This window comes from Streptomyces sp. NPDC018610 (assembly GCF_044391765.1).
Taxonomy (GTDB): domain Bacteria; phylum Actinomycetota; class Actinomycetes; order Streptomycetales; family Streptomycetaceae; genus Streptomyces.
Genome location: NZ_JBISAL010000006.1, coordinates 280,355 through 337,496 on the forward strand (window position 1 = coordinate 280,355; position 57,142 = coordinate 337,496).

50 protein-coding genes and 1 tRNA gene (2 of these 51 cut by a window edge) are annotated in these 57,142 nt (G+C 73.0%); 31 read left to right on the plus strand and 20 right to left on the minus strand.

Going from position 1 to position 57,142, the window contains the following annotated elements; translation table 11 throughout:
- The 3 genes from ACH5A8_RS17725 to ACH5A8_RS17735 all read right to left on the minus strand — a co-directional run.
- Positions 1–460, minus strand: the 5' portion of a protein-coding gene (locus ACH5A8_RS17725) for a DUF6227 family protein (RefSeq protein ID WP_399002885.1). 287 nt of this gene lie to the left of the window's left edge; 460 of the gene's 747 nt are visible here — the first part of the coding sequence; its start codon is at positions 458–460; the stop codon falls past the left edge of the window.
- A gap of 195 nt (positions 461–655) precedes the next feature.
- Entirely contained in the window at positions 656–1,876 is a 1,221-nt protein-coding gene (locus tag ACH5A8_RS17730; protein ID WP_399002887.1) for an Ig-like domain-containing protein, read from the minus strand.
- 220 nt (positions 1,877–2,096) lie between these two features.
- Complete coding sequence (locus ACH5A8_RS17735) at positions 2,097–3,125, minus strand: P1 family peptidase (protein WP_399002889.1); 1,029 nt, start codon at positions 3,123–3,125, stop codon at positions 2,097–2,099.
- A gap of 197 nt (positions 3,126–3,322) precedes the next feature.
- Here ACH5A8_RS17735 and ACH5A8_RS17740 point away from each other — a divergent pair, with 197 nt between their 5' ends.
- Entirely contained in the window at positions 3,323–3,493 is a 171-nt protein-coding gene (locus ACH5A8_RS17740; protein WP_399002891.1) for a hypothetical protein, read from the plus strand.
- Between the two features lie 64 nt (positions 3,494–3,557).
- On the opposite strand, the gene mscL is transcribed toward ACH5A8_RS17740, so the two are convergent.
- From mscL to ACH5A8_RS17770, 6 genes are all read right to left on the minus strand, one after another.
- A complete protein-coding gene (gene mscL / locus ACH5A8_RS17745) occupies positions 3,558–4,016 on the minus strand; it encodes a large conductance mechanosensitive channel protein MscL (protein ID WP_399002893.1) in 459 nt (152 codons plus the stop codon).
- Positions 4,017–4,073: 57 nt separating this feature from the next.
- Positions 4,074–4,709, minus strand: coding sequence for a hypothetical protein (locus ACH5A8_RS17750; protein WP_399002895.1), 636 nt, complete (start codon positions 4,707–4,709; stop codon positions 4,074–4,076).
- Positions 4,710–4,985: 276 nt separating this feature from the next.
- Positions 4,986–5,819 (minus strand): S-methyl-5'-thioadenosine phosphorylase, encoded by an 834-nt coding sequence (locus ACH5A8_RS17755; protein WP_399002897.1) that lies wholly within the window; start codon positions 5,817–5,819, stop codon positions 4,986–4,988.
- 110 nt (positions 5,820–5,929) lie between these two features.
- Positions 5,930–6,250 carry an FmdB family zinc ribbon protein gene (locus tag ACH5A8_RS17760; RefSeq protein WP_399002899.1) on the minus strand — a complete coding sequence of 107 codons (321 nt, stop codon included), beginning with the start codon at positions 6,248–6,250 and terminating at the stop codon, positions 5,930–5,932.
- Positions 6,251–6,317: 67 nt separating this feature from the next.
- Positions 6,318–7,616 carry an MFS transporter gene (locus ACH5A8_RS17765; RefSeq protein WP_399002901.1) on the minus strand — a complete coding sequence of 433 codons (1,299 nt, stop codon included), beginning with the start codon at positions 7,614–7,616 and terminating at the stop codon, positions 6,318–6,320.
- A 368-nt stretch (positions 7,617–7,984) separates the two neighbouring features.
- The gene (locus ACH5A8_RS17770; RefSeq protein ID WP_399003195.1) at positions 7,985–9,496 is read right to left on the minus strand and encodes a potassium/proton antiporter; all 1,512 of its coding nucleotides are present in this window, start codon (positions 9,494–9,496) and stop codon (positions 7,985–7,987) included.
- 272 nt (positions 9,497–9,768) lie between these two features.
- On the opposite strand from ACH5A8_RS17770, the gene ACH5A8_RS17775 reads away from it, so the two are divergent.
- Entirely contained in the window at positions 9,769–12,636 is a 2,868-nt protein-coding gene (locus ACH5A8_RS17775; protein WP_399002903.1) for a penicillin acylase family protein, read from the plus strand.
- A gap of 107 nt (positions 12,637–12,743) precedes the next feature.
- Here the strand turns inward: ACH5A8_RS17775 and ACH5A8_RS17780 are convergent, their stop codons facing one another.
- Positions 12,744–13,358: a 5-formyltetrahydrofolate cyclo-ligase gene (locus ACH5A8_RS17780; RefSeq protein ID WP_399002905.1), complete on the minus strand. Its 615-nt coding sequence runs from the start codon at positions 13,356–13,358 to the stop codon at positions 12,744–12,746.
- Positions 13,359–13,460: 102 nt separating this feature from the next.
- Here ACH5A8_RS17780 and galU point away from each other — a divergent pair, with 102 nt between their 5' ends.
- From galU to ACH5A8_RS17820, 8 genes are all read left to right on the plus strand, one after another.
- Positions 13,461–14,378, plus strand: coding sequence for a UTP--glucose-1-phosphate uridylyltransferase GalU (galU, locus tag ACH5A8_RS17785; protein WP_399002907.1), 918 nt, complete (start codon positions 13,461–13,463; stop codon positions 14,376–14,378).
- Positions 14,379–14,383: 5 nt separating this feature from the next.
- Positions 14,384–15,706, plus strand: coding sequence for a gephyrin-like molybdotransferase Glp (gene glp, locus ACH5A8_RS17790; RefSeq protein WP_399002909.1), 1,323 nt, complete (start codon positions 14,384–14,386; stop codon positions 15,704–15,706).
- An 85-nt stretch (positions 15,707–15,791) separates the two neighbouring features.
- On the plus strand, positions 15,792–16,337 hold the full coding sequence (gene moaC / locus ACH5A8_RS17795) for a cyclic pyranopterin monophosphate synthase MoaC (RefSeq protein ID WP_399002911.1): 546 nt from the start codon (positions 15,792–15,794) through the stop codon (positions 16,335–16,337).
- Positions 16,334–16,864 (plus strand): molybdenum cofactor biosynthesis protein B, encoded by a 531-nt coding sequence (locus tag ACH5A8_RS17800; RefSeq protein ID WP_399002913.1) that lies wholly within the window; start codon positions 16,334–16,336, stop codon positions 16,862–16,864. Before moaC ends, ACH5A8_RS17800 begins: the two co-directional genes overlap by 4 nt.
- Before the next feature lie 20 nt (positions 16,865–16,884).
- Positions 16,885–17,499, plus strand: coding sequence for a GNAT family N-acetyltransferase (locus ACH5A8_RS17805; RefSeq protein ID WP_399002915.1), 615 nt, complete (start codon positions 16,885–16,887; stop codon positions 17,497–17,499).
- Positions 17,500–17,778: 279 nt separating this feature from the next.
- Entirely contained in the window at positions 17,779–19,020 is a 1,242-nt protein-coding gene (gene glpR / locus ACH5A8_RS17810; protein ID WP_399002917.1) for a gephyrin-like molybdotransferase receptor GlpR, read from the plus strand.
- A gap of 107 nt (positions 19,021–19,127) precedes the next feature.
- Positions 19,128–19,201 (plus strand) — tRNA-Ala (locus ACH5A8_RS17815).
- A gap of 130 nt (positions 19,202–19,331) precedes the next feature.
- Positions 19,332–19,919, plus strand: coding sequence for a hypothetical protein (locus ACH5A8_RS17820; RefSeq protein ID WP_399002919.1), 588 nt, complete (start codon positions 19,332–19,334; stop codon positions 19,917–19,919).
- On the opposite strand, the gene ACH5A8_RS17825 is transcribed toward ACH5A8_RS17820, so the two are convergent.
- The gene (locus tag ACH5A8_RS17825) at positions 19,898–20,377 is read right to left on the minus strand and encodes a GNAT family N-acetyltransferase (protein WP_399002921.1); all 480 of its coding nucleotides are present in this window, start codon (positions 20,375–20,377) and stop codon (positions 19,898–19,900) included. The genes ACH5A8_RS17820 and ACH5A8_RS17825 overlap by 22 nt on opposite strands.
- Positions 20,378–20,471: 94 nt before the next feature.
- Between ACH5A8_RS17825 and ACH5A8_RS17830 the strand changes: the two genes are divergently transcribed.
- Complete coding sequence (locus ACH5A8_RS17830; RefSeq protein ID WP_399002923.1) at positions 20,472–21,275, plus strand: exodeoxyribonuclease III; 804 nt, start codon at positions 20,472–20,474, stop codon at positions 21,273–21,275.
- A gap of 21 nt (positions 21,276–21,296) precedes the next feature.
- On the opposite strand, the gene ACH5A8_RS17835 is transcribed toward ACH5A8_RS17830, so the two are convergent.
- Positions 21,297–21,917 carry a MerR family transcriptional regulator gene (locus tag ACH5A8_RS17835; protein ID WP_399003196.1) on the minus strand — a complete coding sequence of 207 codons (621 nt, stop codon included), beginning with the start codon at positions 21,915–21,917 and terminating at the stop codon, positions 21,297–21,299.
- A 229-nt stretch (positions 21,918–22,146) separates the two neighbouring features.
- Here ACH5A8_RS17835 and ACH5A8_RS17840 point away from each other — a divergent pair, with 229 nt between their 5' ends.
- The 4 genes from ACH5A8_RS17840 to ACH5A8_RS17855 all read left to right on the plus strand — a co-directional run bounded on the left by ACH5A8_RS17840 (position 22,147) and on the right by ACH5A8_RS17855 (position 25,968).
- Positions 22,147–23,808: a flavin-containing monooxygenase gene (locus tag ACH5A8_RS17840; protein WP_399002926.1), complete on the plus strand. Its 1,662-nt coding sequence runs from the start codon at positions 22,147–22,149 to the stop codon at positions 23,806–23,808.
- Positions 23,805–24,767 (plus strand): alpha/beta fold hydrolase, encoded by a 963-nt coding sequence (locus ACH5A8_RS17845; RefSeq protein ID WP_399002928.1) that lies wholly within the window; start codon positions 23,805–23,807, stop codon positions 24,765–24,767. The genes ACH5A8_RS17840 and ACH5A8_RS17845 overlap by 4 nt, the downstream gene beginning before the upstream one ends.
- Entirely contained in the window at positions 24,764–25,657 is an 894-nt protein-coding gene (locus tag ACH5A8_RS17850; protein WP_399002930.1) for an SDR family oxidoreductase, read from the plus strand. Before ACH5A8_RS17845 ends, ACH5A8_RS17850 begins: the two co-directional genes overlap by 4 nt.
- 95 nt (positions 25,658–25,752) lie before the next feature.
- Complete coding sequence (locus ACH5A8_RS17855) at positions 25,753–25,968, plus strand: hypothetical protein (RefSeq protein ID WP_399002932.1); 216 nt, start codon at positions 25,753–25,755, stop codon at positions 25,966–25,968.
- A 236-nt stretch (positions 25,969–26,204) separates the two neighbouring features.
- Here the strand turns inward: ACH5A8_RS17855 and ACH5A8_RS17860 are convergent, their stop codons facing one another.
- Positions 26,205–29,951: a S41 family peptidase gene (locus ACH5A8_RS17860; protein WP_399002934.1), complete on the minus strand. Its 3,747-nt coding sequence runs from the start codon at positions 29,949–29,951 to the stop codon at positions 26,205–26,207.
- A gap of 160 nt (positions 29,952–30,111) precedes the next feature.
- Between ACH5A8_RS17860 and ACH5A8_RS17865 the strand changes: the two genes are divergently transcribed.
- From ACH5A8_RS17865 to ACH5A8_RS17885, 5 genes are all read left to right on the plus strand, one after another.
- A complete protein-coding gene (locus ACH5A8_RS17865) occupies positions 30,112–30,711 on the plus strand; it encodes a TetR/AcrR family transcriptional regulator (RefSeq protein WP_399002936.1) in 600 nt (199 codons plus the stop codon).
- Positions 30,712–30,815: 104 nt separating this feature from the next.
- Positions 30,816–33,017 carry an MMPL family transporter gene (locus ACH5A8_RS17870; protein WP_399002938.1) on the plus strand — a complete coding sequence of 734 codons (2,202 nt, stop codon included), beginning with the start codon at positions 30,816–30,818 and terminating at the stop codon, positions 33,015–33,017.
- Positions 33,018–33,236: 219 nt separating this feature from the next.
- Positions 33,237–33,752: a YbaK/EbsC family protein gene (locus ACH5A8_RS17875; RefSeq protein ID WP_399002940.1), complete on the plus strand. Its 516-nt coding sequence runs from the start codon at positions 33,237–33,239 to the stop codon at positions 33,750–33,752.
- A complete protein-coding gene (locus ACH5A8_RS17880; protein ID WP_399002942.1) occupies positions 33,749–34,594 on the plus strand; it encodes an EamA family transporter in 846 nt (281 codons plus the stop codon). The genes ACH5A8_RS17875 and ACH5A8_RS17880 overlap by 4 nt, the downstream gene beginning before the upstream one ends.
- Positions 34,595–34,730: 136 nt before the next feature.
- Positions 34,731–35,012 (plus strand): DUF1876 domain-containing protein, encoded by a 282-nt coding sequence (locus tag ACH5A8_RS17885; RefSeq protein ID WP_399002943.1) that lies wholly within the window; start codon positions 34,731–34,733, stop codon positions 35,010–35,012.
- Between the two features lie 24 nt (positions 35,013–35,036).
- Here the strand turns inward: ACH5A8_RS17885 and ACH5A8_RS17890 are convergent, their stop codons facing one another.
- The 4 genes from ACH5A8_RS17890 to ACH5A8_RS17905 all read right to left on the minus strand — a co-directional run bounded on the left by ACH5A8_RS17890 (position 35,037) and on the right by ACH5A8_RS17905 (position 38,901).
- Entirely contained in the window at positions 35,037–36,245 is a 1,209-nt protein-coding gene (locus ACH5A8_RS17890; protein ID WP_399002945.1) for a serine hydrolase domain-containing protein, read from the minus strand.
- Between the two features lie 85 nt (positions 36,246–36,330).
- Entirely contained in the window at positions 36,331–37,089 is a 759-nt protein-coding gene (locus ACH5A8_RS17895) for an energy-coupling factor ABC transporter ATP-binding protein (protein ID WP_399002947.1), read from the minus strand.
- Positions 37,077–37,838, minus strand: a complete 762-nt coding sequence (gene cbiQ, locus ACH5A8_RS17900; protein WP_399002949.1) for a cobalt ECF transporter T component CbiQ — start codon at positions 37,836–37,838, stop codon at positions 37,077–37,079. The genes ACH5A8_RS17895 and cbiQ overlap by 13 nt, the downstream gene beginning before the upstream one ends.
- A 1-nt stretch (position 37,839) precedes the next feature.
- A complete protein-coding gene (locus ACH5A8_RS17905; RefSeq protein WP_399002951.1) occupies positions 37,840–38,901 on the minus strand; it encodes an energy-coupling factor ABC transporter permease in 1,062 nt (353 codons plus the stop codon).
- Between the two features lie 166 nt (positions 38,902–39,067).
- Between ACH5A8_RS17905 and ACH5A8_RS17910 the strand changes: the two genes are divergently transcribed.
- Positions 39,068–39,424 (plus strand): SsgA family sporulation/cell division regulator, encoded by a 357-nt coding sequence (locus ACH5A8_RS17910; protein ID WP_399002953.1) that lies wholly within the window; start codon positions 39,068–39,070, stop codon positions 39,422–39,424.
- Positions 39,425–39,724: 300 nt separating this feature from the next.
- Here ACH5A8_RS17910 and ACH5A8_RS17915 read toward each other — a convergent pair whose 3' ends face one another.
- Entirely contained in the window at positions 39,725–41,347 is a 1,623-nt protein-coding gene (locus tag ACH5A8_RS17915; protein ID WP_399002955.1) for a penicillin-binding transpeptidase domain-containing protein, read from the minus strand.
- Between the two features lie 335 nt (positions 41,348–41,682).
- Entirely contained in the window at positions 41,683–43,431 is a 1,749-nt protein-coding gene (locus ACH5A8_RS17920; protein ID WP_399002957.1) for a dolichyl-phosphate-mannose--protein mannosyltransferase, read from the minus strand.
- 143 nt (positions 43,432–43,574) lie between these two features.
- Between ACH5A8_RS17920 and rsmI the strand changes: the two genes are divergently transcribed.
- From rsmI to ACH5A8_RS17950, 6 genes are all read left to right on the plus strand, one after another.
- Positions 43,575–44,420, plus strand: a complete 846-nt coding sequence (gene rsmI / locus ACH5A8_RS17925; RefSeq protein ID WP_399002958.1) for a 16S rRNA (cytidine(1402)-2'-O)-methyltransferase — start codon at positions 43,575–43,577, stop codon at positions 44,418–44,420.
- 286 nt (positions 44,421–44,706) lie between these two features.
- Positions 44,707–45,132: a hypothetical protein gene (locus tag ACH5A8_RS17930; RefSeq protein ID WP_399002959.1), complete on the plus strand. Its 426-nt coding sequence runs from the start codon at positions 44,707–44,709 to the stop codon at positions 45,130–45,132.
- Between the two features lie 190 nt (positions 45,133–45,322).
- Entirely contained in the window at positions 45,323–46,204 is an 882-nt protein-coding gene (locus ACH5A8_RS17935) for a TatD family hydrolase (protein ID WP_399002961.1), read from the plus strand.
- Positions 46,205–46,647: 443 nt separating this feature from the next.
- A complete protein-coding gene (locus ACH5A8_RS17940) occupies positions 46,648–48,000 on the plus strand; it encodes a ubiquitin-like domain-containing protein (RefSeq protein WP_399002963.1) in 1,353 nt (450 codons plus the stop codon).
- A gap of 84 nt (positions 48,001–48,084) precedes the next feature.
- A complete protein-coding gene (gene rsmA / locus ACH5A8_RS17945; protein ID WP_399002965.1) occupies positions 48,085–48,999 on the plus strand; it encodes a 16S rRNA (adenine(1518)-N(6)/adenine(1519)-N(6))-dimethyltransferase RsmA in 915 nt (304 codons plus the stop codon).
- Positions 48,996–49,922, plus strand: coding sequence for a 4-(cytidine 5'-diphospho)-2-C-methyl-D-erythritol kinase (locus ACH5A8_RS17950; protein WP_399002967.1), 927 nt, complete (start codon positions 48,996–48,998; stop codon positions 49,920–49,922). The genes rsmA and ACH5A8_RS17950 overlap by 4 nt, the downstream gene beginning before the upstream one ends.
- On the opposite strand, the gene ACH5A8_RS17955 is transcribed toward ACH5A8_RS17950, so the two are convergent.
- Positions 49,900–50,490 (minus strand): Uma2 family endonuclease, encoded by a 591-nt coding sequence (locus ACH5A8_RS17955; RefSeq protein WP_396318773.1) that lies wholly within the window; start codon positions 50,488–50,490, stop codon positions 49,900–49,902. The two genes, ACH5A8_RS17950 and ACH5A8_RS17955, sit on opposite strands and share 23 nt — an antisense overlap.
- Positions 50,491–50,647: 157 nt before the next feature.
- Between ACH5A8_RS17955 and ACH5A8_RS17960 the strand changes: the two genes are divergently transcribed.
- The 4 genes from ACH5A8_RS17960 to ACH5A8_RS17975 form a co-directional block, all read left to right on the plus strand.
- Positions 50,648–52,465 (plus strand): ABC-F family ATP-binding cassette domain-containing protein, encoded by a 1,818-nt coding sequence (locus tag ACH5A8_RS17960; protein WP_399002969.1) that lies wholly within the window; start codon positions 50,648–50,650, stop codon positions 52,463–52,465.
- A 254-nt stretch (positions 52,466–52,719) separates the two neighbouring features.
- On the plus strand, positions 52,720–54,708 hold the full coding sequence (locus tag ACH5A8_RS17965; RefSeq protein WP_399002971.1) for a PQQ-binding-like beta-propeller repeat protein: 1,989 nt from the start codon (positions 52,720–52,722) through the stop codon (positions 54,706–54,708).
- Positions 54,709–54,778: 70 nt separating this feature from the next.
- Positions 54,779–56,866: a PQQ-binding-like beta-propeller repeat protein gene (locus tag ACH5A8_RS17970; protein ID WP_399002973.1), complete on the plus strand. Its 2,088-nt coding sequence runs from the start codon at positions 54,779–54,781 to the stop codon at positions 56,864–56,866.
- A 196-nt stretch (positions 56,867–57,062) separates the two neighbouring features.
- A protein-coding gene (locus ACH5A8_RS17975; RefSeq protein WP_399002975.1) for a LuxR C-terminal-related transcriptional regulator crosses the window boundary here: on the plus strand, positions 57,063–57,142 show its 5' end (the start). Its footprint extends 592 nt past the window's final position; only the first 80 of its 672 coding nucleotides appear in the window; it begins with the start codon at positions 57,063–57,065; the stop codon falls past the right edge of the window.

The following is a 57,142-nucleotide window of genomic DNA, read 5'->3' on the forward strand; positions in this document are numbered from 1 at the left end:
GCAGCAGACGGCGGGCGTGGTCCCCCGCCTCGTCGGGCGCGTAGGTGTGCCGCGTCTCGGGCAGCGGCGCGAACTGCGCCGGCACCGGCAGCTCGAAGTCCGGTGTGTCCGGCGGGAGCGGCAGCCGGCCCGTGGCCGTGCGCAGCTCCTCCTCGTCCAAGTACACCTCGTGCTGGGGCTCGCCGCCGGGCACGGTGTTGTGCACCAGCTCCCACAGGGTGAGCGCCGAACCGTCGGCGAGCAGCCAGGTGTGCCGGTAGGTCTCGCGGTGCAGTCCGGCGCTGTGGTGCGCCGAGCGCAGCGAGCCGTCGTACGCCAGCGCGCAGTCGAGCCGCCGTATCGTCTCGTCGGGCAGCTCGAAGGAGTTCAGGGTGCGGCCCAGGAGGCGCGCGAGGTGCTCCTCCGGGGACCGCGGGGACTCGCGTGGCTCGTACGCAGCCGTCTGGTACGGAACGCTCAAGGTTTCTCCCGGCGTTGCTGCATGTCACCTGGTGGGTGCATACCGTAGCCCCTCTCGGCTCGTCATGTCCGGGAACCGGGAAAACGTCTGCGGGAAAAACGGCCGGGTCGCGCGAGAAGTTCCCGCGCGACCCGGCGCTTCGTCAAAATCCGCTGCTCAGCGGGGCTTCGCGGACCTGCGGCGGACCGCCGGCCCTCAGACGGCGCTGCCCCCGGTCCACTCGCTCCACGACATGTTCCAGCCGTTGAGCCCGTTGTCCGGGGCGACCGTCTTGTCGGGGGAGTTCTTCACGACCACCACGTCGCCGATGAGCGAGTTGTCGTAGAACCACTTGGCGTTGGTGTCGCCCTGGGCGCCCCGCACGTCGGCGAGTCCGACGCAGCCGTGGCTGGTGCCCTCGCGGCCGAAGGGCGGGTTGCCCGTGTTGTACCAGTAGTTGCCGTGGATGAAGGTGCCGGAGGTCGTCAGGCGCATCGCGTGCGGAACGTCAGCGATGTCGTACTCGCCGCCCAGCCCGACCGTCTGGCTGTTCATCCGGGTCTGGGTGAACTTCTCCGAGATCACCATCTTGCCGTTGTACGTGGTGTGCTCGGGGCTGCCCGTGGAGACCGGGACCGTCTTGAGGGTCTGGCCGTCCCGGACCACGGTCATCGTCTGCGTGTCGGCGTCCACCGTGGAGACCTGCGAGCGGCCGACCGTGAACGTCACGGTCTTCTTCTGCACGCCGTAGACGCCGTTCGCGCCCTGCACGCCGTCCAGGTCGATCTTCATGGTGACCTTGGAGCCGGCCTTCCAGTAGTCGTCGGGCCGGAAGTCGAGCCGCTGCGCGCCGAACCAGTGGCCGACCACCTGCTGGCCGCTGCTGGAGGTGACCGTGATGTGCGACTGCACGGCCTTCTTGTCGCCGATCGCCTTGTCGAAGGTGAACGACACCGGCATGCCGACGCCCACCGTCGTGCCGTTGTCCGGCGTGTAGGTGCCGATGAAGCTGTTCGCCGTGGTGACGGTGGTGAAGATGGAGTTGGCGGCGGCGGGCAGGCCGTCGCCGTCCTTGGCGGTCGCCGAGATCTGGTACTTGGTGCCGCGCTCCAGCTGCTCCTTCGGCTTCCAGGCGGAACCGTCCGCCGAGATCGAACCCGGCACCACCTGCCCCGACCCGGCCTCGGTCATCTTCACCTCGGTGAGCCGGCCGTCGCTGACCTTCACCCCGGTGGCGTTGATCGACGCGCTCGTCGAACCGTCCTTGGCCGAGATGGCGATCTTCGCCGTGGAGATCTTCGCGGTGTTCTTGCCGCTCTCCTTGCCGCCGTCGTCGGCCTTGGCGTCGCCGCCGCATCCGGTGAGGGTGAGGGTGCCGACCACCAGGGCGGCACAGGCCCCCAGTACGCGCCGCGCTGCTATGTCCGGCCTAGTCACGGGCTGCTCCAGGTTCGTGTGAGGTGCGTGATCCGCTGCAGTGCGTGGGTGAAGAGGCGGCCGGCCCGTCACGAGGTTCCCGCCGGACGGCCGAAAAGCCTTCACGTGACAGAATCGGGACAATCGCAGGCCCGGTGTGACACACCGCCAGGACCGCCCCCCTTTCCCCCACCGCGGCCGACGCCGCTGCCGACAGCGCGACCGAGGCCGGACCTCGGTCTCAACGGCTCCCGTACAGCTCCTCGTACGCCGGCCACGCCCCGCCGGGCCCGTCCACCGGCTCGGCGGCGCGCACGGCCCGGACGATCGCCCGGGTCACGACGTCGGCACCCGCCGCGAGGACGTCGTTGAGGTCGAGGGGCCGCCCGGGGTCGAGCGGCCGGACCCCGGTGGCCAGCGCGAACACCGTGTCCCCGTCGTTGAGCAGGTGCACCGGCCGTACGGCCCGCGCGATGCCGTCGTGCGCCGTGCCGGCGAGCTTGTGCGCCTGCGCCTTGGACAGGTCCGCGTCGGTGGCGACGACCGCGAGCGTGGTGTTCAGCGGCGGCGGCGGGTTCCGCGCGGCGGACTCGGCGAGCCGCGCACGCGCCGCCTCGTGCGTCCGCGCGTCGGGACGCTCCGCCCGGCCCTGGAACAACTCCCCGTACAACGCCCCGGTTTCCGGATCCAGCGCCGATCCGGCCGCGTTGACCACCACCAGCGCCGCCACCGTGACACCCGAGCCGAGAACCGTGGCGGCGGTGCCGACCCCGCCCTTGAGCGCTCCCACGACCGCTCCCGTCCCGGCGCCGACGCACCCCTGCGGCACGGGGCCGCCCGCCTCGCTCGCGGCGGCCGCCTCCACCGCGGCGCGTCCGGTGGCCGCGTCCGGCCGGGCCCGGAAGTCACCGCCCCGCCCCAGGTCGAACACGCAGGCGGCGGGCACCACCGGCACCACGTGGGTGGGATCCGGGCCGACCCGCACCCCGCGCCCCCGCTCCTCCAGCCAGGCCATCACCCCCGACGCCGCGTCCAGCCCGTACGCGCTGCCGCCGGTCAGCACCACCGCCTGGACCGTCCGCACCAGATTGCGCGGATCGAGGGCGTCGGTCTCCTTGGTGCCGGGCCCGCCGCCGCGCACGTCGACCGCGGCGACCGCGCCGCCCTCGGGCGCCAGCACGACCGTCGTCCCGGTCAGCCACCCCTCGCCCCTGCGCGTGGCATGCCCCACCCGCACACCGGCGACATCCGTCAAAGCGTCAGCTGTCATGGGGGCCAGTCTCCCCGCGCCCCGCCCCCGCGACGCCCGCCCGCACCCCGCGCCAGGCCGGACCACGCTCAGGCTTCCGGCACCGCACTCGGGCGTCTGTCACCGGGCTCGGGCGTCTGTCACCGGGCTCGGGCGTCCGGCGCCATGCCCGGGCACCGGACCCCGTGGGGTGCCGGCGAGGACCGTACCCTTGAGGCATGAGTACCGCCCCCGAGCCGCGTGACCCGAAGAACGCGCTGATCTTCGACGACCCGCTGAACCAGCAGTCCACGGACGACACCGACCGGGGATGGGGCGAGCGCCCGGACGGCGACTCCGCCGCCGACCTCAAGCGCTTCCTCGACGAGAAGCCGCCGCACCACATCTGAATCCGCCGCGCGGTCTCCGCGACCGGCCCACCGCCTCCGTGGCCGGCGCGGCGCGCCGCCGCGACTAGCGTCCGGCGCTGTGCGCGTCGCGCTGGGCGACCAGCTCGTCGCGGATCTCCTTGAGCACCTGCAGCTCGGTCACGTCGACGACCTCGTGCGCGCCTTCCCTGGCCTTCTTCCGGGCCTCCTGCCGGGCCAGGAACCTCGCCATCGGCAGGACCATCAGGAAGTAGACCACCGCGGCGGTGATCAGGAACTGCAGTGTGGCGCCGAGCACCGAGCCCCAGGCGATCTCGATCCCCGCGTCGCCCTTGCAGGACGAGCTGAGACACGAGCTGTAGTGGTCGAGGTTCTTGGTGCCGATCGCCCCCACGACCGGGTTGATCATCCCCTTCACCACCGCGTTGACGATGTTGGTGAAGGCCGCGCCGACGACCACCGCGACGGCCAGATCGACGACGTTCCCGCGCATCAGGAAGGCCTTGAAGCCCTGCCAGACACTCGGGTCCTGCTTCTTGCTCACCGGGGGCCCCTTCTCCTGCGTGCTGCTCGTCGGACAAACGGCCACTCAACCTACGGGTCACCACAGGGTCACCGCCAACCGGGTGGTCGTGCCCGCCCCGGCCAGCCGCGCGGCCGTGGAGCGCGGCACGCTGAGCGCGATCAGCGCGCCGTCCGCCGTCGGGCCCGTCTCCGGGTTGCCCGTCACCGGCCGCGGCACCTCGGCCACTCGTGCTCCGCGCGCGAGCACACGGGCCGTACCGTCCGCCGCCGGGTCCCCGGCCGCGATCACGTCCACCCGGTCGCCCGGGCGCAGCAGCCGTACCGTCTCCGCGTCGGCGATGCGCACGGGCGCGGTCACCGTCCGCCCCGCGTCCCCGCCCAGGCCGCCCGGACTCCCCGGCGGCGCGTCCGCCGTGTGCGCCGGATGTCCTCGGGCCGGTCCGCCGCCCGGCGGATCGGCTCCCGGCCGTGGTCCCGCGGCCACCAGCGCGGCCGCGGTGACGGCCAGCCCGGCCGCCACGGCCCGCCGGCGGTGCCGTACGAGCCGGCGCGGCCCGTACCGTCCGCCGCGCACGCGCACCGGCGCGAAGTGCGGCACCTCGCACGTGGCCGGGGTGTCGACGCCGGGCGGGTGCGGGACGGGAGGCGCGGACGCCGGAGAGGAGGGAGGGGGAGGTGAGGAAGGGAACGGCGACGCGGGGGGACGGAGCATGGGGGACAGGGACATGTGGACCACCGCCTGGGGCACGGGACGGACCGGCGAACCGGCTTGCGACGCCCACGATGAGGCATAGCGCCGAAGCCCGCCGGAGCCCGTGTGCTACTCGCCGGTTGTGGACAACTCCCTCACCCGAAGGTGGCCTTCCGGACATGCCGCCCCACCGGGCGGAACAGCACCCCGCACCCCGCCCGCCCTTTCGTCCGCGCGCCCCGCCCCTTCGTCCGCGCCCCGCCCGCCCCTCGCCCCTTCGCCCGTCCTCCCGGCCGGCTACGGCAGCACGAAGCCGGGGTCCATCCCGCCCAGCGCCGTCGTGCACAGGCAGTCCCGGTCCTCGGCGGCCGGCAGAGCCGCCACCGCGTCGAACAGCACACCCCGCAGCCGCTCCACGTTGGCGGCGAACACCTTGAGCACCTCCTCGTGCGAGACGCCCTCGCCGCTCTCGGCGCCCGCGTCGAGGTCGGTGACGAGCGTCATCGAGGTGTAGCAGAGCTCCAGCTCCCGGGCGAGCGCCGCCTCGGGGTGGCCGGTCATGCCGACCACGGACCAGCCCTGCGCCCGGTGCCACAGCGATTCGGCGCGGGTGGAGAAGCGCGGCCCCTCCACCACCACGAGCGTGCCGCCGTCGACGGCCTCCCAGTCCCGTCCGCGCGCCGCCTTCAGCGCGGCCGCCCGGCCGGCGGGGCAGTAGGGGTCCGCCAGGGAGACGTGCACGACGTTGGGCAGCGTGCCGTCGGGCAGCGGCAGCCCGTCGAAGTAGGTCTGCTCCCGCGACTTCGTACGGTCGGCGAACTGGTCGGGAACGAGCAGCGTGCCCGGACCGTACTCGGGGCGCAGGCCGCCCACCGCGCAGGGGCCGAGGACCTGGCGCACCCCCACCGAGCGCAGCGCCCACAGGTTGGCCCGGTAGTTGATGCGGTGCGGCGGGAGGTGGTGGCCGCGGCCGTGCCGGGGCAGGAAGGCGACCCGCCGGCCGGCGACCTCGCCGAGGAAGAGGGAGTCGCTGGGCGCCCCGTACGGCGTGTTGACCTGGGCCTCCGTCACGTCGTCCAGGAAGGAGTAGAAGCCGGAACCGCCGATGACACCGATCTCTGCGTTCACCATGAACAGCACACTAGTGCCGAGGCGGACGACGCCCACCGTGGCACCGGTCGTTCACGGACACGCCGAGGACCCCGCTGTCCGGTGACGGCGGGGTCCTGGAAGGCGGTACGTCAGGCGGCGGAGCTGCCGGCCGAGCTCGTGGACGTCGAGGACGACGAACCGGAGCCGCTCGACGAGGAACCGGACGACGAGGACGTGGTCGACGAGGAGCCCGACGACTTCGACGAGGAGGCCGGGCTGCTGCTCGACGAGGCGCCGCGGCTGTCGTTGCGGTAGAAGCCGGAGCCCTTGAAGACAATGCCGACCGCGGAGAACACCTTCTTCAGGCGGCCAGCGCAGTTGGGGCACTCGGTGAGCGCGTCGTCGGTGAACTTCTGCACCGCCTCGAGGCCCTCGCCGCACTCGGTGCACTGGTACTGGTAGGTGGGCACTGTCTTCCTCCTGGCACTCTCACTCGATGAGTGCTAACGACGAACCATAGTGACGTATTCCGTGGCGTCAGTCCACTGCGACAGGGGAGCGGTGACCGACGCCACGTGCCACGGTGCGGCCGCCGGCCCGGGCGGTCAGCCGCGAGCGCAGGGTCGCGAGGGTCAGCAGGGCGAGCACCGTGCCGGTCATCGGGACCAGGAATCCGGCGCCGCCCCACAGGTGGTCCTCCAGCTGTCCGGCGACGGTGACGGCGGCGGCCTGCCCCAGCGCGACCGCGCCCGTCAGCCAGGTGAACGCCTCGGTCCGGGCGCCGGCCGGGACCAGGGACTCGACCAGGGTGTAGCCGGTGATCAGGGAGGGCGCGATGCACATGCCGACCAGGAGGCCGAGCGCGGCCAGCAGGAGCACCGAGTGCGCGGTCCACAGGGCGGAGGCGGCCACCGCGAGGGCGGTGTACCCGACCAGGAGGCGGCGCTGCGGTGCCACCTTCCAGGCGATCGCGCCGCACACGACGCCGGAGAGCATGTTGCCCGCGGCGAACGTCCCGTACAGCACGCCGTTGAGGCCGGGCTCGCCGATGGACTCGGTGAAGGCGGCCAGCGAGACCTGCATGCCGCCGAAGACCGTGCCGATGCCGAGGAAGGCCGCCACCAGCACCCGCACGCCGGGGACGGCGAGCGCGGAGGCGTGCTCCGCGTGCGCGTGGCCGCCCCCCGCGGCGACGGCCGGCTGGGTGCGCTTCTGCGCGGCGAACAGCAGACCGCCGACCAGGGTCAGGGCCGCCTCCGTGAGCAGGCCCGCCGCCGGGGCGACGGCCGTGCACAGCGCGGTGGCCAGCAGCGGGCCGAAGACGAACGTCAGCTCGTCGGTGACCGACTCGAAGGCCGCCGCGGTGGTCATCAGCGGCGAGTCCTTGAGGGTGACGCCCCAGCGGGCCCGCACCATGGGACCGATCTGCGGCACCGAGGCGCCGGTCGGCACGGCCGCGGCGAACAGCGCCCACAGGGGGGCGTGCGCGAGCGCGAGCGACGTCAGGGCCAGGCCGGACAGGGTGTGCACCAGGACGCCGGGGAGCAGCACGGCGCGCTGCCCGTAGCGGTCGGCGAGCCGCCCGCTGTAGGGCGCGAACAGCGCCATGGCGACACCGGTGACGGCGGCCGTGGCGCCCGCCGCGCCGTAGGAGCCGGTGGTGTGCTGCACCAGCAGCACGATGGAGATGGTGAGCATCGCGAACGGCTGGCGCGCCGCGAAACCGGGAAGCAGGAACGTCCAGGCGCCGCGGGTGCGCAGCAGCTGCCCGTATCCCGGGCGGGAGGATGCCGTCGAGGTCTTCGCGGGTTCGGTGGTGGTGACCGCGGATCCCACGGCCGTGCCTTTCTGCCGCCTGGTAGCGCGGCCCCTGGTACGGGCGCGCCGAGAGCTGTCCTCTTGCGCGGACTGCGGTAGATGCCGGGGCCCGCTCACGGGGGCGACCCGGCCGCCATACGGTCGCGCCAGCTCTGCGTCAGGCAGAGTTGGTTCGATCAGGGTGCGCCTTCATCGTACAGGGGCCGGGTGCTCGTGCACCTGTGAAAACGGGCACCACGACCGCCGTACGCCTGGGATAGGGACGGGCGTGGACCGTGGGAAACGCAGTGTTCACGGAGGCCCCTCCGGCACCCGACGCCGCTTCGGCCCGCGCCGCGTGGATCCGCGCCGCTTCGGCCCGCCGCGCCGCGTGGACCCGCGCCGCGTCAGCGCGCGCCGCCGGCGCTCGCCCCGTTCGCGCCCAGCCAGTCCGCCAGCTTGCCGCCCCGGCCGACCGCGCGCAGCCGCCGTTCCGCGGCCTCGCGGACCGGGTCGGTGGCGACCACGAGGAGTTCGTCGCCGCGCCTGAGGACCGTCGTCGGCAGCGGGACAAACGATTTTCCGTCGCGGACGACGAGGGTGACCGCGGACCCGGCGGGCAGCCGCAGCTCGGCGACCTCCACACCGTGCATCCGCGAGCCCTCGGGGATGGCGACGGACAGCAGGTGGCCGCGCAGCCGCTCCAGGGGCGCCGACTCGATGCCGAGGTCGGCGGGGCCCTCGCTCTGGCCGAGCCGCAGCGTGCGCGCGAGCCAGGGCAGGGTCGGCCCCTGAACGACGGTGTAGACGACGACCAGGACGAAGACGATGTTGAAGATGCGCTCGCTGTGGGCGACGCCGTTCACCATGGGGATGGTCGCCAGGATGATGGGCACGGCGCCGCGCAGCCCGGCCCAGGACATCAGGGCCTGCTCCGGCCAGGGCACCCGGAACGGCATCAGGCTGGCCAGGACGCTCAGCGGGCGCGCGACCATGGTGAGGACCAGGCCGATGACGACGGCGGCCGGGATGTCGTCGACGAGGTCGTGCGGGGTGACCAGCAGGCCGAGCAGGACGAACATGCCGATCTGGGCGATCCAGCCGAGCCCCTCGGCGAAGCCGCGGGTGGCGGGCCAGTGCGGCAGCTTGGCGTTGCCGAGCAGCATCGCCGCCAGGTAGACGGAGAGGAAGCCGCTGCCGTGCGCCAGCGCGCCGGCGGCGTAGGCGGTGACCGCGATCGCCATGACGGCGATCGGGTAGAGGCCGGAGGCGGGCAGGGCGACGTGCCTGAGGCCCCAGGAGCCGAGCCAGCCCACCGCGATTCCCATCGCGGCGCCGATGGCCAGCTCCAGCGCTATCTCGCCCACCAGCACATACCAGTGTTCGACCGGGCCGGCCGTGGAGAAGGCGACGACCAGGATGACGACCGGGGCGTCGTTGAAGCCGGACTCGGCCTCCAGCGTGCCCGTCACGCGCGCGGGCAGGGGAATGCGCCGCAGCACGGAGAAGACGGCCGCCGCGTCCGTCGAGGAGACCACTGCGCCGATGATGAGCGCCTGGCGCCATTCCAGGCCGACGAGGTAGTGGGCGCCGGCCGCGGTGACGCCGACGCTGACGGCGACGCCGAGCAGCGCGAGCACGGAGGCGGCCGGCAGCACCGGCCTGATCTCCTTCCACTTCGTGCCCAGGCCGCCCTCGGCGAGGATCACCACGAGGGCCGCGTAGCCGATGACCTGGGTCATCTCGGCGCTGTCGAAGTGGACGTGACCGAGGCCGTCCTGGCCCATGACGATGCCGATCCCCAGGTACACGAGCAGGCTGGGGAGCCCGCTGCGCGAGGAGATCCGGACCGCTGCCACGGCGACGAGCAGGACGAGGGAGCAGGCGAGCAGGAGCTGGTTGAGGTGGTGAACAGTCAGTGGCGGTTCCTTCCCCGAGTTCTCCGGTCCGGATTATCCGGATTGACCGACTTGCCCCGGCATGCCGAGCCGCCGAGTCGTCCGGTTACTTCGTTACCTTACCTAACTCTTGACGCTTTCTTGACGCTTCTCGCGGGAAGATCGAACGCCCGTCCGCGGCCGGGACCCGACTCCGCGTCAAGTGCGATCGGCCCCTGCGCCTATGGTTGCTCCAGCGCTCATTCGAAGTCACAGCCCGACCTGCCGCTCGCGTTAGGACAGCAAGGACAGCGATGCCCCCCAACACCACCGCCACAACGGGTGCCAAGCCCGGCAAGTCCGGCAGGAAGAAGGGGCGAAAGGCCCGACTTGTCGTGATCGTCCTGGTGCTGGCCATCATCGGCGGCATCGCCTACGGGGCCTTCTGGTCCATCAGCACCGTCCGCGCCTCCTTCCCGCAGACCAAGGGCTCCGCCACCCTGCAGGGCCTGTCCGGACCCGTCGACGTCAAGCGCGACGGCTACGGCATCCCGCAGATCTACGCCTCCTCGCCCGAGGACCTGTTCATGGCGCAGGGCTACGTCCAGGCGCAGGACCGGTTCTACGAGATGGACGTGCGCCGGCACATGACCTCCGGGCGCCTGTCGGAGATGTTCGGCAAGGGGCAGGTCAAGAACGACGAGTTCCTGCGCACCCTGGGCTGGGACCGCGTGGCGAAGCAGGAGTACGACACCAAGCTGTCGTCCGCCACCAAGAAGTACCTCCAGGCCTACTCCCAGGGCGTCAACGCCTACCTCAAGGGCCGCTCCGCCAAGGAGATCTCCCTGGAGTACGCGGCCCTGGGCCTCACCAACGACTACAAGCCCGCCCAGTGGACGCCGGTCGACTCGGTCTCCTGGCTCAAGGCGATGGCCTGGGACCTGCGCGGCAACATGCAGGACGAGATCGACCGCGCCCTGATGACCAGCCGCCTCGGCCCCAAGCAGATCAAGGACCTGTACCCGGACTACCCCTACAGCCGGAACAAGCCGATCGTCACCCAGGGCCAGTACGACGAACTGACCCAGGCGTTCGACGGCGGCGACGGCGGGTCGAGCCCGTCCGGCACGGACTCCTCGACGAACCCGACCGGATCGTCCGGCGCGGGCCTTACGACGGGATCCGGCACGACGACGGGTGCGGGCACGGGCGCCACGACCGGCACCACCGGTTCGGGCGGCGCCACCGGCTCGGGCGGCACGGCGGGCTCGTCCGGCTCCGGGGTGCAGGGCCAGCTGATGGGCCTGCACGACGTCATGGAGGACCTGCCCGCGGCCGTCGGCGTCAACGGCGACGGCATCGGCTCCAACTCCTGGGTGGTCGCCGGGAAGTACACGATCACCGGCAAGCCGCTGCTCGCCAACGACCCGCACCTCGGGCCCGCGCTGCCCTCCGTCTGGTACCAGATGGGCCTGCACTGCCGCTCGGTCTCCGGCAAGTGCCCCTACGACGTCACCGGCTACACCTTCGCGGGCATGCCCGGCGTGGTCATCGGCCACAACCAGGACATCGCCTGGGGCATGACCAACTCCGGCGTCGACGTCACCGACCTGTACCTGGAGAAGCTCAGCGGCGACGGCTACCTGCGCGACAACAAGACCGTGCCGTTCCGGACCCGCCAGGAGACCATCAAGGTCGCCGGCGGCGCCTCCAAGACGATCGTCGTCCGTGAGACCCGTGACGGGATGCCGCTGCTGTCCGACCGCGACGACGAGCTCGTGCAGGTCGGCAAGAAGGCCACCGTCAACACCGCCGCCCCCGACCGCGGCGACGGCTACGCCATCGCGCTGAAGTGGACCGCGCTGGAGCCGGGCACCACCATGGACGCCGTCTTCGCCATCGACAGGGCGAAGGACTGGAGCGGCTTCAGGTCGGCGGCGGCGCTGTTCGACGTGCCCTCGCAGAACATGATCTACGCCGACACCAGGAACGACATCGGCTACACGCTGCCCGGCCGCATCCCGCTGCGCGCGAAGAACGACGACGGCTCCGTCCCCGCGCCGGGCTGGGACTCGAAGTACGACTGGAAGGGCTACATAGAGCAGGCCGAGCTGCCCTACGAGTACAACCCCAAGCGCGGCTACATCGTCACCGCCAACCAGGCCGTCGTCGACCAGGACAAGTACCCGTACACGCTCACCACGGACTGGGGCTACGGCGCCCGCAGCCAGCGGATCACCGACCTGATCCAGTCGAAGATCGACGGTGGGGGCAAGATCTCCACCGAGGACATGCGGCAGATGCAGATGGACAACAGCAGCGAGATCGCCAAGCTGCTGGTGCCCAAGCTGCTGAAGATCGACCTCAAGGACAAGGACGTCCGCCAGGCGCAGAAGCTCCTGGAGGGCTGGGACTACACCCAGGACGCCGACTCGGCGGCGGCCGCCTACTTCAACGCGGTCTGGCGCAACATCCTCAAGCTGGCCTTCGGCAACAAGCTGCCCAAGGAACTGCGGGTCAAGGGCCAGTGCCTGTGGGTCGAGCCGGCCGGCAACACCGGCCCGGTCGACGAGACCACCAAGGTCCGCGAGTGCGGCGAGCGCGACGCCGACCAGGCGCAGCCCGACGGCGGCGACCGCTGGTTCGAGGTGGTCCGGAGCCTCATGGACGACCAGAACAGCGACTGGTGGAAGACGCCGGCCTCGGGCACCCGCCCCAAGGCCGACAACCGCGACCAGCTGTTCGCCCGCGCCATGATCGACGCCCGCTGGGAGCTGACCGCCAAGCTCGGCAAGGACATCGACACCTGGAGCTGGGGCCGGCTGCACCGCCTGTTCCTGAAGAACCAGACCCTGGGCACCGAGGGTCCCGGCTTCCTCCAGTACATCCTCAACCGCGGCCCCTGGAAGCTCAGCGGCGGCGAGGCGGCGGTCAACGCCTCCGGGTGGAACGCGGCCGGCGGCTACAACGTGGTGTGGGTGCCGTCCATGCGGATGGTGGTCAACCTCGCCGACCTCGACAAGTCGAAGTGGATCAACCTCACCGGCGCGTCCGGGCACGCCTTCAGCGCCCACTACACCGACCAGACGGGCATGTGGGCCAAGGGCGAACTGCTGCCGTGGTCGTTCTCGGCGAGCGCGGTCGGCAAGAGCACGAGCGACACCCTGGTGCTCAAGCCCTGAGCGGCCGGCCGCACCGCCCCTCCGACGGCCCTCCACGCGCGCGCGTGGAGGGCCGTCGGCGCACCCGGGGGCGTACGTCGGGCCGTCGGCGCGTCCAGGGGCGTGCGTCAGGCGAAGCGGTGCACCGCCGAAGGCGTCACCGCCGCCCGCACCGGCCGGTCGTGCTCCTCCGCCGGGAGCCGGTCGACGACCTCCGGGTCGTAGAGCAGGACCACCAGCGCGGGATGCGCGCCCGCGCGCTCCAGACGGGCCAGGACGCGGTCGTAGGAGCCGCCGCCGCGCCCCAGCCGCAGACCGCGCGCGTCGACGGCGAGTCCGGGCAGCAGGACGGCGTCGGCGGCCGTGACGGCGTCCGGGCCGAGCAGCGGCTCGGACGGCTCGAACAGCTCCATCCGGCCGCCGTGCCTGCGGCGCGCGAGGGAGCCCTCGCCGCCGTAGGCGCCCCAGTCCAGGTCGTTGTCGGGCAGCAGGGCCGGCAGCAGGACGCGCACCCCGCGCGCGTACAGCGCCTCCAGCAGGTCGTGGGTGCCGGGTTCGGCGCCGACGGAGACGTACGCCGCCACCGTGCGGGCCCCGGCCAGCTCGGGCAGCTCCAGCGCGTGCCGGGCCAGCGCCCGCCCCGCCTCCCGTACCTCGTCCGCGGTCAGGCTGTCGCGCGCCGCGAGGAGATCGCGCCGCAGCGACCGCTTGCCGGGCTCCGTCACGCGTCGGATGTCGTGCAAGGCAGCTTCCGTACCCTTCCTCAGGTTCTGGTGCATGTACCGACATGGGGCAATGAACCGGAGAAACCGATTCACGTAAAGGCAGCGGATAAGGTTGCCGCCATGAGTCAGTCGCACCCCAGGATCAGCAAGGCTGTCATCCCCGCAGCCGGCCTCGGCACCCGGTTCCTGCCGGCCACCAAGGCCACTCCCAAGGAGATGCTGCCGGTCGTGGACAAGCCGGCGATCCAGTACGTGGTCGAGGAGGCCGTCGCCGCGGGCCTCGACGACGTCCTCATGGTGACCGGCCGCAACAAGCGCCCTCTCGAGGACCACTTCGACCGCAACTACGAGCTGGAGTCGGCCCTCGCCAACAAGGGCGACGCCGAGCGGCTCGCCAAGGTGCAGGAGTCCAGCGACCTGGCGATGATCCACTACGTCCGCCAGGGCGACCCCAGGGGCCTCGGGCACGCGGTGCTCTGCGCCGCCCCGCACGTGGGCGACGAACCGTTCGCCGTCCTGCTCGGCGACGACCTGATCGACCCGCGCGACCCGCTGCTGCAGCGGATGATCGAGGTCCAGGAGGTCTACGGCGGCAGCGTCGTCGCCCTCATGGAGGTCGCGCCCGAGCAGATCCACCTCTACGGCTGCGCCGCCGTGGAGGTCACCGGGGACAGCGACGTCGTGCAGGTCACCGGCCTGGTCGAGAAGCCGGACGCGGCGGAGGCCCCGTCCAACTACGCGATCATCGGCCGCTACGTCCTCGACCCGCACATCTTCGACATCCTGCGCAAGACCGAGCCGGGCCGCGGCAACGAGATCCAGCTCACCGACGCCCTGCAGCAGCTCGCCCAGAACCACTCGTCCGCGACCGACGCCGCCGGCGGCCCGGTGCACGGCGTCGTCTTCAAGGGCCGCCGCTACGACACCGGCGACCGCGGCGACTACCTGCGCGCCATCGTCCGGCTCGCGTGCGAACGTGAGGACCTGGGACCGGACTTCAGGAACTGGCTCAAGCGGTACGTAGCCGAGGAGATGTGACGACGTTGAGCAGCGCCGCGCCCGGCACCGCCGGCCCCGACCGCCTGTGGTCGGTGGACGAGCACCTCGAGGACGTCCTCACCACCGTCCGCCCCCTGGAGCCCATCGAGCTGCAACTGCTCGACGCGCAGGGCTGCGTCCTGGTCGAGGACATCACGGTGCCCCTCTCCCTGCCGCCGTTCGACAACAGCTCCATGGACGGGTACGCGGTGCGGGTCGCGGACGTCTCGGGCGCGAGCGAGGAGTTCCCGGCCGTCCTGGAGGTCGTCGGGGACGTCGCCGCGGGCGCGGCCGAGCTGCTGCAGGTGGGCCCGGGACAGGCCGCCCGGATCATGACCGGCGCCCCGCTGCCGCCCGGCGCCGAGACGGTCGTCCCCGTGGAGTGGACCGACGGCGGACTCGGCGAGGGCCCGGTCTCCGGGATGCTCGCGCGCAGCCTGTCCCCCGAGGGCGCCACCGGGCAGGTGCGCGTGCACCGCCCGGCCGAGGCCCGCGCGCACGTGCGCGCCGCCGGCAGCGACGTCCGCTCCGGCGACCGGGCCCTGAGCGCCGGCACGGTCCTCGGGCCGCCGCAGATCGCGCTGCTCGCCGCGATCGGCCGCGGCACGGTGCGGGTGCGCCCGCGCCCGCGCGTGGTGGTGATGTCCACCGGCAGCGAACTCGTCCAGCCCGACGAGCAGCTCGCCGGCGGACAGATCTACGACTCCAACAGCTTCGCCCTGACCGCGGCGGCCCGGGACGCGGGAGCCATCGCCTATCGCGTGGGCGCCGTCGCCGACGACGCCGACACCCTGCGCACCACCATCGAGGACCAGTTGGTGCGCGCCGACCTGATGGTCACCACCGGCGGGGTGAGCGTCGGCGCCTACGACGTCGTCAAGGAGGCGCTCTCGCACGTCGGCGACGAGGACGAGGCGGGCGGCGGCGTGGAGTTCCGCAAGATCGCCATGCAGCCCGGCAAGCCCCAGGGCTTCGGCACCGTCGGCCCCGACCACGTCCCGCTGCTGGCGCTGCCCGGCAACCCGGTGTCCTCCTACGTCTCCTTCGAACTGTTCGTCCGCCCCGTCATCCGCGTCCTGATGGGCCTTGAGGACCTGCACCGGCCGACCGCCCGGGCGACCCTCGCGGCGGACCGGGCGCTCAGCTCGCCGCGGGGCCGCAGGCAGTTCCTGCGCGGGAGGTACCTCGACGGCGAGGTGACCCCCGTGGGCGGCTCCGGCTCCCACCTGATCGCGGCCCTCGCCCGGGCCGACGCCCTCATCGTCGTCCCCGAGGACACCGAGTCCGTCGAGCCCGGCACCGAGGTCGAGGTGGTCCTGCTCGGCTGACCGGCCCTGATTGGCGGTACCGTGTCGCGCACAGCAGGCCCGCGCGCCGCACCGCGCCGGGCCCGGACCGGGAGCGCCACAGAGCATGACCACACCTTCCCGGGGGGAGACCCCCGGACCCGTGCAGGACAGCGTGCAGCACCGAGCCCAGGACAGCGCGCAGGACCGGCTGACCCACATCGACGACGCGGGCGCCGCCCGCATGGTCGACGTGTCGGCCAAGGACGTGACCGCGCGCACCGCCCGCGCGAGCGGCCGGGTCCTCGTCTCGCCCCGCGTCGTCGAGCTGCTGCGCGGCGAGGGGATGCCCAAGGGCGACGCCCTCGCCACCGCGCGGATCGCCGGGATCATGGGCGCCAAGCGCACCCCGGACCTCGTCCCGCTGTGCCACCCGTTGTCGGTCTCCGGTGTGAAACTGGACCTGTCGGTCGCGGACGACGCCGTGGAGATCACGGCCACCGTCAAGACGACGGACCGCACGGGCGTCGAGATGGAGGCGCTCACCGCGGTCTCCGTCGCCGCGCTCACCGTGATCGACATGGTGAAGGCGGTCGACAAGGGAGCGGTCATCACGGACGTCAGGGTCGAGGAGAAGACGGGCGGCAAGTCGGGCGACTGGAGCCGGGCATGACCGCCGCCGCAGCGGACCGGGGGACCTACCGGGCGCTGGTGGTCACGGCCTCCAACCGGGCCGCCGCCGGGGTCTACGAGGACAAGGGCGGCCCGCTGATCGCCGACGGCCTCACCCGCTTCGGCTTCGCCGTCGACGGCCCGCGGGTCGTCCCGGACGGCGATCCGGTGGAGACCGCCCTGCGCGCCGCCGTGGCGGCCGGGTACGACGTCGTGGTCACCACCGGCGGCACCGGCATCTCGCCCACCGACCGCACCCCCGAGGCGACCCGCCGGGTGATCGACCACGAGGTGCCGGGCATCGCCGAGGCCGTCCGCGCCTTCGGCCGGGACAAGGTGCCCACCGCGGTGCTGTCCCGGGGCCTGGCCGGAGTGGCCGGGCGGACGCTGATCGTCAACCTGCCGGGTTCGACGGGTGGAGTGAAGGACGGACTGGCCGTCCTGGAGCCGCTGTTGAAGCACGCCGTCGACCAGTTGCGCGGCGGCGACCATCCCAGACCCGGCGCCGAGAGTGGGGGTGCCAGCTGAACAGCCCATCGTGGCCCGTCGTGCTCGCGGAGGGCGATGTCGTCCTCCGGCCGATAAAGCTGCGCGACCAGCGGGCCTGGCGCGAGGTGAACCAGCGCAACCGGAACTGGCTCAGGCCCTGGGAGGCGACCATCCCGCCGCCCACGCCCGCCGGTCCGGTCACGCACCGGCCGACCTACCGGCAGATGGTGCGGCACCTGCGGGCCGAGGCCCGCGTCGGCCGGATGCTGCCGTTCGTCGTGGAGTACCAGGGGCGGCTGGTCGGTCAGTTGACCGTCGCGGGCATCACCTGGGGCTCGATGTGCTCGGGCCACGTCGGCTACTGGGTGGACGAGTCGGTGGCCGGGCGCGGCGTGATGCCGACCGCCGTCGCCCTGGCCGTCGACCACTGTTTCCGCGTCGTCGGCCTGCACCGCATCGAGGTGTGCATTCGCCCCGAGAACGGGCCGAGCCGCCGGGTCGTGGAGAAACTCGGATTCCGCGAGGAGGGGCTGCGGCCCCGTTATCTCCACATCGACGGGGCCTGGCGCGACCATCTGGTCTTCGCGCTCACCGCCGAGGAGGTGCCCGACGGGCTGCTGAGCCGCTGGCGGCGCAGCCGCGCCCAGCGGGCGCCGAAGAGCAATCCGGCCTGACCGACGGCATCCTGACCGGCCTGACGGCATCCTGACCGGCCTGACGACGCCCGGACCGGCCTGACGACGCCCGGACCGGCCGGTGAGTGCGCGCATCGACGCCCCCGGCCCACAAATTGAATAAGTGTTCGAATTTCGGTTCGGGGTCAATGAATTCGCTCCCTTGACGGTCCGCTGATCGCATCTGTCGCAAAAAAAGTTCGAAATATCAGCCAGATCGTGCGACACACCGGCCCAATTGGCCGATGGCCTTGCGTAAACCCCTCTACCGTGTGAGGCGTGAGCAGCAGCGGCCTCATCTACGCAGTCATTGTCGGGGCCTGGGCCGCCTACTTGGTGCCCATGTGGCTCCGTAGGCAGGACGAGCTGAACGAGGCCCGTCCGACGGAACGCTTCAGCACCGCCATCCGGCTGCTGTCCGGACGGGCGGGCATGGAGCGCCGGTACGCCAAGGACCTCAGGGCGCGCTCCACCGAGGAGGGGGAGCCCCGCGCCGTGTCGCCGGACGCCGTCACCGACTCGGTGGACGTCCGGGCCTTCGCCGTACCCCCGACCCGGACCCAGGAACCGGAGCGCCCCCCGGCGCCGGACCGGCCGGAGCCGGCGTCGCAGCCGGCGCCCGCGCGGGTGGCCGAGCGGGTGACCGCATCCGCCGCCGAGCCGGACACCGGACCGGCGGACCGGGGTGCGGCACCGGCGGACGAATCCGCCGACACGCCCGCGCGCAAACGCGTCCCGGCGCCCCGGCGCGCGCCCGGCGCGGAAGCCGCGGCGGCACGCGCCCGGCGCTCGCGGGTCCTCGCGCGCCGTCGGCGTACCACCGTCGTCCTCTTCCTCGCCTTCACCCTGGGCGCCGTCGTGGCCGCCGTCGGCGGACTCGCCTTCCTGTGGGCGCCCGCCGCGCCCGCCGTGCTGCTCAGCGCGTACATCGCGTACCTGCGCGTCCAGGAGCGCCGCCGCTTCGCCTACCAGATGGACCGCCGCCGCGCCGAGGCCGCGGCGCAGCGGCTGCGGGAGAACCGGCGTCAGCCGCGCCGGCGCGCCGGCGCGGAGGAGGACGCGGACGAACCGGACCCCGGCGCCGAGCCCGAAACGGACCCGGGGCTGTCCGCCCTCGCCGCCGACCGGCGGGCCCTGGTCGAGCAGACCGACCACGCCGAGTGGCTGGACCAGCAGCGCGAGCGCCGCCGGCCCGGCCACGGGGACAGCTGGGACCCGGTCCCGGTGCCGCTGCCGACGTACGTCACCGCGCCGGTCGCCCCCCGGGCCACCTCCGACGTGGACCTCGGCGCGCCGGACACCTGGAGCTCGGCGCGCTCGTCGGCCGCCGTGCCGGAGCAGGAGCAGGCCGCCCCCGAGGCGCAGCGGCCCCCGGACCCGGACGAGGACCGGCCCGCCGCCGACGACGGCCGCACCGACGCCCGCCGGGCCGCCTCGGCCCGCCGCTCCCGCGAGCGCGGCCGCACCCCGCTCTTCGACCAGTACGAGGACGGCGACCGGCCCCGGGCGGCCAACGAGTAGCCGCCCGCTCCCCGGCGGACGCCCTCCCCGAGGGTCCCGCCGCTGACCAGCCCGGGAGCGGATTTCCAACCACCCGGTTGAGGATGCTAGAGTTTCACTCGTTGCAAGGGCCTGTGGCGCAGTCCGGTAGCGCACCTCGTTCGCATCGAGGGGGCCAGGGGTTCAAATCCCCTCAGGTCCACGCAGCTCAAAGCCCCGGTCGGGATCTCCCGACCGGGGCTTTGACGTGTCGTCCGGCGGTGAAGCGCGGCAACTGCTCCCGGCGGCCGGGGAAGAGGCGTTGTCAGTGGCGGCTCGTAGCATCCCGGCGCATGGGATTCTTCGGATCTTTCGTGGTGGCCCGGTGCGACGGCCCGCTGGCGGAGCTGCCCGCGGTGCGACAGGCGGGCGGTGATCCGTCCTGGTCGGCGCGCGACGGCGCCTGGCAGATCGTTCGGCTCCACGGCGGCGGCAGGCCCGCCGAGTCGATCGTGCGGGACACCGGGGCCCCGGTGCTGGTCGCCCATGTCTTCGACAGCGATGTGGCGGCGGTGGAGGCGGTCGGCCCGAAGGGGTCGGGATGGGAGTGCGTGCTGTCACCGCGGACGGCACGGGACTCCTACGGCGCTCCGGAGCGGTCGCCGGACCGGAACAGGGAGGCCGTCCCCCTCGCGGCCGACTGGGCGAGAGAGGCCGGCCGCGTCCCGGACGCCGACGCGGTGGCCGCGGTGCTCGCCGCCGAGGCGGACCCGTTCGCGGAAGACCTGGTGCTGGACCTGACGCACGCCCTGGGGTTCCGTTTCGGGGAGGGCCCGCAGTCGCCCGGCGGCGGCCGGTGGCGCGATCCGTCAGGACGCCGGGCGCTCCGTCCACCGCACACGGTGCGGGACGCCGGGCGTCACCGCAGCGGCTTGGCGTAGCAGAGGCTCTCCTCGTGGAAGCGGTAGTAGCCGAACTTGCCGCACGGCTCGTAGCCGCTGGAGGTGTACAGGGCGACGGCCTCGGGCTGCTTGGTGCCCGTCTCCAGGACCATGCGGGTGCGGCCCGCCTCGCGGGCGTCGTCCTCCAGGGCGGCCAGGATGCGGCGGGCGAGTCCGCGGCCGCGCATGCCCTCGACGACGAACATGCGCTTCAGCTCGGCGTCGCCGTCCTCGTTGCCCTCGTCGTTCCTGTCCTGGCTGCGCCAGCCGCCCGTGGCGACCGGGGTGCCGTCCTCGTCGTAGGCGATCAGGTACACGCCGCCCGGCGGCCGGAAGTCGGCCGGGTCCAAATGCGTGGCGTCGCCGCCGTCGCCGTAGCGGACGTGGTACTCGGCCTGGACCTCGTCGTTGAGCTTGACGGCGTCCGGGTGGTCGAACGGGACGGGGCGAATAAACATGTTGATTACCGTATATCAATGCAGTCGGGGGGGGGGGAGGCCCTGGGGCCGGTCTCTCGCGAGACCCCGTCCAGTGTGCCGGTAAGGTGCCCGGGTGCTGACTGTGACCTCCGCCAACGTCAATGGACTGCGCGCCGCCGCGAAGAAGGGTTTCGTCGAGTGGCTCGCCCGGACCGGCGCCGATGTGCTGTGCCTGCAAGAGGTGCGCGCCGAGCCGCAGCAGCTGCCCGCACCCGTACGCGCGCCCGAGGGCTGGCACGTGCTGCACGCGCCCGCCGCCGCCAAGGGCCGCGCCGGCGTCTCCCTCTACACCCGCCGTGAGCCCGACAGCGTCCGGGTGGGCTTCGGCTCGACCGAGTTCGACGGCGGCGGCCGTTACGTCGAGGCCGACCTGCCGGGTGTGACGGTCGCCTCCCTCTACCTCCCCTCCGGCGAGGTCGGCACCGAGCGCCAGGACGAGAAGATCCGCTTCATGGGCGAGTTCCTCGCTTACCTCAAGGAGCTGCGCGAGCGGGCCGCCGCCGACGGCCGCGAGGTCCTGGTCTGCGGCGACTGGAACATCGCCCACCAGCAGGCCGACCTGAGGAACTGGCGCGGCAACCTGAAGAACTCCGGCTTCCTGCCCGAGGAGCGCGACTGGCTGAGCCAGGTCTTCGCCCCCGAGGCCGGCGGCTACGTCGACGTCCTCCGTTCCCTGCACCCGGACACCGAGGGTCCGTACACCTGGTGGTCGTACCGGGGACGGGCCTTCGACAACGACGCGGGGTGGAGGATCGACCTCCACGTGAGCACTCCGGGGCTCGCCGCCAAGGCCGTCAAGGGGTTCGTCGAGCGGGCGGCCACGCATGCCGAACGCTGGTCGGACCACGCCCCGGTGACGGTCGTCTACGACCTCTGAGGCCGGCCGGCCCCGCCTTCGCTACGGCTCCTCGCTCAGCCGCCGGTCCAGGGCCATCGAGAGTTCGGCGTCCACCACGCTCTTGGCCAGGGGGCGCAGGCGGCCGAGGTCGCTGTCGGGGGCGTGGCGGGTGACCAGGTCGGCGAAGAGCTCGGCCAGGGCCTCGGCGTGTGCGCGGACGCGGTGGCCCGCGGCCAGGACCTCGGCGAGCGGGATGCCCTCGCGGACCAGGGCGGCGGAGACGTCCAGCAGGCGGCGGCTGATGTGGACGATCTCGTCGCCGTCGGTGCCCAGGTAGCCGAGGTCCATCGCGGCGGCCAGGTTCTCCGCGGTGACCTCGCCCGCGAAGTGGTCGGCGAGTTCTTCGGGGGTGAGGCGGACCGGGGTCTCCTCGGTGGGGGCGCCCAGGCCCAGCAGGTCGCCCACGTCGCGGCCGTGGTCGAAGGCCTCGGCCAGCTCGGCGATGCCGTTGAGGGTGTGGCCGCGCTCCAGGAGGGCCGAGATGGTGCGCAGCCGGGCCAGGTGGTGGTCGTCGTACCAGGCGATGCGGCCTTCGCGGCGGGGCGGCGGGATCAGCTTGCGCTCGCGGTAGAAGCGCAGGGTGCGCACGGTGATGCCGGCCAGCCGGGCCAGCTCCTCCATGCGGTACTCGCGTGGGCCGCCGCCCGCTCCGTCGTCTCGTCCAGCGTCTTCTGCCACACCGGCAGCCTATGTTGTACCGCCGGTAACTTTCCTTGGCGCACCCCTACCGATCGGTACGGACCTCCTCTACGCTCACCATTGCGCCAGTGTTCACTGGCAGAGTCGTTGGAGGCCGGCGTGGATCGCGCCGGAGGCGTGTCGCTGTAGGCGAGTCATGGAGGGGCGCTCAATGGCCGAGCAGGAGCACGGGAACGGGCATGTGCGGGTGGCGGTGATCGGGTCCGGCTTCGGCGGGCTGGGCGCCGCCGTGCGGCTGCGCCGGGAAGGCATCACCGACTTCGTCGTCCTGGAACGGGCCGGCAGCGTCGGCGGCACCTGGCGCGACAACAGCTATCCGGGGTGCGCCTGCGACGTGCCCTCGCACCTCTACTCGTTCTCCTTCGCGCCCAACCCCGACTGGCCGCGCACCTTCTCCGGCCAGCAGCACATCCGCGCCTACCTGGAGCACGTCGCCGACGTCTTCCGGCTCCGCCCGCACCTGCGTCTCAACTCCGAGGTCAAGAAGATGACCTGGGACAAGGAGCTGCTGCGCTGGCACATCGAGACCACCGGCGGGAACTGGTCCGCCGACGTCGTGGTCTCCGCCACCGGCCCGCTGTCCGACCCGAAGGTCCCCGACATCCCGGGCCTGGACACCTTCCCCGGCAAGGTCTTCCACTCCGCGCGCTGGGACCACGACTACGACCTCGCCGGCAAGCGCGTCGCCATGATCGGCACCGGCGCCTCCGCCATCCAGATCGTGCCCTCCATCCAGCCCGAGGTCGCCCGGCTCACCCTCTTCCAGCGCACCCCGGCGTGGGTGATGCCCCGCATGGACCGCGCCGTCAGCGGCCTGGAGCGCTCGCTGCACCGCGCGCTGCCGGTGACCACCCAGCTGCGCCGCGGACTGCTCTGGGGCATCAGGGAGTTGCAGGTCCAGGCGTTCACCAAGCGCCCCGACGAGCTCGGCTTCGTCGAGCAGTTGGCCAAGCGCAACATGGCCCGCGCGATCAAGGACCCGGAGCTGCGCGCCAAGCTCACCCCGGACTACCGCATCGGCTGCAAGCGGATCCTGCTGTCCAGCACCTACTATCCGGCGCTCGCGCAGGACAACGTGGACGTCGTCGCGAGCGGCCTGAGCGAGGTCCGCGGCTCCACCGTCGTGGCCGCCGACGGCACCGAGACCGAGGTCGACGCGATCATCTTCGGCACCGGCTTCCACGTCACCGACATGCCGATCGCCGAGCGGGTCGTCGGCGCGGAGGGCCGTACGCTCGCGGAGACCTGGAAGGGCGGCATGGCCGCGCTGCGCGGCGCGGCGGCGGCCGGCTTCCCCAACTGGATGACGATCATCGGCCCCAACACCGGCCTCGGCAACTCCTCGATGATCCTCATGATCGAGTCCCAGCTGAACTACATGGCCGACTACCTGCGGCAGTTGAACGTCCTCGGAGGCCGGGTCGCCCTCGACGCCCGGCCGAGCGCGGTGAACGACTGGAACCGCAAGGTGCAGGAGCGCATGAAGCGCACGGTGTGGAACACCGGCGGCTGCACCAGCTGGTACCTGGACGCCAGTGGCCGCAACACCACCATCTGGCCCGGCACGACGACCGAGTTCCGCCGCGCCACCCGGCACGTGGACCTCGCCGAGTACGAGGTCGTGCGGCCCGCGGTGAGCGAGGTCGCGGAGAGCGGTGAGGGCGCCGCGAGCACGGAGAGCGCCGCGAGCGCGGCCGGCACCCGTGCCGCGAAGAGCGCGAAGAGCGCTTCGGGCAAGGCGGGTCCGGCCGGGGCCGAGGGCAAGGGCGACGGCGCCGACGACGCCGGCCCGCAGGTGGAGGTGGGCGCGTGAGCCGCCCGGCCCCCCTCGCCTTCGGCCCGTACGCCCCTCCCGCGGCCGCCCGCGAACTCACCGTCGTCTCCGCGGACGGCGCCCGGCTGCACGTCGAGGTGCACGGTCCGCAGGGCGCCCCCGCCGTCGTGCTCGCCCACGGCTGGACCTGCTCCACCGCCTTCTGGGCCGCGCAGATACGGGATCTGGCCGTCGACCACCGCGTCATCGCCTACGACCAGCGCGGCCACGGACGCAGCCCGGCGAGCCGGTCGTGCGGCACGGAGCAGCTCGCCGACGACCTGGAGGCGGTGCTCGCCGCCACCCTCGCCCCCGGCGAAAAGGCGGTGATCGCGGGCCACTCGATGGGCGGCATGACGGTCATGGCCGCCGCCGGCCGGCCCGGCTTCCACGCGCACGCCGCGGCCGTCCTGCTGTGCAGCACCGGCGCCTCCCGGCTGGTCGCCGAGTCGACCGTCGTACCGATCCGGGCCGGCCGGCCGCGCACCTGGCTGACCCGCCGCGTCCTCGGCTCCCGGGCGCCGCTCGGCCCCGTCACACCGCTCGCCCTGCGCATCCTCAAGTACGGCACGATGGGCGCCGGCACGGCGCCGCACGCGGTCGAGGCGTGCGCGCGGATCGTGCACGCCTGCCCGCGCCGGGTGCGCCACGCCTGGTCACAGGTGCTCGACCTGCTCGATCTCGACGAGGGCGTAAGGCAGTTGAGGGTGCCGGCCGCGGTGATCGTGGGCACGGCCGACCGGCTGACCCCGCCCGTGCACGCCCGCGCGCTGGCCGCCGCGCTGCCGCAGTGCGTCGGCCTGACCGAGCTGCCCGGCCTCGGCCACATGACGCCCATGGAGGCGCCCGAGCGGATCACCGCGAAGATCCGGGAGCTCGTCACGGACTACGCGAGCCCCCACGGCACCGGCAACGACGGCAACGACAACGACGACGCACGGATCGGAGAGGGCGCATGAGCAGGGTCAGCCTGGAGGGGCAGGTAGCGGTCGTCACGGGCGCCGCGCGCGGCGTCGGCGAGCTGCTCGCGCGCAAACTGTCCGCGCGCGGCGCGAAGGTGGCGCTGGTCGGCCTGGAGCCGGACGCGCTCAAGCAGCTCTCGGAGCGGCTGCACGGAGAGAGCGCCCACTGGCACGCCGACGTCACCGACCACGAGGCGATGGCCCGGGTCGCGGCGGAGGTCAAGGAGCACTTCGGGCGGGTGGACATCGTGGTCGCCAACGCCGGTGTGGCGACCGGCGGTCCGTTCGTCGACTCCGACCCGGAGGCCTGGCGGCGGGTGATCGAGGTCAACCTGATCGGTTCGGCGGTCACCGGCCGGGCGTTCCTGCCCGCGCTCACCGAGAGCCGCGGTTACCTGCTGCAGATCGCCTCGCTCGCCGCGATCACCCCCGCGCCGATGATGTCGGCGTACTGCGCCTCCAAGTCCGGTGTGGAGGCGTACGCGCACAGCCTGCGCGCCGAGGTCGGCCACCAGGGGGTGCGGGTGGGCGTGGCGTACCTGTCCTGGACCGACACCGACATGGTGCGCGGGGCCGACCAGGACGACGTGATGCGGGAGTTGCGGCAGCGGCTGCCGTGGCCGTCCAACAAGACCTACCCGCTGGGCCCTGCCGTGGACCGGATCGTGGACGGCGTCGAGCGGCGTGCGGCCCATGTGTACGGGCAGTGGTGGCTGCGCGGGATGCAGGGCGTGCGCGGGTACCTGCCCGCCGTCATCGGGACCGTGGGGCAGCGGGAGATGCGGCGGTTCGCGGACCGGGTGAGCGGGATGCGGATCGGGCTGGTGGGGGCCGGGGGCGCGGCCGACGAGCAGGAGCGGAAGGTCCCGGTCACGCACCGTCGTTGATCGACATGCGCAGGGTCACCGCCCGTGTGAATCTGGTCGAGCCCGATCCCCTCACCCACTTGGGGATCGACTCACCCACACAGGAGTGAAACAGCATGGGCATGAAGGACAAGATCCAGGACCAGGCCGAGCAGCTGCAGCGGAAGGCCCAGCAGGGCCGGCAGCAGGGCCAGCAGCAGGGTCAGCAGCCGGCCCGTGAGAAGGCCGGCCAGGCCGGCCAGCGTGCGTCGCAGCCGCGCGAGCGGGGTCGTCAGAACATCGACGACACGCACGAGCTGGACGACCGCCTCGACGAGGACTTCGACCGGTAACCGGTCGTCCGTCTGCTCGGCTCGTCCGGGACGGCGCGGGGTGCCCTGTGCGACAGGGCGCCCCGCGCTCACGTGTGCCCTGTGCCCCGCGCTCACGTGTGCCCTGTGCCCCGCGCGCCTACCTACGGGTCCCTGTGTCCGGCGCGCTCGCGTGTGTCTCGCGCGCCTGCGGGGTGCCCTGGGTGGCGCCCCTCCCCTTTTCTCGCGCCGGGCGATGCCTGCGCGTCGTGCGTCGCCTACGCGTCGGGCGAGGCGTCGCGCGGGGGGAGCGGGGGGCGGGCGAGGTCGGGGGTGTCCCGGTAGTCCGGCGGGGTGGCGGGCGGGTTGGCCGCGAGGAGTTCCAGGGCGAGTTCGATGGCGTCGTCCATCTCCCGGTGGCGGCCCTCGGCCCAGTCCAGCGGCGTCCGCAGGCTCTCCACGTCGGGTGCGACGCCGTGGTTCTCGACGGACCAGCCGTACGCGTCGAACCAGGCCGCGTTCATCGGGACCGTGATCACCGAGCCGTCGCCGAGGCGGTGCCGGCCGGTCATGCCGACCACTCCGCCCCAGGTGCGCTGGCCGACCACCGGCCCGAGCTTGAGCAGTCTGATCGCCGCCGTGATCATGTCGCCGTCGGAGGAGGTCGCCTCGTCGGCGAGGGCGACGATGGGTCCGCGCGGCGCGTTCGAGGCGTACGACACGGGCTGGGCGTCGCGGGTCAGGTCCCAGCCGAGGATGGTGCGGGTGAGCTTCTCGATGACCAGCTCGCTGATGTGGCCGCCCGCGTTGCCGCGCACGTCGACGATCAGCGCCGGGCGGGACATCTCCATGCGCACGTCCCGGTTGAACTGCGCCCAGCCGGAGCCGCCTAGGTCGGGGATGTGCAGGTAACCGCACCGTCCGTCGCTCAACTCCCGGGTCACGGCACGGCGTTTGGCCACCCAGTCCTGGTAGCGCAGCGGCCGGTCGTCGATCAGGGGCACGACCGCGACCCGGCGGGAGGGGCCGTCGCCGTCCGCCGTCGTGAACGTCAGCTCCACGGTCGTGGCGCCGGACCCGGCCAGCAGCGGGAACGGTCCCGTCAGCGGGTCCACCGGGCGGCCGTCCACGTGGGTCAGCACGGCGCCGTCGCGGATGCCGGTGCCGGCCAGCGGCGAACGGGCGCGGGAGTCGGAGGAGTCGCCGGGCAGGATCCGCTTGACCACCCAGCCGGCGTCGCGGCGTACGAGGTCGGCGCCGAGCAGGCCCTGCCAGCGCTGGTAGTGCGGCGGGCCCTCGTTGCGGCGGGCGGCGGCGACGTAGGCGTGGGAGGTGCCCAGTTCGCCGAGGACCTCGCGCAGCAGGTCGGCGAACTCGTCGGGGGAGGCGACGCGTTCGACCAGCGGGCGGTACTGCGCGAGCACACCGGTCCAGTCGATGCCGCACATCCCCGGATCCCAGAAGTAGTCCCGGATGAGCCGGCCCGCCTCCTCGTAGGCCTGGCGCCACTCGGCGGGCGGGTCGACCGTGTGCAGGATCCGGCGGGTGTCGATCCAGGTCGTGGTGTCGCTGTCGCCGAGTTCGGTGGAGGGGACCGCCCGCAGGTCGCCCTCGTCCACGACGACCAGCCGGGTGCCGTCCCCGCTGATCGTGAACCAGTCGAGGTGGCCCACGAGTTCGGACTTCTTCGCCTTGCTGATGTGGAAGTGCTCCAGCGTCGGCCGACCGGTCATGTCGTTGGGGTTGGCGAACGTCTCGCCGAGCGCGCCGGAGATGGGCCAGCGCAGCCAGACCAGGCCGCCACCGGCGACCGGGTGCAGCGCGGAGTACTTGGAGGCGGTGACCGGGAACGGCGTCACCCGGTTCTCCAGGCCCTCCACCTCCACGGTCACCGCGCCCGGCTCGCCGGTCTCCTCGTCCTCCACCGGGTCCAGCCCGCCGGCCGCCGGGCGGCCCTCGGCGGTGAGGGCGAAGGGGGAGGGGGTCGCGGAGGACAGCGGGAGCAGGTAGGGCTTGCAGCCCAGCGGGAAGGACAGGTCCCCGGTGTGCACGTCGTACACCGGGTCGAAGCCGCGCCAGGACAGGAAGGCGAGGTAGCGGCCGTCGCGGGTGAAGACCGGGTTCTCGTCCTCGAAGCGGCCGTCGGTGACGTCGACGACCGTACGGTCCTTGATGCGGGCCATCCTGATCTGCCGCAGCGAGCGGCCGATGCCCGGCTGCGACCAGGTGACCCAGGCCCCGTCCGGGGAGAACGCGAGGTCCCGCACGGGCCCGTTCTCCGACCGCACCAACTCGGTGACGAGCCCTCCGGGGGGTGCGGCGGGGGGTTCGGCTCCGCTGGCGGCCGGGGCTTCGCCCGGGGGTGCGGGGGTGCCGGCTCCGCCGGGGGCTCGGGCTTCGCCGGGGGGCTCCGTGGTTCCGGCCCCGGCGGCAGGTCCGGAGGCGCCGACCCCGCCGACCGGTGCGGTTCCGTCGGAGACCTCGGACGTCCCGGCCCCGTCGGCGGCCTCGACCTCTCCGGCGCCTCGCGCCCCCTCCGGAGCTTCCGCCACGGCGGACTCCCCAACCCCACCAGCCCCGACAGGTTTCTCAGCCCCACCAGCCCCGCCAGGCTTCTCGCTGCCACCAGCCTGTCCGGGCTCGCCAAGCTCCCCAGCCTCGTCGCGAGCCTCCTCAGCCCCACCGCCCCCACCGTCCCCCTCCGCGCCCCCTTCGCTCACCGCGCCCCCGGCTCCCGCCTCGTCGCCCTCCCCGTCCCCCGCCCGCAGAAGGTCCCCCACGCCCCCGCCGCTTTCCGCCTCCTCCGACACGTCGACCAGCAGCAGGCGGCCGTCGTGGGAGGCGAGGGCGAGGCGTTCCCCGTCCGGGTCGGAGACCATCTCCAGGACGCGGCCCAGTTCGCCGGAGGCGAGCCGGCGCGGCGGGCGGGCCCCGGTGGCGCGCGGCAGGTCGGCGATCTCGACGGCGTCCTCGCCGCCCGCGTCGGTGACGTAGGCGATCCGCCCGCTCGCGCCGAGCATCTCCGGCAGCCGGACCCGTACGCCGGGGGTGTCGCTGATCGTGCGCGCGGGCCCGTCGCGATGCGTCAGCCAGTACAGCGAACCCCGTACGACCACGGCGCTGGCCCGGCCCGTCTCGTCGACGGAGATGCCGTCCACGTGCTGGGCGGCCGGCACCGGGTAGCGGCGGCGCCCCGCCCGCGGCCCGCTCAGCCGCACCTCCAGCTTTCGCGGCCGCGAGTTCGCGGACAGGTCGTCCACGAGCCACAGGTCGCCCGCGCACTGGTAGACGACCCGGGTGCCGTCGCCGGCGGCGTGCCGGGCGTAGAAGGCGTCGTGGTCGGTGTGGCGGCGCAGGTCGGAGCCGTCGTAGGCGCACGAGTAGAGGTTGCCGACGCCCTCGTGGTCGGAGAGGAAGGCGATCCGGCCGCCGACGAACAGGGGGCAGGCCAGATGGCCGCCGAGGTCGGGCAGCAGCCGCTGTCCGTGCAGCCACAGCCGGCCCGTCGCGCCGCCCCGGTAGCGCTTCCAGGAGGCGGGTTCGTGCGGCGGGGTGCCGGTCAGCAGCAGGCTCCTGCGCTCGCCGTCGACGTCGGCGGCCTGGAGGTCGGAGACCGGCCCCCAGGGCAGTTTGCGGCCGGGGGAGCCGTCGGTGGCGACCTTGTAGGCCCAGGTGAAGTAGGAGAACGGCTCGCCCTGCGAGGTGACGGCGAGGATCTCCGCGCCGCCGATCTCGTCGGGTGGGGACCAGCCGCACACCCGGGTGTCGGAGCTGCCCCAGTACGTCAGCTGCCGGCCGGGCCCGCCGTCCACCGGGACGAGGTGGATCTCGGGCGCGAGGCTGCGCCAGCTGGTGTAGGCGATGTGGCGGCCGTCGGGGGAGAAACGCGGGTGGCCGGTCTTGGTGCGGTCCACGGTGAGCCGCCAGGCCCGGCCCGCTCCGTCGAGCGGGGCCAGCCACAGATCGTCCTCGGCCACGAAGCACAGCAGGTCGCCGCTGATGTGCGGCAGGCGCAGATAGCTCACCAATCCAGCTTTCGCCCGGGGCTGGAGCGCAGCAACTTATGCGGAACCGACGAACGTGACCCAACGCACGTACGAAACGGTTTCGTTTCGTTGTGGCGGTGCGCTACATTCGTGGTGTACGAAACCGTGTCGTTCGGAGCGGAGCGGGAAGGAGGGCGGGATGAGCGAGATGGCGACCACGCGTCGGAGCCGCATCACGCCCGAGCGCGAGGCCGAGCTGTACGCGGCCGTGCTCGACCTGCTCCGCGAGGTCGGCTACGACGCCCTCACCATGGACGCCGTCGCCGCCCGCACCCGATCCAGCAAGGCCACGCTCTATCGCCAGTGGGGCGGCAAGGCCGAGCTGGTGGTGAAGGCCGTACGGCACAACAAGCCCGGGAAGACGGACGGGACCGACACCGGCTCCCTCCGCGGCGACCTGCACTCCCTGGTCGCCGGTGAGGACGACTGCACCATGGAGCAGAACTCCGCGCTGATGCGGGGCCTGGCCATGGCGGTGCACAACAACCCCGACCTCAGACAGGCCTTCCGGGAACAGCTCATCGAGCCGGAGACGGCCGCCTTCCACCGGATGCTGCGGCGGGCCGTCGAGCGGGGCGAGGTGCGGGCGGACTGCCCCGCACTGGACTTCGTCGTGCACATGATGGCCGGCGGCTTCGTCGTCCGGACGCTGATGGAGGACCAGCCCCCGACCCAGGAGTTCCTCCGTTCGTACATCGACGCCGTGGTCCTCCCCGCCCTCGGCGTGCCGACCTGCTGACACCCACTCCCCAGTAAGCCCACCTTCTGACGTCACCGCTCACGTCGTCGGGCTGATCAACCCTGCCCAAGTACCACCCAACGACTGACCGGGAGTACGCCCAAGTGGCCACGTTCCTGTACAAAATAGGCCGTCTCGCCTTCCGACGACGGCACTTCGTCGCCCTGATCTGGGTGGCGCTGCTGACGCTCGCGGGCGTCGGCGCCGCCTCCGCGCCCCCCGCGGGCAACACGTCCTTCTCCATCCCCGGCACCGAGGCGCAGAAGGCCTTCGACCTGCTGGAACAGCGCTTCCCCGGGGCGAGCGCCGACGGCGCGACCGCGCGCGTGGTGTTCAAGGCGCCCGGCGGCGAGAAGATGACCGACGTCGGCAACAAGGCGACCGTGAAGAAGACGGTCAAGGAGCTGTCCGCCGGCTCCGAGGTCGCCTCCGTCGCCGACCCCTACGCCGGCCACGCCGTCAGCAAGGACGGCACCATCGCCTACGCGTCGGTGAAGTACAAGGTCTCCGGCATGGAGCTGGAGGACTCCTCCCGCACCGCGCTGCAGGACGCCGCGGACGACGCGCGCAAGGCCGGGCTCACGGTGGAGATCGGCGGTGACGCGCTCAACGCGGCGCCCGAGACCGGCGCCACCGAGGTCATAGGCATCGCCATCGCGGCCGTCGTCCTCGTCATCACCTTCGGCTCGCTGCTCGCCGCCGGTCTGCCGCTGCTGACCGCGATCATCGGCGTCGGCATCGGCGTCTCCACGGTCACCGCCCTCGCCAGCGCCCTCGACCTGGGCACCACCACCTCCACCCTGGCCTCGATGATCGGCCTCGCGGTCGGCATCGACTACGCGCTGTTCATCGTCTCCCGCTACCGCGCCGAACTGGCCGAGGGCCGCTCCCGCGAGGAGGCCGCCGGCCGCGCCGTCGGCACCGCCGGCTCGGCGGTGGTCTTCGCGGGCCTGACCGTCGTCATCGCCCTGGTCGGCCTGTCCGTCGTCAACATCCCGATGCTGACGAAGATGGGCATCGCCGCGGCCGGCACGGTCTTCATCGCCGTCCTGATCGCCCTGACCATGATCCCGGCCCTGCTCGGTTACGCCGGCCGCAGGGTCAAGCCGGCCGGCGAGAAGAGCAAGCTGCTCGGTGGCGCGCGCGCCGCCAGGAAGCCGGCCGGGCCGAACATGGGCACCCGCTGGGCGAGCTTCGTCGTCCGCCGGCCCGTCGCCGTGCTGCTGCTCGGCGTGATCGGCCTGGGCGCCGCCGCGGTCCCCGCCGCCTCCCTGGAGCTGGGCCTGCCCGACGACGGCTCCCAGCCCGTCTCCACCACCCAGCGCCGCGCCTACGACCTGCTCTCCGAGGGCTTCGGCCCCGGCTTCAACGGCCCGCTGATGGTCGTCGTCGACGCCAAGGACAGCGCCCACCCGAAGGCCGCCTTCACCGAGGTGACCGACGAGATCAAGGGCCTCAAGGACGTCGTCACCGTCACCCCGGCACAGCCCAACAAGGCCGGCGACACCGCCACGGTCACCGTCGTCCCCAACTCCAAGCCGTCCTCCACCACCACCGAGGACCTGGTCCACGCCATCCGCGACGCGGGCGACGGCATCAAGGCCAAGACGGACGCCGAGGTGCTGGTCACCGGGTCCACGGCCATGAACATCGACGTCTCGCAGAAGCTGAACGACGCCCTGGTCCCGTACCTGGCGCTGGTCGTCGGCCTCGCCTTCCTCCTCCTGATCGTGGTCTTCCGCTCGATCCTGGTCCCGCTGAAGGCGGCGCTCGGCTTCCTGCTCTCGGTGCTGGCCGCGCTCGGCGCCGTGGTCGCGGTCTTCCAGTGGGGCTGGCTGTCCGGCCTGATGGGCGTGGAGCAGACCGGACCGGTCATGTCGATGATGCCGATCTTCATGGTGGGCGTCGTCTTCGGTCTCGCCATGGACTACGAGGTCTTCCTCGTGACCCGGATGCGCGAGGCGTACGTCCACGGCGAGAAGCCGACGCAGGCGGTCGTGACCGGCTTCCGGCACGGCGCGCGGGTCGTGACGGCCGCCGCGGTCATCATGATCGCCGTCTTCTCCGGCTTCATCGGTTCCAGCGAGTCGATGATCAAGATGATCGGCTTCGGCCTGGCGATCGCGGTCTTCTTCGACGCGTTCATCGTCCGCATGGCCATCGTCCCGGCGGTCCTGGCGCTGCTCGGCCGCCGCGCCTGGTGGCTCCCGGCCTGGCTGGAGCGCGCCCTGCCCAACGTCGACGTGGAGGGTGAGGGCCTGCGCGAGAAGGACGCCGACGAGGACCGCGAACTGGTCCACGCCTGACACCCCGCCTCCGGCGGCCGAACGGCCGGTGAGGACCCCGCACGGGCCCTCGCCGGCCGTTCGGCCGTACACACCCCCGGGTGAGCCGCGGCCGGAACAGCCGGACGGCCGTGTCGGCGGTGGAGGCCGTGTGCCGTGCCCCGCCGGGTGGTCCCGGGCCCCGAAGAGGCGGGGGAAAACCCCGTGAGGGCTTCCTCGGCGATGACGTACCGTGCCCCCATGACGACCGCAGCCGACACCGACGCCGGAGGGTCCGGCGCCCACCCCCGTTTCGCCGAGGCTCTGCGGGGGCTCGGGCTCGACGATCTGCTCGCGCGGACCCGGCGGTTCCCGGAGGCGACCCGGACCGCCGCCGAGGCCGCGGCCGCCGTCGGGTGCGAGCTGAGTCAGATCTGCAAGTCGCTGATCTTCGCGGCGGACGCCGAGCCGGTGCTCGTGCTCATGGACGGGGCCTCGCGAGTGGACGTGGAGCGGGTGCGGGCGGAGCTGGGGGCCGCGAAGGTCACCCGGGCCCGGGCCGATGTCGTACGGGAGACCACCGGGTACGCCATCGGAGGCGTGCCGCCCTTCGGGCACCGGACGCGGACGCGTGTCCTCGCCGACCGGTCGCTGCTCGCGCACGACCTCGTGTGGGCGGCGGCCGGCACGCCGTACACCGTCTTCCCGATCGAGCCGAAGGACCTCGTCGCGCACGCCGGCGCCACTCTCGTGGACGTGCGCGAGCGCGCTTCGTGACCCCGCCGGTGGCCGCCGCGGTCCTGTTGGCGGCGGTCACACACGCCTGCTGGAACGCGCTCGCGCACAGGATCCCGGACAAGCTCGTCGCCTTCGCGCTGATCTCCGGCGGCGGGCTGCTGATCGGCGGGGTCGCCGCGGCGTTCACGCCCGTGCCGGCGGCGGGGGCGTGGCCGTACCTGCTCGCGTCCGCGGTGATCCACGTCGTGTACTACGCCCTGTTGATGACGTCCTTCCGGCTCGGCGACTTCGGGCAGGCCTATCCGATCGCGCGCGGCACCGCGCCACTGGTCGTCACCGCCCTCGCGGCCGTCTTCGCGCACGAGCTGCCCGACGGCTGGACGACGGCGGGCATCGCCCTGTCGTGCGCCGGGCTGACCGGCGTCGCGCTGTGGGGACTGCGCGGCCGGCGGCCCGACTGGCGGGCGATCGGCGCCGCCCTGGCGACCGGGCTGTCCATCGCCGCGTACACCGTCGTCGACGGGCTCGGCGTCCGCGCCTCCGGCACCTCCCTCGGCTACATCGCCTGGCTCATGGCGGTCCAGGGGGCGGTCGTCCCCGCCTGGGCCGCGTACCGGCTGCGCGCGGGGACGGTGGCCGCGCTGCGTCCGCACGCCGCCCTCGGCCTGCTCGGCGCGGCCCTGTCCGTCACGGCGTACGGACTCGTGCTGTGGGCGCAGACCGGAGCGGACCTCGCTCCCGTCTCGGCGCTGCGCGAGTCGTCCGTCCTCGTCGGCGCCGCCATCGGCGCGCTGTTCTTCAAGGAGCGCTTCGGGGCGCCGCGCATCGCGGCGGCCGGGCTGCTGGTCGCCGGCATCGGCCTGATGCTGCACACGGGCTAGCAGCCGGGCCGGCGCCCCGCCCCGCCGCGCCGCGCACCGGCCGGGGCCGAGGCCAACCGCCGGAGGTCTGATGCTGCGCGCCGGTCAGGAAAGGAGCACCCTGGAAGCAGGTGTTCCGGAGGTGATGGACATGGCGATGGACACGACGAATACCGCAGTGGGATGGCATGTCGAGCTGGAGTTCAAGGAGGACGACCAGCACACCAAAGCCGCGGCGATGGTCCGTCTGCCCGACGGCAGCGCGGTCCGCGCGCACGGCAGCGCCAGCCGGCACCGCACCGACTCCAACCAGCCGCGGATCGGTGAGGAGATCGCCGGCGCCCGCGCCCTCAACGAACTCGCCGAGCAGCTGCTCACCAAGGCGCACGGCGAGATCGACCAGGCCTCGGGTCGCACCTCCCAGCCCATCCACATGTGAGGCGCCCCGCGCGCCCGCGGACCGCTAAGCCGCCGTCGCCGTGGCGGTTCGCACCGCCCGGACCAGGGCCTGCGCCCTCGGGTCCGCCGTCACGTTCGTGCGGAAGCCGTTGGTGACGTAGCCGAAGGCGACGCCCGACTCCGGGTCGGCGAAGCCGAGGGCGCCGCCGCGGCCGGGGTGGCCGAAGGAGCCCGGGGCGAGCAGCGGCGACGCGCCGCCGTGCAGCATGTAGCCGAGGCCGAAGCGGGTGGGGACGACGAGGACCCGGTCCGCTCCCGCCGAGGCCTCCGCGCGCGCCCGCTCCATCGTCTCGGGCGTGAACAGGCGGGCGCCGCCGTCCACGTCGCCGATCAGCGAGGCGTAGAAGCGGGCCAGGCCGTCGGCGGTCGCGATGCCGTTGGAGGCGGGCAGCACGGCGGAACGGTAGGCCGGGTCGTTCTCGTCGGCGTGCGGGGTGATCGCGCCGAAGGACCGGCTGGTGAGGGAGCCGGGGTCGGCGTAGGCCTCGGCTACCGCGCGCTTGGGGCGGGTCCGCAGGCCGCCGTTCTCCGTGGCCGGGGGCTCGACCGGGCCCACCCGGCCCACACGGGGGCGTTCCTCCTCGGGCAGGCCGACCCACAGCTCCGCGCCGGCCGGCCCGGCGATCTCGTCCGCGATCCACTCGCCGACGGACCGTCCGGTCACCCGCCGCACCAGCCCGTCCGTCAGCCAGCTGTACGTCTGCGCGTGGTAACCGTGGTCGGCTCCCGGTTCCCAGGCCGGGGCCTGCGCGGCGACGGCGTCAGCGCCGAGCACCGGATCGGCGGCCCGCTCGGGCGTCAGCGGCACGTCCAGCGCCGGTACGCCCGCCCGGTGGGCGAGCAGGTGCCACACCAGCGTCCGCTCCTTGCCCGCCGCCTTGTACTCGGGCCAGTACGTCCCCACCGGCGCGTCCAGGTCCAGCCGCCCGCGCTGGTGCAGCAGCAGGAGCACGGCGGCGGCGACGCCCTTGGTCGCCGAGCGCACGATCTGCGCGGTGCCCCGCTCCCAGGGAGCCGAGTCAGCCGCGCCGTCCACGTCCCGCGTCCCGGCCCACAGGTCGACGACCCGGTGCCCGTCCCGGTACACCGCGACCGCCGCGCCTCGCTCGCCGCGCGCGGCGAAGTTCTCCGCGAACGCTTCCCGGACCGGCTCGAAGCCCTCGGCCACCGTGCCGTTCACGTCCACGCCCACGTCCGTACTCCCGTCACTCATCACCCGCAGCCGCCGCTCGCCTGCGACAGTGAGTGGAACACGGGCGTGCCGCCTGCGATTCCTCGGGGGGCGTGTGCGGGCGGGCTCAGGCGCGAGCCGTCACGGAGCGCGGGTCGAAGCCGAACGGCAGCTCCAGGCGGTGGGCGCGCATCAGGGCGTCGTCGGAGAGCAGCTCGCCGGTCGAACCGTCCGCCGCGATCACGCCGTCGCTGAGGATCAGCGCGCGCGGGCACAGTTCGAGCGCGTACGGGAGGTCGTGCGTGACCATGAGCACGGTCACGTCCAACGAGCGCAGGATGTCGGCCAGTTCGCGGCGGGAGGCGGGGTCCAGGTTGGAGGAGGGCTCGTCCAGGACCAGGATCTCCGGCTCCATGGCGAGGACGGTCGCCACCGCCACCCGGCGGCGCTGCCCGAAGGACAGGTGGTGCGGCGGGCGGTCGGCGAACTCCGCCATGCCGACCCGCTCCAGGGCCGTGCGCACCCGCTCCTCCAGCTCCGGCCCCTTCAGCCCGGCCGCCGCCGGACCGAACGCCACGTCCTCGCGCACGGTCGGCATGAACAGCTGGTCGTCCGGGTCCTGGAAGACGATGCCGACCTTCTGCCGGATCTCGGCCATGTGCCGCTTGCCGACCGGCAGTCCGGCCACCGTCACCGTGCCGGCGCCGCCGCCGAGGATGCCGTTGAGATGCAGCACGAGGGTGGTCTTGCCGGCGCCGTTCGGGCCGAGCAGCGCCACCCGCTCGCCGCGCTCGATCGCGAAGTCCACGCCGAAGAGGGCCTGGTGTCCGTCTGGGTAGGCGAAGGCGAGGCCCGAGACCTCGAGAGAAGCAGTCACAGGACCCATCCCAGCAGACAGACGACGAGCGCGGCACAGGGGAGGCCCAGTGCGGACGACCACTGGGCCCGGGAGGCGGTCACCTCGTCGATGACCGGCATCGAACCGGCGTAGCCGCGGCTGACCATGGCCAGGTGGACCCGCTCGCCGCGCTCGTAGGAGCGGATGAACAGCGCGCCCGCCGACTTGGCGAGCACTCCCCAGTGGCGCATCCCGCGCGCCTCGAAGCCGCGGGACTCGCGGGCGATCCGCATCCGCCGCATCTCGTCGGTGATGACGTCGCCGTAGCGGATCATGAAGGAGGCGATCTGCACCAGCAGCGGGGGCAGCTTCAGCCGCTGCAGGCCGAGCAGCAGTTCGCGCAGTTCGGTGGTGGCGGCCAGCAGCACTGAGGCGGCGACGCCGAGGGTGCCCTTGGCGAGCACGTTCCAGGCGCCCCACAGGCCGTTCACGCTCAGCGACAGCCCGAGGACGTGCACCCGCTCGCCCTCGGCGACGAACGGCATCAGCACCGCGAACGCGACGAACGGCACCTCGATCAGCAGCCGCTTCAGCAGGAAGCCGGCCGGCACCCGGGCCGCGCCGGCGACGACGGCCAGCAGCACGGCGTACAGGGCGAACGCCCACATCGCCTCGCGCGGGGTCGACACCACGACCACGACGAAGGCGAAGGCGGCGGCGAGCTTGGTGTGCGGCGGCAGCCCGTGCACGGACGAGTGCCCGTGCCGGTACAGCCGGTGCGCGTGTCCCGCGCCCATCTCAGACGGCCCGCGAGACGGAGGAGGGCCCGGCGGCGTCGGCGTCCGTACGGCGCCGGCGCACGATCCAGAAGACGGTGCTGCCGACGACGACGGTGACGCCGACGCCGATCACGCCCGCGAGCCCGCCGGACAGCCGGGCGTCGGAGATGTCCTTCACGCCGTAGTCGGCGAGCGGGGAGTCCTCGTTGGTGTGCGGCTTCTCCTTCTGGTCGATGCCCTTGTCGTGGGCGACCTTCTCCAGGCCGTCGGGGCTGGCGGAGGCGTAGAAGCTGACGAAGCCGGCGAGGATCAGGGAGGCGACCAGACCGGTGATCCACACCTTGCGGTGTGACCGGGCGGCGACCGGGACGGGGGCCGGCTCGGCGGCGGGCGCGTCGACGAGCTCGCCGTTGACCCGCAGCTTGAGGCGCTGCTCCAGGCCGCGCGCCCCGTGCACCAGGTCCGGCCGCACGGCGATCACGGCGCCGACGGTCAGCGCGGTGATCACGGCCTCGCCGACGCCGATGAGGACGTGCACGCCGATCATGGCGGTGGCGACCTTGCCGATGGACACGTCGGTCGTGCCGCCGATCGCGTAGATCAGCGTGAAGACGACCGCGGCGGCCGGGACGGAGAGCAAGGCCGCCGCGAAGGACGCGACGGTCACCGAGCGGCGGCGGCGCGGCAGCACCTTCACCAGGCCGCGGAAGACGGCGTACGCGACGACCGTCGTCGTGATCGCCATGTCGGTGATGTTGACGCCGAGCGCGGTCAGGCCGCCGTCGGCGAAGAGGATGCCCTGCATCAGCAGGACCACCGACACGCACAGGACCCCGGTGTAGGGGCCCACGAGTATCGCCGCGAGGGCGCCGCCGAGGAGGTGGCCGCTGGTGCCGGCCGCGACGGGGAAGTTGAGCATCTGCACCGCGAAGATGAACGCGGCGACCAGGCCGGCCAGTGGCGCGGTCCGCTCGTCGAGTTCCCGGCGGGCGCCGCGCAGGCTCACGGCGAGGGCGCCGGCGGCTACGACACCGGCGGCGGCGGAGGTGGGGGCGTTGATGAATCCGTCAGGCACATGCACCGTTCGAGGATAGCGGGCAGTTGCGAACGAGTTGCAAGAGCGAGTGCCTCGTGGGCGACGGACGGTTCAGGAAGCGCTCTCCGGGAAATGTGCGACATTGGAAAGAACGGGGATGCAAGAGGATGGACAGCTTTCGTGGGGGTCACTGAGCGTAAGGGGTCATCCGATGCCGGTAGTCGAGCAGTACGCGCGAGCCCACATAGTCACCGACGACGAGGTGCGCGACGAGCCCGGCGCCGTGCCGGTCGTCCTGCGCTACGACCCCGAGGAACCCAGGTCGGTCCGGGTCAGGCTGCCCGACCGGCACGAGTGGACCTTCTCCCGCGCGCTGCTCGAACAGGGGCTGCGCTCCCCGGCCGGCACCGGTGAGGTGCGGGTGTGGCCGTGCGGCCGGGTGCAGGCCGTGGTCGAGTTCCATTCCGCCGGGGGCGTGTCGGTGGTGCAGTTCGAGACCAGCACGCTGACGCGGTTCCTGCGGCGGACGTACTCGGCGGCGGAGACGCCGGCGGTGGCGCACAGCTGACGGACCACCCGGGACCGCGACCTGGAGCGTTGCCTGAGACCGCTGTCTGAGACCGCTTCCAGGGCGCGTCGCCCGGGCCCGCTGCCAGGGGCCGAACGGGGCGCCGTCCGCAGTGCCGCTCGCGGTGCCGTCCGCCCTGCCGCCCGGGCCGCGGTCCGGGGGCGCCGTCCAGCCCGTCACGCGGGCCGGCCGGAGCGCCGTGCACGGGGGTCTGGCCGGTCGGCCCAGCAGCCGGTCGGGCAGGGGCCCTCAACCGGCCGGACCCGTCCGTCGGCCCTCAGCCGCTCCGTCCGCCGGCCGTCAGCCGGCCGCGCGCAGGACCGCTGCCACGATCGGGCCCGCCGCGTCGCCGCCGTGGCCGCCCTCCTGGGTCATCGCGGCGGCCGTCACGTCGTTGCGGTAGCCGGTGAACCAGCTGTTCGACTTGGCCTGTCCGTCGACCTCGGCGGAGCCGGTCTTGGCACCTATGGCGCCGCTCAGCCCGGACATCGCGACGGCGCCGGTGCCGGTGGTGGCGGTGCGGTTCATCATCTGCCGCAGCTGAGCGGAGGTGGCGCCCGGCAGGCCCTTCGCCTGGGCGATCTCCCGGTTGTCGAGTGCGGGGGAGACGAGGACCGGCTGCCGGAAGCGGCCGGTGAGCGCGGTGGCCGTCACCGAGGCCATGTTCAGCGGGCTCATCTGCACCTGGCCCTGGCCGATCAGGGCGGCCGCCTGGTCGGGGCCGCTGACCGGGGGCACCGAGCCGTCGTAGGACGGGATGCCGGTCTTCCAGTTGTCGCGCCCGAGGCCGAAGCGGTCCTGGGCCTCCCGGGTGAGGGCCTCGGCGCCCAGCTTGGGGGTGAACTTGATGAAGGCGGTGTTGCAGGAGCGGGCGAAGCTCTCGGAGAGGGTCGCCTGCTCGTTCGGCTTCATGCCCTTGAGGTTGTGGAAGGTCTGCCCCTCCCACATCACGTCCGGGTAGCAGGGCGCGGGCCCGCTCGCCGAGGTGAGACCGTTGTCGATGAGGGCGGCGGCGGTGACGATCTTCATCGTGGAGCCGGGGGCCAGCTGCCCGAGGAAGGCCGCGTTGAAGCCGTCCTCGCGGTGGTTGGCGACCGCCAGCACCTCGCCGGTGGACGCCTTCACGGCCACCACCGAGGACTCGGAGTACTTCTGCACCGCCTGCTCGGCCGCCGCCTGGGCGCTCGCGCTGAGCGTGGTGCGCAGCTTGCCCGCCCTGCCCTTGGCGAGGGTGATGAGCGGAGTCTCGGCGGTGTCGGTGTCCTCGTGGTGGATGCTCAGCTCGATCGCGGGGGTGCCGCCCGACTTGTCGCCGTACTTGGCCCGCAACTCGTCCAGGATCGGCCCGAGCGAGGGGTACTTCTCCTTCGTCAGCACGGCGCCGTCGCGGTCGACGGCCTCGATCGGCGGGGCGGCGGACGCGCCGGTGACCAGCGTGTCGCCCTTGCGCAGGCCGGGGTGGACGACCGTGGGCTGCCAGTCGACCAGTGGCCGGTGGCTGTTGGTGCCGCGCACGACGGTCAGCCGGCTGCGGTAGGCGAGCGGCTTGGACGTGCCGTCGTACGACACCGTGGCCGTGACCGAGAAGGGCACGGTGGTCCCGGTGGCGGCGCCGGGCGTGATCCTCACCCGGCCGATGTGCGCGTCGTGCCCGAAGGACGACAGCAGCGGCCGGGCCGCGTCGGGGAAGTTGGTGTACGAGGCGGCCGTGACCGCGTCGCCCTTCTCCCAGGCGGCGAAGAACTTCGACGAGGCGTCCTTCACCTCGTCCGCGCTCGGCGGCCCGGTCCTGACGGGCTCGGGCGAGCCGACGACCGCCGCCCCGTCCAGCGTGGTCAGCAGGTGGTACCCGCCGTACGCGGCCCCGCCCACCATCACGACCACCACACCGCTGACGACGGCGGCCTTGGCCCCCTTGCGCATCCGAGCGCTCCCTCCCCGTTTCCCTCCCCTGAAGCCTTCGCCCGCATATTGTTGAACGCGTTCAAAGACCATGTGCGCCTTGAACTGTATGCGGAATCCGAGCCTTCCGGGACCGCTGTTTCCGGAATGTTGTCCGAATGGAGATCAGCGGGCTGACCGAGGGGTCGGTATTCAGCCACGTATGTGAACGGCGTGGCCGGTGCCACCACTGCCCCTCATGCCGGCTCCTCCGGGCCGCCTCCGGGCCGTACGAGGGCGGCCGGGGCGACCTACGACGACCACGAGGGCGCGGCCGGCCGCCGCGCCCTGATCCACCAGGGATTGTGGGACAGCCCTTAGACCCAGGTGTCCAGCCACATCCGCGCCCGCCAGTCCTGGATCGGGATCGCCGTGCCGGTGTACAGGGGCCAGAAGTAGATGAAGTTCCAGGCGATCAGGAGGACCAGGACGCCCGCGCCCGTGGCGCCGGCCACGCGGCGGGTGTCGGAGGCGCCCGGCGGGCCGATGATCGCGCCGATGAGCATCGTGACCGCGAGGCAGAGGAACGGGACGAAGACGACGGCGTAGAAGAAGAAGATCGTCCGCTCCTGGTACATGAACCAGGGCAGGTAGCCGGCCGCGACGCCGCAGGCGATGGCGCCCGCGCGCCAGTCGCGGCGGAAGAACCAGCGCCACAGGACGTACACCAGCGCCGCGCAGGCGGCCCACCACAGCATCGGCGTGCCGAGGGCGAGGACCTCGCGGGCGCACTTGTCGCCGGCGTCGGCCGGGCAGCCGGCGGTGCCGGGCGCGGGGGACTCGTAGAAGTACGACACCGGGCGGGCGTCGATGATCCAGCTCCACGGGTTGGACTGGTAGGTGTGCGGCGAGGACAGGCCGACGTGGAACTTGTAGACCTCGTGCTCGTAGTGCCACAGGCTGCGCACCCAGTCCGGCAGGAAGGTGAAGGAGCCGCCCTTGCCGTCGGTGGCCGCCCAGTTGCGGAAGTAGCCGCCGGTGCCGTCGGTGGGGGAGAGGATCCAGCCGAGCCAGGAGAGCAGGTAGACGGCGATCGCCACCGGGACCGTCGCCAGGAACGTGATGCCCGTGTCGCGCAGCAGCACGGCCACGTACGGGCGGCGGGCGCCGGCCACCCGGCGGGCGCCGACGTCCCACAGCACGGCCATCACGCAGAACGCGACCATGATGTAGAGGCCGTTCCACTTGGTGCCGGCCGCCAGGCCCAGCATCAGGCCGGCCGCCCAGCGCCAAGGGCGCGGGCCCAGCCGGGCGGTCTCGGCGATGCGCGCGTGCGGCCGCACCCGGCCGTCGGCGTCCACCGGCAGCGCGGCGGCCAGTCTCGCCCGGGACCTGTCGCGGTCGATCAGCAGACAGCCGAACGCCGCCAGGACGAAGAACATCAGCACGCCGTCGAGCAGCGAGGTCCGGCTCATCACGAAGTGCAGCCCGTCCACCGCCATCAGCGTGCCCGCCAGGCAGCCGAGGAACGTGGAGCGGAACAGCCGGCGGCCGATCCGGCACAGCATCAGCACGGAGAGCGTGCCCAGCAGCGCCGTCATGAAGCGCCAGCCGAACGGGTCGAACCCGAACATCAGCTCGCCCAGGCCGATGACGTACTTCCCGACCGGCGGGTGCACGACGTACGCCGCGTCGGACGGCACGGCGAGGTGGCCGCCGCTGCTCAGGATCAGGTCGTTGGCGTTCTTGTCCCAGTTGACCTCGAAGCCGCGGTGGACGATCGCCCACGCGTCCTTGGCGTAGTACGTCTCGTCGAATATCACCGCCCTCGGGCTGCCCAGGTGCCAGAACCGCAGCACGCCGGCCAGCAGCGTGACCAGCAGCGGGCCGAGCCAGCCCGACCAGCGCGCGACGATGCCGGCCGGCCGGGCCGGGATGCCGAGGGCGGCCCACAGCCGGGGGCCGGGCTCCGCGTACGGGGGCACCAGACGGTCGCGTACGTCGCGTGCGGGCCCGGCCGGGGCCGCCTCGTGGCCGAAGCGGCGCAGCCGCTGCCGCCACGACGGCCGCTGGTCGTACGGGGCCAGGTCCTGCCGGGGGTCCGTGGAGGACGCGGTACTGGTCACCGCGCCATCGTAGGGAACGGCGCTGTGTGAGTCCCGTGCATGGGCGGTACGGGTGGGGTGCGTCCGCTTTCGGGAGGGTCCCGGCGCGGGTGCGAGGAGGTGCTGGGGGCGGTCGCCGGCCCCGGGCTTGAGAGGATGGGTAAGTGACTGGAACCCTTGTCTTGGCTGGCACTCCCATCGGCGACGTGCGGGACGCGCCGCCCCGGCTCGCCGCGGAACTGGCGGACGCCGACGTGGTCGCCGCCGAGGACACCCGGCGGCTGCGCCGGCTGACGCAGGCGCTGGGCGTGACGCCCGGGGGCCGGATCGTGTCCTACTTCGAGGGCAACGAGGCCGCCCGGACGCCGGAGCTGGTCGAGGAGCTGCTGGGCGGGGCGCGGGTGCTGCTGGTGACGGACGCGGGCATGCCGTCCGTCTCCGACCCCGGCTACCGGCTGGTCGCCGCGGCCGTCGAGAAGGACGTACGGGTCACCGCCGTGCCCGGGCCGTCCGCCGTGCTGACCGCGCTGGCGCTGTCCGGGCTGCCGGTCGACCGGTTCTGCTTCGAGGGGTTCCTGCCGCGCAAGGCGGGCGAACGGCTGTCCCGGCTGCGCGAGGTCGCCGCCGAGCGGCGCACCCTCGTCTACTTCGAGGCCCCGCACCGGCTCGACGACACGCTCGCGGCGATGACCGAGGTGTTCGGCGCCGAGCGCCGCGCCGCCGTCTGCCGCGAGCTGACCAAGACGTACGAGGAGGTGAAGCGCGGCGGGCTCGGCGAGCTGGCCGCGTGGGCCGCCGAGGGCGTACGGGGCGAGATCACGGTGGTGGTCGAGGGCGCGCCGGAGAAGGGGGCCGAGGAGATCGGCCCGGAGGAGCTGGTGCGCCGGGTGCGGGTGCGCGAGGAGGCGGGCGAGCGCCGCAAGGAGGCCATCGCGGCGGTCGCGGCGGAGGCCGGCCTGCCCAAGCGCGAGGTGTTCGACGCGGTGGTGGCGGCCAAGCACTCCGGTTGACGGCGGTGGTGACGGTCAGGACCCGCCTTGACGGCGGTTCACTCGTGAGGGGTACGTCACACCCCCTCTGAGCAGGGCGTATCTCTCATGAGCGCGCGCCCCATGGGGGAGCAAAGCGGCGTTTGGGAAACGCAAAGCGACACCTGCCGTTCAGGGGAGCCTTGGGCAAGCGACGTCCAAATCGGCTCCAACACTCGACAGGGCTGCTGCGTCGGCGCTCGCGGAGGCGTCCACTGGAGGCAGGGACGCACCGGTCCCTCCGTCCAGCGGAACACGAGGAGCTGGCATGAGCGAGTTCGCAGGGCAGGCCGGTCACCGCGGTACTGCCACCGCAGTCGTCAACGAGTCGTACTCCTTCGCCTGCATGCGCTGCGGGCACGGGTGGGAGCAGTCGTACGAGATAGAGCACCACACGGACGCCGACGGGCAGGACTTCGTGCTCTACGTCGCCGACGGCCGCATAGTGCCCTCGCCGCTGAGCCGTCCCAGCTGCAAGAACTGCGACGGCCACGTCGTCAGGATCATGCGGGCGGGCCGGGTGTCGTCGGCGCAGAACCATCTGCACGAGCGCCGGCACCACCGTGCGGCCGGGCCCGTCGTGGACCCGGCGTCCGAGTCCGCGTCCGGGGAGGAGGCGGCGGCCCGGAAGCAGGAGGACCACCACTGGCACCTGTCCGACCTGCTGCACCCGTTCCACCGCAAGGAGGACTGACAGGAGGCCCGGGAAGTTGAAGGCCGGGCCCGGAGCGATGAGGGCGGCTCCCCTTCCCAGGGGCGGCCGCCCCACCCGTAGGGATGCCCGCCCCTCTCGCGGGGGCGCCTGTTGGGGTGCCCGCCCCTCCCGCGGGGGCGCCCGTCCCTCGCCCGGCCGTGCGGGGACACGCCTTCCGTAGGATCGACGCATGCCTTCGAACGCCGACAAGAACGCGGCGCCCCCGCTCCCGGAGCCGCTCCGGACAGCGGTCGCCGACTCCCACACCCACCTCGACATGCAGTCCGGCACGGTCGAGGAGGCGCTGGCCAAGGCCGCGTCGGTGGGGGTGACCACGGTCGTCCAGGTCGGCTGCGACCTGAAGGGTTCGCGCTGGGCCGCCGAGACCGCCGCCGCGCACGAGAACGTCCACGCGGCGGTCGCCCTGCATCCGAACGAGGCGCCACGCATCGTCCACGGCGACCCTGGGGGAGGGGGGTCGCGGCAGGGGGCGAGGGAGCCCGGCGGCGACGCCGCGCTCGACGAGGCGCTCGCCGAGATCGACCGGCTGGCCGCGCTGCCCCAGGTCAGGGGCGTCGGCGAGACCGGCCTCGACTACTTCCGCACCGGCCCCGAGGGCAAGGCGGCCCAGGAGCGCTCCTTCCGCGCCCACATCGAGATCGCCAAGCGGCACGGCAAGGCCCTCGTCATCCACGACCGCGACGCCCACGCCGACGTGCTGCGCGTCCTCAAGGAGGAGGGCGCCCCCGAGCGGACGGTGTTCCACTGCTACTCGGGCGACGCGGAGATGGCCGACGTGTGCGCCCGCGCCGGCTACTTCATGTCCTTCGCCGGCAACGTCACCTTCAAGAACGCCCAGAACCTGCGGGACGCCCTCGCCGTCGCCCCGCTGGAACTGGTCCTGGTGGAGACCGACGCGCCCTTCCTCACCCCGGCGCCCTACCGCGGACGGCCCAACGCGCCGTACCTCGTCCCCGTCACGGTGCGCGCGATGGCGGCCGTACGCGGTGTCGACGAGGACGCGCTGGCCACGGCGCTCGCCGCCAACACCGCACGCGCCTTCGACTACTGAGCGTGTGCTGACGCACCCAGAGTAGTCGCGCCGCTTTGGAGAGTGACGACCGCTCCGCTAGGTTCTGGGGGCCCGATCCGGGCCCTCGCGACCTCGGCCCCTGGAGCGTGTCGGTGAGCACAACGCCCTACGAGACGTACGAGATCCCCGAGACCCACGGGGCCTACGTGACAGACGGGACGGCGCACGGGCCCTACGGAACCTCGGAGCCGTACGGGACCTCGGGGCCCTACGGGCTCTCAGAGCCGTACGGGCTCTCAGAGCCGTACGGGCTCTCGGGGCCTTACGGGTTCTCAGGGCCCTACGGGACCTCGGAGCCGTACGGGACCTATGGCCCGGTCGTGGCCTGTGGATCCGACAGGGCGAACGGGTCCGACGGGGCGTACGGGTCCGACGGGGGGTACGGGTCCGACGGGGCGTGCGGACACGACCGGACGCATGAGATGTACGCGGCCGGTACGCCCGGGGCCGGGCCCGTCCACGACGGCACGCGCGCCGCCGACACGCTGCCGTACCCCGAAGCCGCCCCGGGCCTGGGTGACGGCGCCGGCGAAGGCCTCGCCGGCCTCCGCGGCGCCGGGGACACCTACCGGCCCGCCTACGAACTCGCCCGTCCGGAGCCGGAGCCGCCCCGGCCGGCGCGGCGGGACGGCGCCCGCCGGGGGCCGCGGCGGCGCGGGCCGCGCCCGCGGCTGCCGGAGCGCCCGGAGGGCATGCGCAGGCTGCTGCCGCAGGCGCTGGTGGTGGCGTTCCTGGCGGGCGGCACGACCGCGTTCGTCGCCAAGGACAAGGCGATCGAACTGAACGTCGACGGGCGGCCGCGCACCCTGCACACCTTCGCCGACGACGTCACCGAACTGCTCGCCGAGGAGGGCGTGCCGCTCGGGGCGCACGACACGGTGGCCCCCGGCCCCGGCGCCACGCTCAGCAGCGGCGACGAGGTGGCGGTCCGCCACGCACGGCCGGTACGGCTCACGCTCGACGGGCGCCGGCGCGACGCGTGGACCACGGCGCGCACGGTGGACGGGGCGCTCAGACAGTGGGGCGTGCGCGCGGAGGGCGCGTATCTGTCGGCCGCGCGTTCCCGGCCCATCGGAGGCTCCGGTCTCACGCTCGACGTGCGCACCGAGCGCACGGTGACCGTCCTGGCGGACGGCCGGGCGCGCACCGTGCGTACCAACGCGGCCACCGTCGCCGAGGCGGTGGCGGAGGCCGGGGTCACCCTGCGCGGCCAGGACGCCACCTCGGTCGCGCCGGACAGCTTCCCGCGCGACGGGCAGACCGTCTCGGTGCTGCGGATCACCGGCTCGCGCGAGGTCCGCGAGGAGCCGATCCCCTTCGCCGTGCGGCGCGTCGCCGACCCCACGCTGTTCCAGGGCACGGAGGTCGTCGAGCGGCCCGGACAGCCGGGGGTGCGCCGGGTCACGTACGTCCTGCGCACCGTCAACGGCGTTCGGGAGCGGCCGCGGCGCGTCGCGTCGGAGACGGTGCGCGTCCCCCGCGCGCGGCTCGTCAAGGTCGGCACCCGGGCCCACCCGTCCTCGGTGCGCGGCGCCGACCACCTGGACTGGAGGGGGCTCGCCCGGTGCGAGTCGGGCGGCCGGCCGGACGCGGTGGACCCCTCCGGCACGTACGGGGGCCTGTACCAGTTCGACGAGACCACCTGGCACGGCCTGGGCGGCCGGGGGCGCCCGCAGGACGCCCCGGCGGCGGAGCAGACGTACCGTGCGAAGAAGCTGTACGTCCGCCGGGGCGCGAGCGCCTGGCCGCAGTGCGGCGAGCGGCTGCGGTCGTGAGGAACCCCCGCCGGGGGCCGGCGCGGCCCGGCCCCCGGGCGGCCTCGGTCACCGGGCGGACGGCGCCCCCGTACCCTTGTGCCCGTGAGCAGCCCCACCCCTGACGCCCTCCTGGGCCCCGCCGACGTCCGTGAGCTGGCGGCGGCCCTCGGCGTGCGCCCCACCAAGCAGCGCGGCCAGAACTTCGTGATCGACGCGAACACGGTCCGCCGTATCGTCCGCACCGCCGACGTCACCCCCGAGGACGTGGTCGTCGAGGTCGGGCCGGGGCTCGGCTCCCTCACCCTGGCCCTGCTGGAGGCCGCCGACCGGGTCGTCGCGGTGGAGATCGACGACGTGCTCGCCGGCGCGCTGCCCGCGACGGTCGCCGCCCGGATGCCCGAGCGCGCCGACCGGTTCGCCCTCGTCCACTCCGACGCCATGCACGTCACCGAGCTGCCCGGCCCGGCCCCGACCGCGCTCGTCGCGAACCTGCCGTACAACGTCGCCGTTCCCGTGCTGCTGCACATGCTCGCCACCTTCCCGAGCATCGAGCGCACCCTCGTCATGGTGCAGGCGGAGGTCGCCGACCGGCTCGCCGCCGTCCCCGGCAACAAGGTCTACGGCGTGCCGTCCGTGAAGGCCAACTGGTACGCCGAGGTGAAGCGGGCCGGCGCCATCGGCCGCAACGTCTTCTGGCCCGCGCCCAACGTCGACAGCGGACTGGTCTCCCTGGTCCGGCGCACCGAGCCGGTCAGGACCACCGCCACCCAGCGCGAGGTCTTCGCCGTCGTCGACGCGGCCTTCGCCCAGCGCCGCAAGACCCTGCGCGCCGCGCTCGCCGGCTGGGCGGGCTCGGCCGCGGCGGCCGAGGCCGCGCTGGTCGCGGCCGGGGTGTCCCCGCAGGCGCGGGGCGAGTCCCTGACCGTCGAGGAGTTCGCGCGCATCGCGGAGCACAAGCAGCCCGCGGACCGTCCCGCCGAGCAGCCCGCCGAGCACGAGGAGCCCGGAAACCAGTGAGCGTCACCGTCCGCGTCCCCGCCAAGGTCAACGTCCAGCTCTCGGTCGGCGCCGCCCGGCCCGACGGCTTCCACGACCTGGCCAACGTCTTCCTCGCGGTCGGTCTGTACGACGAGGTCACCGTCACCGAGGCCGACGGGCTGACGGTGACCTGCTCGGGCCCGGACGCCGCCCAGGTCCCCCTGGACCGCACCAACCTGGCGGCCCGCGCCGCCCTCGCGCTCGCCGAGCGGCACGGCCGCGAAGCCGATGTGCACCTCCACATCGCCAAGGACATCCCGGTGGCCGGCGGCATGGCGGGCGGCAGCGCGGACGGTGCGGGCGCGCTGCTGGCCTGCGACGCGCTGTGGGGGACGAACGCCTCCCGCGAGGAACTGCTCGACATCTGCGCCGAACTGGGCAGCGACGTGCCGTTCAGCCTGGTCGGAGGGGCGGCGCTCGGTACGGGCCGCGGGGAGAAGCTGCGGCCGCTGGAGGTGGGCGGCGCCTTCCACTGGGTGTTCGCGGTCGCCGACGGCGGACTGTCCACGCCGGCGGTCTACGGCGAGTTCGACCGGCTCAACGAGGGCGTTCAGGTCCCCGAGCCGGCCGTCTCCGAGGATCTCCTGGCCGCGCTGGCCAAGGGCGACGCCCACGCACTCGCGGCCGCACTCTCCAACGACCTCCAGCCCGCGGCGCTCTCCCTGCGGCCCTCCCTCGCGGACACCCTCGCGACGGGGCGGGCGGCCGGTGCGCTGGCGGCACTGGTGTCGGGGTCGGGGCCGACGACGGCGTTCCTGGTACGGGACAGCGGCACGGCCGAGAAGGTGGCCCAGGCCCTGACCGCATCGGGCACCTGCCGTACGGCCCGAGTCGCCGTGTCCCCGGCACCTGGGGCCACGGTGGCGTGTAGGTCGGGCGCTAGAGCTCGTCGATGGCAGTGAGGTCGATGTCGATGGCGTAGGGAACGTCGACCTTGATGCGGTCGTGGTAAATGCCCGTCAGAGCATAGGTGCCAGTGACGTGTGCCAGTTCGTACACCTCGATAACCGGGTGGAGATTCGGATCGGCCATGTCGACCAGCCAGAAATGGCGGATACCCGCCGCGGCGTACTTGTGCGGCTTGGTGTGACGATCACGGGACTCCGACTCCGGTGAAACGACCTCCACGGCCATCACGACGTCCTCGCCCATGAAGTGGGTCTGGAGAGGTCCCTTCTTCGCCCCGGCCCTGACAACGGAGAGGTCCGGCTCAGGACCATTGCGCCGGTCCAGTACCACGGTCATCTCACGAGCGACTTTGAAGTCGGACGGAATGGTCCTTCTCAGGCCGCTCACCAGCAAGTCGATCGCGGTGAAATGGAAATAGCGCTGCGGGCTCACAAGCACCAGACTCCCGTCGATCAGCTCGGTGTGCCGCGGGAGATCAGGCAGTGTGAACAGGTCGTCCACGGTGTAACCGTCCATCGGCGGCATCGGCCAACGCGACTGCTCGACGGACTCGGCGGTCATGGTTCCTCCCATGGACGGGATCCTGCTGCCTACCCTCCACCGTAGCCGCCCCTTCCCGATCACGTCATCACAAAGAGTGATGACACGCCCGCGCCCAGGCATCCCTCCCCGAGGCCCTACGCTTGATAGCTGATCGATCCCCCCGGGCAGGAGTGAAATGGCCGTCAACCTGGTCAATGTCGAGAACGTCAGCAAGGTGTACGGCACCCGTGCCCTGCTCGACGGCGTCTCGCTCGGCGTGTCCGAAGGGGACCGGATCGGCGTCGTCGGGCGCAACGGCGACGGCAAGACCACGCTCATCCGGATGCTCGCCAAGCTGGAGGAGGCGGACACCGGACGGGTCACCCACTCCGGAGGGCTGCGCCTGGGCGTCCTCACCCAGCACGACTCGCTGGACCCCGCGGCCACCGTGCGGCACGAGGTCATCGGCGACCTCGCCGACCACGAGTGGGCGGGCAACGCCAAGATCCGCGACGTGCTGACCGGCCTGTTCGGCGGCCTCGACCTGCCCGGCTTCCCCAAGGGCCTGGACACCGTCATCGGACCGCTGTCCGGCGGTGAGCGGCGGCGCATCGCGCTGGCCAAGCTGCTCATCGAGGAACAGGACCTGATCGTCCTGGACGAGCCCACCAACCACCTCGACGTCGAGGGCATCGCCTGGCTCGCCGAGCACCTGCGCGCCCGCCGCTCGGCGCTGGTGTGCGTCACCCACGACCGGTGGTTCCTCGACCAGGTCTGCACCCGCATGTGGGACGTCCAGCGCGGCGACGTCTACGAGTACGAGGGCGGCTACTCCGACTACGTCTTCGCCCGCGCCGAACGCGAGCGCATCGCCGCCACCGAGGAGGCCAAGCGGCAGAACCTGGTCCGCAAGGAGCTGGCCTGGCTGCGCCGCGGCGCCCCGGCCCGCACCTCCAAGCCGCGCTTCCGCGTCGAGGCCGCCAACGAGCTGATCAAGGACGTGCCGCCGCCGCGCGACAGCAGCGAGCTGATGAAGTTCGCCTCCTCGCGGCTCGGCAAGACCGTCTTCGACCTGGAGGACGTGACCGTCCAGGCCGGTCCCAAGGTGCTGATGGAGCACGTCACCTGGCAGCTCGGCCCCGGCGACCGCATCGGCCTGGTCGGCGTGAACGGCGCCGGCAAGACGTCCCTGCTGCGGGCCATGGCCGACGCGGCCCGCACCGAGGGGGAGACACAGCCCACGGGCGGCCGGATCGCCGTCGGCAGGACCGTGAAGCTCGCCTACCTCTCCCAGGAGGTCGCCGAACTCGACCCCGCCAAGCGGGTCCTGGAGGCCGTGCAGGACGTGCGCGAGCGCGTCGACCTCGGCAAGGGCCGGGAGATGACCGCGGGCCAGCTGTGCGAGACGTTCGGCTTCGGCAAGGAGAAGCAGTGGACGCCGGTGGGCGACCTGTCCGGCGGTGAGCGGCGGCGGCTGCAGCTGCTGCGCCTGCTGATGGACGAGCCCAACGTCCTCTTCCTCGACGAGCCCACCAACGACCTCGACATCGAGACCCTGACCCAGCTGGAGGACGTCCTCGACGGCTGGCCCGGCTCGATGATCGTCATCTCCCACGACCGGTTCTTCATCGAGCGCACCACCGACACCGTGCAGGCCCTCCTCGGCGACGGCACGCTGCGGATGCTGCCGCGCGGCATCGACGAGTACCTGGAGCGGCGCCACCGCATGGAGCAGCGGGCGGCGGCCTCCGCCCCGGCCGCGGCGCCCGCCGCCGAGAGTGCCGGCACGTCCGAGAGGAGCGCCGCCGAGCAGCGCGCCGCGAAGAAGGAACTCCAGAAGATCGAGCGGCAGTTGGACCGGATCTCCGAGAAGGAGTCCAAGCTGCACGCGCAGATCGCCGAGAACGCCACCGACTTCGGGAAGGTGGCCGAACTCGACGCCGGGCTCCGGGAACTGACGGGGGAGCGCGAGGAACTGGAGCTGCGGTGGCTCGAACTCGCCGAGGACGCATAGGCGCTGGGCGGGGGCGCGTGCGCCGTGTGAAGGGCGCGTGCTGGTTCGCGGTGGATTCCCGGCGCGCCGTAACGGGGGCATCACGGGCCGGTCCGCCCTTGGAAACGGGGGTGGACACGGCCCGGTGGGGTGTCGGCGGCCAGTGATAGAAAGGGCCGTCCGAGAACTGTCTGAAACCGGCTGAGGACCGCTCCGGGCGCACCACAAGTCCCGGGGCGTGGCTAGAAATCAGTCGATGAGGGGGAAACGCGCTGATGACTCAGCCACCCAACCAGCCGCCGCAGGGCGGCTTCGGCGCACCTGAACCGCAGGACCGGCCTCCGCAGCCGCCGGCCCCGCCGCAGGGCGGTGGCTTCGGCGCCCCGCAGACCCCCCAGGGCGCCCCGGCGCCGCAGGGCGCCCCGGACCCGCGCCAGGCCACGCCGCCGTCCCCGGCCCAGCCGCCCCAGGGCGCCCCGCAGACGCCCCCGGCCCCGCCGGCCGGCCCGCCGCAGCCCCAGCCGGGATACGGCTACCCGCAGCAGCCCGCCCAGGCGCCCGCCCCCGGCCCCTACGCCCAGCCGGGCCCGTACGGCGCCCCCCAGCCCGGCCCCTACGGCGCGCCCGCTCCCGGTGCGCCCGCCCCCGGGCCGTACGGGCAGCCGCCCCAGCCCGGTCCCTACGGACAGCCGCAGCAGCCGGGCCCGTACGGCGCCCCCCAGCCGGGCCCCTACGGCACTCCGCAGCCCGGCTACGGCTACCCCGGCCAGCCGCAGTACCCCGGCGGACCGGGCGGCCCCGGCACCCCGCCGCCCGGCGGCTCCCGCAACCCGTTCAAGGGCCGGCCCGCCGTCGTGATCGGTGCCGCGGTGGCCGCGCTGCTCGTCGTCGGCGGCACCGTGTGGGCCGTCAACGGCGGTGGTGGCGACGGCGGGAAGAAGCCGGTCGCCGAGAAGAGCGACGACGCCAAGCCCTCGGGTTCCGGCGGCGCCACCGACGCCCCGGCCAACCCCGGTGACGGCAGCGGCGACGGCGGCGACGACCCGGAGAACCTCAACGACGGCCGCCAGGCCGGCGAGGCCAAGGTGCTCTGGTACAAGCAGGCGCCCGACGCGCCCGGTTCCGGCGCGGACGCCCCCGGCATGTGGATCACCGACAAGGCGGCCGTGAAGGCGGCCTACAAGCAGGTCTTCGCCTACGACGTCGCCGACGGCAAGCCGACCTGGGCCCCGGTCTCCTTCCCGCAGAAGATCTGCGCGGTCACGCCCGACAAGTCGGCCGACGACAAGGTCGTCGTGGCGTACGAGAGCGGCAGCAGCGACCGCGCCACCTGCAACCAGCTCCAGCAACTCGACCTGAACACCGGCAAGAAGGGCTGGAGCGTCAAGGTCCCCGAGGGCCAGCTCTTCGACAGCACGCTCACCATCGAGCTGAGCATCACCGGCAAGACGCTGATGGTGGACCGCTCGCAGTCCGGCGTCGCCTACGACCTCGACAGCGGGCGCAAGCTCTACGACAAGCAGAAGTACGGCGAGGCCTGCTTCCCGACCGCGTTCGCGGGCGGCCCCCGGCTGATCCAGGTCGCCTCGTGCGGGGCCGGTGGCGAGAACGAGCACGACGAGGTGCAGCTGCTCGACCCGGCCACCGGCAAGGCCAAGTGGACCAGGAAGATCCCCAAGGGCTGGTCGGTCCAGCGCGCGTACTCCGTCGACCCGCTGGTCCTGTACTCGACGGACGAGAAGAAGCACTGGAACGTCTCGACGCTGAACGACGACGGTTCCGTCCGCTCCCAGGTCGACGTCAAGGGCTCCTTCGCCCCCGAGTGCGGCTGGGCCCTCATCGACCGCGATCTGCAGGGCTGCCAGGGCGTCGCCGCCGACGCCGGCACCCTGTACCTGCCCACCCAGGTCACCACCGGCGCCAACGAGATCGTCGCGGTCAACCTCGCCACCGGCAAGGAGAAGTGGCGCGTGAAGTCCCCCGAGGACACCACGATGCTGCCGATCAAGGTGGAGGGCGGAAAGCTCATCGCCTACGTCGAGCCGTCCTACGACGGCGGCGGCCAGGTCGTGTCCGTGCCGACCGCCGGGTCGAGCCACACCACGACCAAGCTGCTGCAGAACCCGGAGAACACCGCGGACATCGAGAACGGCTTCTTCTCGCGGGACATCGACTGGGTCGACGGCCGCTTCTACATCTCCACCACCCGGCTGAGCGGCAGCGACAAGTCGAAGGAGAAGCTGATGCTCGCCTTCGGCGACTGAGCCGCGCCCAAGGGCTCTCCCGCCGTCGTCCTCGTCCTTCTCCGTTCCGTTTCTTCCGAGGTGCACCGCCATGACCCAGCCGCCGCCACCGCCGCCCAACCAGCCCCCGCAGCAGGGCGGTTCCGGGCCGTCCCCGGCCCAGCAGCCGCCGCAGGCCACGCCGCCGCAGGGCGGCCCGGACCTCGGCAAGCCCGCGCAGCCGCCGGCGGCTCCCGGCTACGGCTACCCGCAGGCACCGCAGCCGCCGCAGGGCGCCCCGCGGACGCCCCCGGCCCCGCCGGCCGGTCCGCCGCAGACGCCTCCGCCCCCGGCCGGTCCGCCGCAGACGCCTCCGCCCCCGGCCGGTCCGCCGCAGCCCCCGGCGGGGTACGGCTACCCGCAGGCCGCCCAGCCCCCGCAGCCCCCGGCCGGTCCGCCGCAGCCCCCGGCCGGCCACGGGTACCCGCAGGCCCCCCAGCCGCCGCAGCCCCCGGCCGGCTACGGCTACCCGCAGGCGCCCCAGCCGCCGCAGCCCCAGCCTCCGGCCGGGTACGGCTACCCCGCGCAGCCGTCCACCCCGGCCCCCGGCGCCTACGGCACCCCGCAGCCGGGTCAGTACGCCACCCCGCAAGCCGGTTACGGCTATCCCGGCCAGCCGGGCGCGCCGGGCCAGCCGGGCTACGGCTATCCCGGCCCGCACACCGTCCCGCAACCGCAGCGGCCCCAAGGGCCGGGCGGCGGCAGCGCGCGGAAGAACCAGCTGCTGATCGTCGTCGCGGCGGTCGTCGCCATCGCGCTGATCATCGGCGGCGGCATCTGGTACTCGCGCTCCTCCGACGACGGCAAGCAGGACACCGCGAGCTCCAGCGGCGGCACCGGGGGCAAGGGCGGGGACAAGGGCGGCAGCGGCGGGACGGCGCACGGCAAGGAGAAGGCGCCCGCCGACCCCAGCGCCAAGGCGCTCTTCCAGGTGCCGCTGACGAAGGTGACGCAGCAGGTCACGGTCACCGGCTCCTGGGTCACCGACAAGGTGTACGCCAAGCCCGGCGTCGCCGAGATCGTGGGCTACGACCCGGCCAAGGGCACCAAGCTCTGGACGGTCAAGCTGCCCGGCCCGGTGTGCGAGTCCACCCCGCACATCACCTCGGACCACAAGACGGCGATCCTGTACGAGCCCGCCATGCCGACCAAGGCCAAGCCCTCCCACGGCTGCAGCCAGATCGCGGTGATCGACCTCGACGCCGGCAAGAAGCTGTGGACCAGGACGGTCAAGTCCGGTGACGAGGTCATCAGCCTCGACAACGTCACCCTCAGCGGGACCACGGTCGCCGTGGGCAGCACCAACGGCGGCGCCGCCTTCGACCTCACCGACGGCAAGGTCCTGTGGTCCCCCAAGCCCGACGACACCTGCTACGACGCGGGCTACGGGGGCGGCGACAAGCTGGTCGCGGTCCGCAAGTGCGGCCAGTACGGCAGCCGTCAGCTGCACATCCAGACCATCGACCCGAAGTCCGGGAAGGTGCTGTCCGAGTACAAGATGGACACCGGCATCGAGTACGCGAGCGTCATCTCCACCGACCCGCTCCTGGTCGGCGCGGACGTCGGCGACGCCGGAAAGGGCCAGGGCGTCTCGGACCTGTTCAGCATCGACGACAAGACGGGCGCGCTGCGCACCAGGATCTCCATCCCCCCGGACCGGTTCGGGGCCAAGTGCGACGGGATCACCAGGATCGAGGACTGCACCGGCGTCGTCGTCGGCAACGGCAGGGTCTACCTGGCCACCGCACAGCACGACATGGGCGGCGACAGCATCGGCCAGACCAACGAGGTCGTCGCCTTCGACCTCGGCACCGGCAAGCAGACCGGCCAGCGCGCGGACGCGGGCGACGACTACACGATCACTCCGCTGCGCATGGACGGCGGCGACATCGTGGCCTACAAGGAACCGCCCTACAACAAGGGTGGCCAGGTCGTCGGCATCGACGGCACGACGTTCAAGCAGACCGTCCTTCTGGAGACCTCGGCGTCCGACTCGGTCCGTGACGTCGTGACCAGCTTCCCGGTCTACTACGGGGAGACCCGCTACCAGGACGGTCGCCTGTACCTCTCCCAGCGCTACATCTCCGAGTGGAGCAGCTCGGGCCAGCGCTACCTGGCGATGGCCTTCGGCGTGGGGTGACGGCCGCGCGCCGGAAAGTGCGCCGATCCGGGGCACTTTCCGCCGGTAGGGGCAGCGCCGGGTCGGACGAGCGTGTAGTTTCCCGGAGCATCGGTGCGCGACGGGCGGGAGAGCCGGGGGGCCTCCCGCCCGTTCGGGCCGTCACGGCACGGACGGGCCCGCGCGGGTGTCGGCTGGGGGACTGGGGGATTGCTCGATGGGAGTGCGGCTCATGGTGGTCGACGACCACCGACTGCTCGCCGAGGCGCTGGCCTCGGCGCTGAAGCTGCGGGGGCA

Excerpts from the sequence above, each read along its gene's own strand:
- ACH5A8_RS17735 (WP_399002889.1), bottom strand. The coding sequence starts at position 3,125 with ATGACAGCTGACGCTTTGACGGATGTCGCCGGTGTGCGGGTGGGGCAT.
- ACH5A8_RS17740 (WP_399002891.1), top strand. The coding sequence starts at position 3,323 with ATGAGTACCGCCCCCGAGCCGCGTGACCCGAAGAACGCGCTGATCTTC.
- ACH5A8_RS17750 (WP_399002895.1), bottom strand. The coding sequence starts at position 4,709 with ATGCTCCGTCCCCCCGCGTCGCCGTTCCCTTCCTCACCTCCCCCTCCC.
- ACH5A8_RS17755 (WP_399002897.1), bottom strand. The coding sequence starts at position 5,819 with ATGGTGAACGCAGAGATCGGTGTCATCGGCGGTTCCGGCTTCTACTCC.
- ACH5A8_RS17775 (WP_399002903.1), top strand. The coding sequence starts at position 9,769 with ATGCCCCCCAACACCACCGCCACAACGGGTGCCAAGCCCGGCAAGTCC.
- galU (WP_399002907.1), top strand. The coding sequence starts at position 13,461 with ATGAGTCAGTCGCACCCCAGGATCAGCAAGGCTGTCATCCCCGCAGCC.
- moaC (WP_399002911.1), top strand. The coding sequence starts at position 15,792 with ATGACCACACCTTCCCGGGGGGAGACCCCCGGACCCGTGCAGGACAGC.
- ACH5A8_RS17800 (WP_399002913.1), top strand. The coding sequence starts at position 16,334 with ATGACCGCCGCCGCAGCGGACCGGGGGACCTACCGGGCGCTGGTGGTC.
- ACH5A8_RS17820 (WP_399002919.1), top strand. The coding sequence starts at position 19,332 with ATGGGATTCTTCGGATCTTTCGTGGTGGCCCGGTGCGACGGCCCGCTG.
- ACH5A8_RS17825 (WP_399002921.1), bottom strand. The coding sequence starts at position 20,377 with ATGTTTATTCGCCCCGTCCCGTTCGACCACCCGGACGCCGTCAAGCTC.
- ACH5A8_RS17835 (WP_399003196.1), bottom strand. The coding sequence starts at position 21,917 with ATGGAGGAGCTGGCCCGGCTGGCCGGCATCACCGTGCGCACCCTGCGC.
- ACH5A8_RS17840 (WP_399002926.1), top strand. The coding sequence starts at position 22,147 with ATGGCCGAGCAGGAGCACGGGAACGGGCATGTGCGGGTGGCGGTGATC.
- ACH5A8_RS17850 (WP_399002930.1), top strand. The coding sequence starts at position 24,764 with ATGAGCAGGGTCAGCCTGGAGGGGCAGGTAGCGGTCGTCACGGGCGCC.
- ACH5A8_RS17855 (WP_399002932.1), top strand. The coding sequence starts at position 25,753 with ATGGGCATGAAGGACAAGATCCAGGACCAGGCCGAGCAGCTGCAGCGG.
- ACH5A8_RS17865 (WP_399002936.1), top strand. The coding sequence starts at position 30,112 with ATGAGCGAGATGGCGACCACGCGTCGGAGCCGCATCACGCCCGAGCGC.
- ACH5A8_RS17875 (WP_399002940.1), top strand. The coding sequence starts at position 33,237 with ATGACGACCGCAGCCGACACCGACGCCGGAGGGTCCGGCGCCCACCCC.
- ACH5A8_RS17885 (WP_399002943.1), top strand. The coding sequence starts at position 34,731 with ATGGACACGACGAATACCGCAGTGGGATGGCATGTCGAGCTGGAGTTC.
- ACH5A8_RS17890 (WP_399002945.1), bottom strand. The coding sequence starts at position 36,245 with ATGAGTGACGGGAGTACGGACGTGGGCGTGGACGTGAACGGCACGGTG.
- ACH5A8_RS17895 (WP_399002947.1), bottom strand. The coding sequence starts at position 37,089 with ATGGGTCCTGTGACTGCTTCTCTCGAGGTCTCGGGCCTCGCCTTCGCC.
- cbiQ (WP_399002949.1), bottom strand. The coding sequence starts at position 37,838 with ATGGGCGCGGGACACGCGCACCGGCTGTACCGGCACGGGCACTCGTCC.
- ACH5A8_RS17910 (WP_399002953.1), top strand. The coding sequence starts at position 39,068 with ATGCCGGTAGTCGAGCAGTACGCGCGAGCCCACATAGTCACCGACGAC.
- ACH5A8_RS17915 (WP_399002955.1), bottom strand. The coding sequence starts at position 41,347 with ATGCGCAAGGGGGCCAAGGCCGCCGTCGTCAGCGGTGTGGTGGTCGTG.
- ACH5A8_RS17930 (WP_399002959.1), top strand. The coding sequence starts at position 44,707 with ATGAGCGAGTTCGCAGGGCAGGCCGGTCACCGCGGTACTGCCACCGCA.
- ACH5A8_RS17935 (WP_399002961.1), top strand. The coding sequence starts at position 45,323 with ATGCCTTCGAACGCCGACAAGAACGCGGCGCCCCCGCTCCCGGAGCCG.
- ACH5A8_RS17940 (WP_399002963.1), top strand. The coding sequence starts at position 46,648 with ATGTACGCGGCCGGTACGCCCGGGGCCGGGCCCGTCCACGACGGCACG.
- ACH5A8_RS17955 (WP_396318773.1), bottom strand. The coding sequence starts at position 50,490 with ATGACCGCCGAGTCCGTCGAGCAGTCGCGTTGGCCGATGCCGCCGATG.
- ACH5A8_RS17960 (WP_399002969.1), top strand. The coding sequence starts at position 50,648 with ATGGCCGTCAACCTGGTCAATGTCGAGAACGTCAGCAAGGTGTACGGC.
- ACH5A8_RS17965 (WP_399002971.1), top strand. The coding sequence starts at position 52,720 with ATGACTCAGCCACCCAACCAGCCGCCGCAGGGCGGCTTCGGCGCACCT.
- ACH5A8_RS17970 (WP_399002973.1), top strand. The coding sequence starts at position 54,779 with ATGACCCAGCCGCCGCCACCGCCGCCCAACCAGCCCCCGCAGCAGGGC.